Source organism: Streptomyces sp. NPDC002889 (assembly GCF_042888425.1).
Lineage (GTDB): Bacteria > Actinomycetota > Actinomycetes > Streptomycetales > Streptomycetaceae > Streptomyces.
This window is the reverse complement of the sequence record NZ_JBIAPT010000019.1, coordinates 39,937-95,892: the sequence shown is the minus strand read 5'-3', so window position 1 is coordinate 95,892 and position 55,956 is coordinate 39,937. Positions and strand designations below refer to the sequence as shown.

Sequence of the window (55,956 nt, the reverse complement as noted above, 5' to 3'; positions counted from 1 at the left end):
CTGGCGTGTCCTTGGTCATCGATAATCCTGGGGGGGTGCGACTCTGACGCCGGCCCGCCCACCCGTTTCACAATGTTGGCGCCCGAATACATGACGAAGTTCCGGACAAATCACCCTCGCCTTGGTCGCCGCAGGTCAGATAATCATGGTGCCGGACGTCAGCCAGTAGCATCTGGCGGGAAGGCTGCCCGGGCGAATTGCTTCCCTATGACGGCGAAAGCGCCGTCATAGGTGCTGGCCGAGATGAGCCTCCACCGGGTCAGAACCGTCGAGGCGATGATGAGACCGTGCGTCTTCCGCCGTTTGCCGTCCCACATCTCCGCAATCCGTACGGCTAACGCGTGATGCATCCTCTCTGCCTCGGTGCGGACGTCAACACCGGACAGTTCAAGCCTCGTCAGGATCTGCTCGACATTCCGGCGAGCCTCCAGATGCGACCTGTAGTACCGGCCTTTCCAGCCGCAGGGCGGGAAGACAATGATCACACGGTGCTGGAGTCCCCTCCCCCGAATCTCATCGATCTCCCACTCGAGGGAACGGCGCATCTCTCGACCGGGAGCGAGGAGTAGAACGATATGAGCTGCCTTTCCCATCAGCGCGGCAATGTGGAACCTCCATTCGTCGTCCGGTGAGCGCAGGTACACCGGCCCAGGCGGCGAATGCCGCACATCCGCGTCCACCAATGTGTAGGTCCGCATGCGGTGGTGACGTGACATGGCCCGTGCCGTCACCTGTTCCAACGTCAGGGCGGGGGACCACAACCCGATAAGCGGGGTGGTGAGAAGCAAAACGCTTCCGTCCCCGCCGAAGGTCCGTAGCAGCAGACAGTACGGGGCTTCCGACGCGAGCACCGGGCCGATGGCCTCCGCGCAGTCCAGCGTCTGCCAGGGACGCTTGTACCGCAACCACCATCGCAACCCGTTCACCGAGCACAGGACAAGCAGCGCGACGATCGGTACGTCTACGACTCGGACAGCCGACCCGAAGCTGTCTCCGGGGTCGTACGAGGCATGCGACAAAGGGGAGAAGAGCAACAAGACAGCCAGCAGTAGACCGGACTCCCTGAAAAACCTGCGCAGACGCCACCTCACCGCAGGCATGCCCCTTCGATGGCCCATGACACACGAACCACCCACCGTAACCACCCCCGGGCCACTGGAAGTGTGCGTTGCGCACCTGCCCGCAACTGATCGCCCTTCGCCACATAGTCACCGGATCGGGCCGCTCCGGGGCACCAACAGCCCGGCCCACCCTTCACCGGCTCGACGACGACCAAGAGCAGGGCTTGGTCCCGTCAGCCACGGCATAGGCGGGGATCGCGACGCGCGCGCCATAAGCACGCCAGATCAGGCGGTCAGTCAGGCTCATTGAGGTGCGCATGGGCACGGAAGCTCAGTCGGCGAGCAAGCCCAAGGCGCAAGGGAAGAGCTCTCTCGCGGAGGCCTGAGTCGTTTCGTCTGCTGATCATTCCTGTGCGCCGGCAGGCAAGGGCCTCGCCCGGTGTGTCAGGCACAGGGAGAAACGCGCCCACGCATTTCCTCGCACCCACCGGGCGACGGAGCAGCGCTTTCGTAAGGCGGCGGACATGCTCCGGCCGCCCCATGGCGACGGCCGCGTCGCCCTGTCGTCACCGCCCGTTGACAGCCTGCGCAGATGCCGGCCATCCGCCTCCGCCTTCCCGTCGACCCGCGTCACTGCCAACTGCTGGGACTGGTGGGCTCCACGGCTCTCGCCGCAGGCGGTGTGAGCGCCGGGGCGCTGCCGGTGCGGGAGGTGCTCGACCCCGGCTCGGGTCGAGCCGCACTCGGTCTGGTCGGCGTGTACTTCGGACTCGTCCTGCTGATAGTGGCCTGGTGGCTGCTCGGCCGGGCGGTCCGCGGAGCGCGGCCGCCTGCCCCGCGCACCCTGCTGCTGACACTGGTCCTGTGGGCGGTCCCGCTCGTGGTGGCCCCGCCGCTGTTCAGCAGGGACGTGTACAGCTATCTCGCGCAGGGCGCCATGGTCGACGCGCGGCTCGATGTCTACGCGTACGGGCCCTCCCGCCTCGGCGGCCCGCTCACCGCCGAGGTCGCGCCGCTGTGGCGGGACACCCCGACGCCGTACGGCCCGGTCTTCCTCGCCTGCGCATCGTTCGTGGCGGGATTGACCCGGGCGCAGATGTCCACGGGCGTGTTCGGCATGCGGCTGGTGGCGCTCGTCGGACTGGCGCTGATGGCCGCCGCGCTGCCCCGGCTGGCCCGGCACTGCGGGGCCGATCCCGCCGCGGCGCTCTGGCTCGGCGCGCTCAACCCGCTGGTGCTGCTGCATCTTGTGGGCGGCGCACACAATGACGCGGTCATGCTCGGGCTGTTGGGTGCGGGCCTGGTGGCCGCCCTGGGCGGACGGCCGGTGGTGGCCACCGTGCTGGTCACGTTCGCGGCGCTGGTGAAGGCGCCGGCGGCCCTGGGGCTGGTGGCAGTGGCACTGCTGTGGGCCCGGCAGATGACGACACCACGGGAGCGCGCCTCATGGATCCCGGCCCTGCGCCTTCGGGTCCCATGGCACCGGCACCCGCTGCTGACGGCATGCCTTGGCGTGCCGGCGGTCTGCGCGGTCACGACGGCGGCGACAACAGCCCTCACCGGTACGGGATATGGCTGGCTGACCGCCCTCGACACCCCCGTATCACCCGGTAACTGGTCCCTCACCACAACGCTCGGCCGGATGACCACCACCCTCCTTCAGGACGCGGGCACCGCACTCGCCCCCTTCGCGCCCTTCGCCGCGCCCGCCTGGCATCTGCTCGGGCTCGCCGCCACCGCGCTCGCGACCCTGATCGCCTGGCGTCGGCACCACGCGCTGCGCCCCGTGTACGCGCTCGGTCTGAGCCTGATGGCGGTGGCCCTCCTCGGACCCGCGATCCGCCCCTGGTACCTGCTGTGGGGACTGTTCCTGATAGCCGCCGCGGGACCCGTCCATTCCGTACGCCGGTCCGTCGCCGCGGCCAGTGGTGTACTCGCCCTGGCCGTACTGCCCAGTGGATTCGCCCCGGCCGGACCGCAGTTGGCGCTGGCCGTAGCGGGCGGACTGCTCGCCGTGGCAGCGCTGTGGTGTGCGCACCGCGTCGCCCGACGCTCCGTACATCGCGCTCTTGCGAGTACCGCGTGACCCAGTCACCCCCGACGACGATGCGGCCCCTGGCCAGGCGTGGTCCGACGACCACCCGCGGCCGTGTGCTCACGCTCATGGGGCTGGCGACCGCGGTCGGGGTGTTCCTCGCCACGGTCCCCCTGCACCGGGACTGGTTCGACCTCGGCGTGTACTACGGGACGGTCGACCACTGGAGCCGCACCGGCCGTATCTACGACTACCTGGTGCCCGGCACGCACTACGGCTTCACCTATCCGCCATTCGCCGCCGTGGTCATGCTGCCGATGACCCTGGTCGACTGGCCCTGCGCGGTCGCGATCAGTGTGCTGCTCAACGCGGGTGCGGCGGCGGTGATTCTGCACTGGTCGGCGGGTGCGACCCTGCGCAGGCACAGCAAGCACCGGTGGTTCGCGTTCGCCGTCGTCGGCTGTCTGCTGGCCCTGCTCGAGCCGGTCCGCGACACCGTCAGCTTCGGGCAGGTGAATCTGCTGCTCCTCCTGCTCGTGCTCGCGGATGCCCGGCTGCTGTCCATCAGCGATGCGCGGACCGCGCGACACGCCCCGTCCACACGGCTCGCCGTCTCCACACGGCAAGCGCCCTACGCACGGTTCGCGCCGTACGCGGGCATCGGCATCGGTCTGGCAGCCGCGATCAAGCTCACCCCGGCGATCTTCATCGGCTATCTGCTCCTCACCCGCCGCACCCGCGCCGCCGCCACCGCCACCACCACCGCGCTCGGCGCCACGCTGCTCACCCTGTGGGCGGCACCGGAGGCATCCCGTGTCTACTGGACCGAGGCGATATGGAACACCGACCGCGTCGGGTCGCTCGCCTATGTCTCCAACCAGTCCTGGCAAGGACTGGTGGCCCGCCTCACGGAGCCCGCCGCTCCGAGCCGTGCGGTATGGGCGATCGGCGTGATCGCCCTCCTGTGCGTCTGGGCGTGGCGCGCCCGCCGGGCCGCCACAGCCGGAAACGACGGGGCCGGCTTCGCGCTGACCGGCATCACCGCGTGCCTGATCAGCCCGGTCACCTGGGTGCACCACCTGGTGTGGCTGATCCCGGCCCTCGCCGTCCTCGTCGACGCCGGCCTCCGCTCGACACCCGGTTCCTCCCGCCGCCGCCGGCTCCTCGGCTGGACCACGGCGCTCTACGTGGTGCTGTGCAGCAGCGTGGTGTGGCTGTGGAGCAGGGACTCGTCCGGCATCGACGGTTTCGTGGGCGGCAACACATACGTCTGGATCTCGCTCGGCCTGCTGCTCACCCTCCCGGTGCTGCCCGCGCTCACCGATCCCGGGAAGGACCGGGCGCTCCCCCGACCCTGACGGGTCTGCAACGATGGGCACATGCGCGCACGCTACGGACTCCCCCTGAAAATCACCGCAGGAATCACGGCAGTCGGCGCGGCCGGGATCGCCTACGCCGCCGGCATCGAGGCCCGGTCGTTCCGCCTGCGGCGCATCACCGTCCCCGTACTGCCGCAGGGCATGCGCCCGCTGCGTGTGCTGCAGATCTCCGACATCCACATGGTCAGAGGCCAGCGCAAGAAGCGCGCCTGGCTCCAGTCGCTGGCCGGACTGCGCCCGGACTTCGTCGTCAACACCGGGGACAACCTCTCCGACCCGGAGGGCGTGCCGGAGGTCCTGGACGCGCTCGGCCCGCTGATGGACCTCCCCGGTGTCTATGTCTTCGGTTCCAACGACTACTACGGCCCCAAGCTGCGCAACCCAGCCCGTTACCTCCTCGAGAAGGCCCAGGGCCGCCACGGTCTCAACGGCAACGCTCCTGCGGTCGGCGTCGTCCACAACCCGTGGGAGGGCGTGCGCGACGCCTTCGACGCGGCGGGCTGGACGGACCTGTCGAACACGCGTGGCCGGCTGAAGCTGGAGGGCTACGAGATCGCCTTCACCGGCCTTGACGACCCGCACATCAAGCGCGACCGCTACGCACAGGTCGCCGGCGGCCCGGAACCGGACGCCGACCTGTCACTGGCCGTGGTCCACGCCCCGTACCTGCGCACGCTCGACGCCTTCACGGCCGACGGCTATCCCCTGATCCTGGCGGGCCACACCCACGGCGGCCAGTTGTGCATCCCCTTCTATGGCGCTCTGGTCACCAACTGCGACCTGGACACGGACCGGGTGAAGGGCCTGTCCACGCACGAGGTTGCCGGAAATGTCTCATACCTACACGTATCGGCGGGATGCGGCACGAACCGCTACACGCCGGTGCGTTTCGCATGCCCACCCGAGGCGACGCTGCTGACGCTGACCCCCCGGGACTGACCCGCCTCACCCCTGCTCCAGCCCGCGGGAAACCGGATTTCGCCTCCAGCCGCGGGTGGGCTAAAGTAATCGATGTCGCCGCGACAGTGGGGACATCGGGGTGTAGCGCAGCTTGGCAGCGCGCTTCGTTCGGGACGAAGAGGTCGTGGGTTCAAATCCCGCCACCCCGACACAGGTCAGAGGCCCTATCCGGGGATCCGGATAGGGCCTCTGAGCGTTTGTACAGCAGCGAAGTACAGCAACCGCTACGACTCCTGTTGATCGTCAGCCTCGAGGATCTTCTTCGGCTTGCCCTTCCCTTTCTTCCCCTGCTTGCCGCCGCCGAGCGCCTTACCAAGTGCTCGCTTCGCTCGCTGCCCGACCGGGGTTCGGGCAGCGAACCAGATCACTGCCAGCACAGCAGCCGCCACGCAGCCCGGCCACACGGGATGGTTTCTTCCCCTTGCCCGCCATGCGCCCGAGTGGCCCCAGAAGGCTTCAACGACACCAGCGCACCAGGCCCATCGGGAGAACTGGCGGACGCTCGGGAGAACACCACAGTTGACGCTTGGGGCGTCTGCTTTCCCGGCCTCCTGAACTGCGGTAGCAGTCTGATGCTGCGATCAGAGGTGCCGCGCCGAGGGCGCGGCGCGCCGGCCGGACGCCGCCGCGCTTGCCCCTCCATGTCTACGCCACCGGGGCCGCACGTCGTCGCCCGCCCGCGCCACAAGGGGGCGAAAGACCAGGCCGGGGGTGGGGACGGTCGGCTCCGCGGCTTTACCCACCTCCCCGATTCGGGTCCCGCGTCGAGCAAGACCAGGGGGCCACTCGGACACATTGCGGGCAGGGGTGAAACCTGCCCGAGTAGCCAGCAAGCGTACGGCCCCCTGATCATGCACGACCCCAAACCGGGCAGGACACCGGCCAAAGCCGCTCCACCGACCTCATAGCCTCAGGCGTTCTCACCGTGGGCACCTCCTTGACCTGGTACCCGGTAGCGCGCGGCAACTCCTTAGGCTAAGTGATCACGTCAAGTAGCAGACATTCTTAAGGAGTTGACAGTGAACACTGCGGTGCGGGGGACGGCGCTCGCGTTCGTAGCGTTGTGCTACCTGCCGTCAGCTCTGGCCAGCCGCACCCCTGCGCGCGATGAACACCGCGCCAGTGCCGACCAGCCACGACCGCGAGACCGACACCCGCGACGACGGGAGTGCTGCTCGACGCGCCGGTCCTGATCACGTGGCATCATACGCACTGCCCAGCGGGGTCCCAGCTGGCTCCCAGCGGGGCGATCGCGTTCTCACGCATCGGTACCTTGCGCGCCGGGGCGCTGCTTCTGGGCGTCGACGACGGCCCGCTCCAGCACGGCGGTGCATTCGAGGACTGTGCCAGGCTTGACGTCGTCGGCCTGCTTGACCTGGACACCGCGGCTGCCGAGATAGGCGTATGTTTTGCGGTCGAAGATCCACTCGGTGCGACCGCCGCTCTTCTGGTCGACGTGGGCCAGGGCGATGCCCTCGCGTCCCGCGGCGTCCTTGGCGTGGTCCACCACCACAACCCCGGGGATCTTGGCGGCGGCCCGGTACAGCGCTGCGTTCAGCTTCGCCGGTGCGAGCTGCTCCCCGAGCAGGTCGCCGACCGTGGCGAATGCCTGCTGGTCCGGGGAGTTCCCCTGGCCCTCGGTCTCCTTGTAGATCTTCTTCAGCAGGGCGTCCGGGTCGGTGGGCAGCGTCTTGAGGTAGTCGTAGGAGGGGGCGTTCAAGCTGCTCTCGACGTCGCTGTCGACGGTGATGCCGCCCTTGGGCTGGTAGCCGGGCTCGTCCAGCCAGCCCTGCTTGCCGTCGGGGGAACTCCAGACCTCACGCATGTGCAGGGGCTGGACCAAGGTCTTGGACTTGTCCGTGTGGGTGTGCAAGACGGAGAGGTAGGAGACCATGCTCTTGATGTAGATGTACTGGCCCGGGCCGGGTTCGGGCGTCTTGCTGGCCGAGGCGGCGGCGGCGATGCGCTCGACGGTGGAGGCGAGCTGGGCGGTGCTGCCGGGCTCGATGCGCACGACCGGCGCTTCGACCGGGGGCGGGGTGGCCGCGGCCGGGCCGCTGCCCCCGGAACCGGTCAGCGCGGTGAAGGCGAATGCGCCGGCCAGGGCGGCGGCGGTGACCGGGACACCGATCAGCACGACACGGCGTGCCGGGCGGCGGGACGGCGCAGGGGCGGGTGCAGTGGGCTGGATCTCGCTCATCAGGTGCTCCTCGAGAAGCAGGTGACGGTCGAGCGACAGGTGCGGGTCTCCCGGCGCCGGCAGCAACCGGGCCAGTTCCGCGTGGTCCAGCGACTCCTCACGCCGAGACTTCTTGCGGATCATTCGGACCTCTCCTCGTACGACTCATGTGACCGGGCCGCAGAAGTGCGGCCGCCCTGTACTTGTCCGTTGCGCGGTAGCGGTTCCCTGCGTTTCCTCAGTTCTTCGTCGGCCAGCTTGCTCAGCCGTTTACGGGCGCGGGACAGGCGCGAGCGCACGGTGCCAACCGGGACGCCGAGCACGGCCGCCGTCTCCGCGTAGCTGAGCCCGGACCACACACAGAGTGTGAAGACCTCGCGCTCGCTCCGGCTCAGCTTCTTCAGCACCCGCTGGGCGGCAGCCAGCTGGTCGGCATCGGCTATGCGGCCGACGAGTTCGTCGGCGAAGTCCGGGACCGTTTCCTTGGCCGGCAGGCGCTCCAGGGCCCGCTGGTGGCGGCGCGCAGCGCGGGTGGTGTTGCGCAGCACGTTCACGGCGATGCCCATCAGCCAGGGGCGCGGACTGTCGCCCTCGTCCCGCAGCTTGACGCGCAGCCGCCACGCCTCCAAGAAGGTCAGCGAGACGATGTCCTCGGCGACGGTCCAGTCCCCGGTCACGCGCACCGCGTGCCGGTGGACCAGTCGGGCGTGGTCACGGAAGAGCTCGCGGAACGCCTCGGGGTCGCCTGCCCGTATCCGGGTGTGCAATGAGTAGTCCACGTCCAGCATTGTCCGCGCGGCCGGGCAGGTTCCCGTGGCGTGCGTCACACAGTCAGGAGACATGGGGCTCCGCGGCCAGCGGTCTGCTCCATTACGGGAGACTCCAGAGCCGCTGCAGTACAGCAGCGAAGTACAGCAACCAGCGCGACCGCATCCGACCGGCATCGGCCCAAGTCACCCCGGCTGAGCAGTCGAGCAGACCTCAGCGACCGCCCAGCCGATAGTTCGGGACGAAGAGGTCGTGGGTTCAAATCCCGCCACCCCGACAGCTGAAACACCAGGTCAGGGCTGGTTTTCCATCACGGGGAACCGGCTCTGACTCGTTCCTCGGCCTCTGGGGAGTGAACGGGGAGTGGATCAAGGCGCTTCTGCCGCGCACGCGCGGCCCGTCGGCAGGGCCGCCGCTCCTGCCTTCGCCCCACGGCAACCCGACCGTCGACCGCACGCCGAAACGGCGAAGGGTTGACGGTTGAGGAGGCCCGATGTGGCTGGAGCGGTCGGTTCCACGGCTTTACGCAGCCACCATGGGGCGAGCCTCGAAGATCATGGCCCCGATCGGGCAATTGCGGGCAGGCGAAGAGCCAGCCCGATTCGCGGGTCAGCGTAAGGGGCCATGATCTCTCGCCCCATGGCCGCTCCCGCCCAAAGCCGCTCCACCGACCTCAGAGCCTCAGGCGTTCTCACCGTGGGCACCCTCCTTGACCTGGTACCCGGTAGCGCGCGGCAACTCCTGAAGCTTAAGTGATCACGTCAAGTAGTAGACGACCTCGGGGAGTTGACGGTGAACACTGCGGTGCGGGGTACGGCGCTCGCGTTGCTGCTCGTGGCGGCGCTGACCGCGTGCGGAGGAGGAAGCGGGAGTAATGGGACCGCGGGCCGCGAGAACGGCGACTCCTTGGAGGGGCATGAGGACAATGCCCCGGTTGTGCCGACCGCGTAGCAGGTGCGTACGGTGCTCCCCAGCTCCGCCAGTCGCCCCGAGGGTTGGGGGCGGTTCAAGGACCAAAGTTGAGGTCGGCGAAGAAGCGGCAAAAACCTGCGGCAACGAGACCGGGACAGCGTGCAGTGGGCTGACAGCCACGGACAAAGAGACCGTAGAGGGACCGCAGACTGTGGAGGGGCTGAAGCACGGCTGGGACCGAGAGTCGGGGTACATCAAGGTCTTCTCCTTCGACAACGCCAGCGTGGCAATGAAGAGCGCGGTGGCCATCGAGCACGAGGACGCCACCAAGTACGGCGATAAGCAAGATTCGGAGACCTCGCCGCAAAGATCTCCGCGGGTGCAGAGGAGACCAAGGTCTTCTCCGACGCCTTGGGTGACGACTACACCGCCACGGTGGTGATGCGTATCGGCACAGTCGTTGTGAAGCTGTGGGGTATGGACCTGAAGAAGCCGGACATCATGGCGGTCCTGGCCAAGCTTCAGATCGACCGGATCAAGAAAGTCGCGGAGGGGAAGAACCCGGACGCATGACCCGGGCCTGCGGCCACTCCCGAGCTCGCAGCAACCGGTTTGACCATCACCGACCGGTCCAGACGGAACCGCAGATCAGAATGCGGCCGTGCCCTTCCCGTGCCCGTTCGGACGGGAAACAGCGGGGAACAGCAGTAGCCGACAGGCACCGCTCATGAGAACGGCCCTGACCGAATTACCTGGTCAGGGGCCGTTCACCTGCGGTGGGTGTGGGATTTGAATCCACGGTGACATCGCTGCCACGACGGTTTTCAAGATCGTTCACGGCTTGACTCGCCTTGCGACCCCGCCCATCCCGTGAGAATCCGCGACGGCGTCTTCCAGGTGGCCCTCTTGTTGCGCTTGGTCGGCCGTGGCCGCCGTTGCTGGCCCGCTCCTCAGCCCAAGCCGAATCGGCGACATCACCCGCGCCGCCCTTGTCCTCAACAGACACTGGAAGTGATCTTCACTGAGAAGACGTCACTGACTGGCCCGTTCTTCCTAGGGCTCGGCGGACGAGCCGGCTAACGCGCCACGCGGTAGCGGAGGTAGACGACTCTCGAGCTGAAGGTGCGGGTCTCGACGAGTTCGAGATCCACCCGGCGCTCGCGTTGGGGAAAGAACGGGATGCCGCCGCCAACCAGCACCGGGTAGACCATGGCCCGGTACTCGTCGATCAGACCCAATGCGGCCGCCTCGGCGGCGAGGGTCGCGCCGCCGATCGCGATGTCCCCCTCCCCCGGCTCGGCTCGCAACCGCTCGATCTCCTCCGCCAGGCCGCCGGAGGCCAGGCGGGCATTGCCCTGCACCGCCGACAGCGTGGTGGAGAACACCACCTTCGGGAGCGGCTTCCAGAGCGCGGCCCACTCGAGCATGGAGTCGTCGAGCGATGGATCCTGGTCGGCGGTCTCCCAGTACAGCATCGTCTCGTACAGCCGTCGTCCCAACAGGTGGACGCCGACCTGTCGAATCTCGTCGATCCAGAAGCGAAAGACCTCCTCCTCGGGCGCCGTCCAGTCGAAGTCGCCGTCCGGCCCGACGATGTAGCCGTCAAGTGAGACGCTCATCGAACAGGTCACGCTGCGCATCAGAAGTCCTCCTCGGTAACGGGTTCGACAGTACGACCGCCGGACGCCGCAGGACTCATCGCGGCTCGCGGGATCCCCTGGGCCGAGTCACCTCACGAGATCATTTCGTTGAGAAAACCTCAGCGACTGGCCCGGGTGGCGTGTCGGATACATGGGCGCGCCACCCGTCGGCACCGGGCCTCTGTGCCCGTACTGCACCAGTGCCGAGCACAGCCAGTCAGTTACACATCTACTCGGCCGATTCAGGTCATCGGCCGGGCTGCTGATGGATCAGATTGATCGACTACGTTCGCCTCATCAAGACCATAGTGGTAGTCGATGAAGTAGATGTCCTGGTACTCATCGTGGTATTGGATCACCTCCTCCTGCTTCAAGCAGGTGATCGCGGCCAGAACGTCGGCTTGGCCCAGTGCGTACATTTCCCGTATCCGGGTTACCTCAGGGAGCAGGGATCCCCGCTCGAACAGCCCGCTCAGGACCCCCTGACGCACGTCCATGATCAGCTGTTCAGGCGACGGTGCGCCGCTCGTCGGGCGATGGCCGGGCAGCGAGATCGTTTCCACCCACGGGGGCCTCGGACGTTTCTGCTCGGTCATGGTTGTGGCCTTTCGTCGACGCTCCCGACTGTGGCGCGGGCAAGCAGCTCGCTGACCGACGTCGTCGCGGGAACTTTGATCTTCAATGCGCGCGAGTTTCCGAACAAGGCTTCCTCACTGCCCACCAGGTTGCCCGTTCGCGGGTCGAAGAGCACCGACTGGCGCGAAGTGCTTCCCTTCCAGGTTTCCTCCTCGGTTACCGCAACAACCTTGTGCCCCTGCCACGTTGTCGTCGTGGAGACGCGCACTCCCCGGGCATCGGCAAGCACGCGCAAGGCTGCAGCCCTGAATGCCGGGTCAACAGGCCCCGACCTGCCTGCGTAGCGCAGCATGGCCGCGACGCCCTGGACAAGCAGGCCGGACTCCCAGTTCACCTCGCCGAGTTGCCGCCTGAGTTCGCTCGGTTTCGTGGAAAACGGTTCGACAGCCTTCAAAGCGTCACTCTCCGAGGCGGGGAACCTGCCCGGCCCGTACATGGTGTCTTCGATCTTCTTCCCGGCGATGAGCTGGGCGTTTCGGGCGTCCGTCTCCTGCGCCGGGTTCGGGAAGGTGGGCTCCCCGTACACGCTGCGCCTGCGGCCTGAACCGTTGCCCGTGACCCGCGACTCGGTCACAACGGGAACCGCAGCACTCGCCACTCCGCCTGGCATGTCGCCGGCGGTATTCAGCGACCATCCCCAGAGCCTGGAGTATTCGCGGCCACCGGACTGGCTGCCCTCCTTGCCTGATCTCACCCGGCATGGGCTTCGAGCAGCACTATCGGGTGAGCCGGGGATCCAGCGTCGCTTCGATGCATAGGGGATGGGCGTAAGCGGGAAACATTACTGCCACATCCTTTCTTGTATGGGGATGAGAAATGTGTCCCGTAAATCGCATCACCAAGGCTGTTCCGGACGATGCGGGCGGGCCACTTGCTCTGCATGAGCCGTATCGCAATTAAGCCCCGGCAATCGAATCGCGTCATGCCCCTGGATTGCGTGGCAGGAGAACACGTGACTTGACGGATGGCAGCGGACCCGATAGGCGGGGCGTGGTCACCCGGCCGAGATCCGGCCAGGGCTCCCGGCGAGTCCCGTGAACGTCCCGCCCGAAGCCGCTACACCGACCTTCGTGCTTCAGCATCCGTAGACGTGGCCACGTATCAGCGGGTCATGCTTCAGGATGAAGTCCGCGACCCGCCAGAACTCGCTCAGCCGCCGATGCTTCAGGGCGGCCCAACGGTCGAGCTCAGGCCCGAAGAGCGGCCCATCGGGATGAACTGGGCCAGCAGTCTCCAGCGTGGGTGCGGCTTCGGTCTGGCCAATCATCGATGTCAAGCTACGACATTCCGTGGCATGACGCGAGGATCTCCGGTCGGTTTCCTTGGATATGAAATTCATCAGAATTTCATGAGGCTCAGGACTGCGCCATTCGGCACCGGTGTTCTGATGCAGGCCAGAAATTTCCATGGCTGGACTCGCGCCAGCCGTGGGAATTTTAGGACAGCAAGTGGGACAGGAGATTAAAAATGCAGATCATTGCAATCATTGCCGCCGCTGTCACCGCGGCATCTACCAGCATCGCCTACATGCGGTATGCCTCGGCAGGCAGCCAAGAGCAACCCATGCCCTTGGTCTTCCGCAGGCTCACATATGTTCCGCTCTGGGCCGACCTGGTCTGCTGCCTGGCCTGGATCGCAAGCGCGCTTCTGCTCGGATTCACGCTGCCGCTCTGGGTGGGCCTGGCCGTCTACTGCGCAGCAGCACTACTCCCCTGGGAACTGATGCGCCGTCGCCACAATCACCGAGTCGGAAAGTTCCCCACGTCGGTCAGTGATTCCAACGCCCTATAGAATCCCAACCGCTTTAAGCACCTGTGCCCTGACATCCGCACCTGACGGTGAGGATGTCGGTGGTGCCGCCCTGGGGGCCTGACTCTCCGTCTGACCGACGCCGTCCGGCTGTCCGGCTGCTCAACTGGCTGCGCTCGCACGGCGAGGTCACCGCCGTCGGCGTCGAGGGCACCGGCGCCTACGGCTCGCAACTCACCCACGTCCTGCGAACAAACGGCCCGCGTCCGCGTCGGCCACTGTCCGCCCGCCGCATCGGCGACGGCGATCACGCGCGGCCAGGTGCTGTGTCAGGCACGCCCGATCGAACTCCTCAAGCGGGTGTCGTGGGTTCGAATCCTGCCGGGCACACCACGGAGGACCTCTTGGGAGGCTGATCCTCTCGAATCCGCCCTTTCTTACCAGCCTGATCCTCAAGACCTAGAGGACCGGCAGGGCCTCCCCGCGGCAGGGTGCGCGGGGCTGGTCCAGCCAGAAGACATAGCTGCGCAGATACTCCTCCAGGCCGTCGTCGATGTAGGCCACGAAGTCCAGGTGGCCTTGGGCGGCGTCGTGATAGTGCCCGTGGAACTCGGCCGACCCGTTGCTGCCCCAGCCGGGGTGGGTGCCGGCGCCCCAGTCGGCCGCGATGGTCAGGGCCCACTCGCGAACCCGGCCTCGGTCGAGCCACCATGCGCGGACGGTGGCAGGGGTCCAGTGGTCGTCGCCGTCCCAGCCGTATCCGCTGTACAGCTCCAGGCAGGCAGCCGAGACCACGGCCTCGGTCTCCGACTCGTTCACAGGCTGGCGGTAGACGAACTCCGTCCCGAAGCCGCCTCCGAAGTCGTCGTCGTAGGCAATGTGGTGCGGCGCATCCAGCCGGCCGATGGCCATGGAGTCGGTGGCCGCACCGTAGAACGGGCCCGGGACATTGCGCCAATTCCGTTCCGCCCAGATGCCTGAGAAGACTTCCCTCGTCGGCTCCGCGGCGGTGACGACCCGCCGGGCCGTGGGCAGCGGGTCCCAGTAACCGTGCAAGACGACCCCTCCTCGGGCGAGAACTCTGGACGAGATCATCCTCGGCCCGGCCGACGAGCCCCACGGCGGGGAGACGATCCGAATGGGACCAGCGGTCCTATCGAGACGTCGGCCCGCATCACAACCGCGCCAGATGGGGCGGGGACTCACAGGGAACTGCGGGTACCGGCGGGGGCACAGCCAGCAGATGGCGAAGTCGGCGTCCCGCAGATCAGGCCCGCTGGCTCACCCCACCTCGTTGCTGAAGCGGTGCTCACAACGGCGTCCGTACGTCGACAGAGGACAGCTGCGGTGCGTGTCCAACTGCGTGACAACGCCGACGCACACCAGCAGACAACCGCGCACACTACGGACCAGCAAGCAGGCAGGTGGCGCCTACCGGCGCCCCAGGGGGAGTGAGCCCCTCGGCGATCGGCAGCCGGCACGCATCCGCCCGCCCATGGGCACCCCTCCCCCCGCGCCGGAGCACCGAGTCGGCGGAGCGGGTCGGCTTCTCGCCGCCCGCGATCGCCTGTCAGTTGCCGAGTTGCCGCCGAAGTCGGGGCTGCCGGCGGTGGAGACGCCGACCTCGGCGGGGTCGATGACGATGTCCCCACAGGTGTCGCCGTTGACATCGCCGATGGCGGAAGTGACGCCGCCCTGGAGTTTGACGGCGGAGGAGACCCGCAGACCGGTGGCGGAGCCGGGGATGAAGCAGGTCGGGCTTGCCGACCGGTGGCGGGCCCCCACGGGCGGTGGAAGGATCGGAAAGATCCCTGTACGTACACGTTCTCGAGGAGCGGCATGGACGACGAGGGCACCGAGGATGTGACGGAAACCGACCGCGACGACGTGGATGACGACGATGACTACGTCGAAGAGGAACCCGTCGGTGCGGAGCTTACGGAGCCGGACGTGCTCCTGGACGTCCCGCTGCTGAAGGTGGACGAGATCACCCTTGACGTCGAGGACCTGCGTGCGAGGGTGTCCCTCCAGGCGGAGGTGCTGGACCTGCTCCGGCTGAACGTGGGGGCCGACGTGGAGCTGGGCTCCGTCCACCTCGACATCAAGGGCGTGGAGGCGCAGGCGCTGCTGAAGGTGCGTCTGGACAACGTGGTGGAGGTCATCGGCAGGGTACTGACGACGATCGACCGCAACCCGGACATCCTCAGGGACGTGACCTCGGGCGTCGGGACCGCCGTACGTGAGGTGGGGACCGGGGCGGGTCGTACGCTCGACGAGGTCGGGCGTGGTGCCGGCAGGGCGGTGGAGGACGTGGGACGCGGCGCCGGAACCGCCGTCGAGGACGTAGGACGCGGGGCCGGAACCGCCGTCGAGGACGTAGGACGCGGGGCCGGAACCGCCGTCGAGGACGTAGGACGCGGGGCCGGAACCGCCGTCGAGCGCCTGAGTGACGACGCGGGCGGAGCGGTCGCCGGGCTCGCGGAGCGGACCGGGGACACCGCGGAGGGAGCCACCGCGCGGGTCGGCGAGACGCTGCCGGACGCGGGAGAGGTCGTGTCCGACGTCCCGAAGGCCGCGAGCGGCGGCGCACCGCACCCCGAGAAGGCGGGGGGCGCGACCGGCCGCGCGGGGCGGAAGCCCGTGCGCGAAGCGCTTGCTCGTAAGCGACGGGCCGCCGAAGGGGGCGACGGGCCGGCGCGACGGACCACTGAGGCGCCTCGTCGCAAGGTGAGGCGGGTGCGGGAACAGGAGGCGAAGGACGAGGACCGGCCTCCGTGAAGGCCCGATCGCCGTTACGCGGACATCGACGTCACCGCCACCGTGGCAGCCGACCGGCTCAGTTTTCGCGAAGGGCCGAGGACGGACGTCCGTTTCAGCGGGAGCCCCGGCACGCGCTCGGCCACGGTGAGCACGAGGACGCACCTGCCCGACCCCGTCAACGTCGGTGTGGAGTACCGGAACGTGCAGGTCCGGTACCGGCTGTCGAACACACTCGGCGTGGAGGGCCCACCTGCGGACCTGGCAGGATCCGGCGACACCTGAACGCAACATGGCCGTGCCGGCCGGCCCGATCGTGGCAAAGGGTGGGGGGTACCGGTAGGCGGTCCCCTGTCCGGCATTCGGCCCATCACAGCGTCCGGGTTCCGGCTCCGGCTCAAGCTCAAGCTCAAGCCGTGATACCCGGTCATCCGCAGGTGTCCCCTACGGGGTGCACGCGGCCCAACAGATCGGTCAGGACTGCCTGCTCGATCGGGGCCCAACGATCTCGTGCACGACGAGATCCACGCCCTTGCCGGACCTCCATGCGCTACTCCCCCGGTCCGCCGCCGGCGGCGGCCTGTTCCAGGGCGGTCCGGCAGCGCGCCACCTCGTCCGCCACGTGGTCCATGAACCAGCACACGATCTCGTACGGCACCGCGCGTCCGTCAGGGCTGTGGACATGGACTTCCGGCTCCCGTGACGGGTCCTCATCCGGCACCAGCGCCGCCATGAAGTCCTGTCCGGGAATCCGCGCGTCCGCGCCCCACTCGGGCACGGGCACCATCTCGCTCAGCTCCACGCGCCACGCGTCGTCCGGCAAGGCGTAGGTGAACTGGACGGCGTACCACCGGCCGCCGTGCTCTCGCTCCTCGAACGGCATGGGCTCAGGCTGCCACGGGGGTCGAACCCGCGTCGCGCCGATATCACGCAACTCCCCGCCGGACCACGGTTGATGACCGGCGCGTATCGGGCCCTGGCATCGAGCTCCGGGAGGAACGGCCCCGCAGTCTTCGACCGGTGACGCCCGGCCGCCGCGACTTCACAGAGGGCGCAAATCAGACACCGAAGAGCAAACTGTGCTAGTTTGGCTCAAGTTGCAGTTTTGGTACCCATGAACTCGGTGTGCACCTGACGGTATGTGACGTCGGGTGCATTTTTGTTTGCGATTCTTTCGAATGGGGTCATTGCGGCGACCGGAAATCCGCGCCGTGCGGAATTTCATTACTGCCCCGTTTGAGGAGATCGACATGGCATCAGGCACCGTGAAGTGGTTCAACGCCGAAAAGGGATTCGGATTCATCGAGCAGGACGGCGGCGGCGCCGATGTCTTCGCCCACTACTCGAACATCGCCGCCCAGGGCTTCCGCGAGCTGCGGGAAGGCCAGAAGGTGACCTTCGACGTCACGCAGGGCCCGAAGGGTCCGCAGGCCGAGAACATCGTCCCGGCCTGACGCGTCCCGCGCCGCGCAGCAGCGCCCGGGTCAGGGCCCGCACCTCGGGGAGGTGCGGGCCCTGACCCGTATGCCGCATGAATGCATTGGACGGCGAAGCAGCTGACGCCGGGCACCACAAGGCCAGGAGTAGCCTGGTCCTGCCGAGAGCATTTCGCACAGCGCAGCCACGGCGGTGTCGTTCCCGGCGAGTGACTACACGGGCATCGGACAGGCCCGGGACGGAACCACGTCATGACGGCGGGCAGTGCACAGAGGTCGAGCAGAAGGACCCAGTCGCTCCGACTGCTGTCGGCAGGGGGGTGAACGTCATGGTCACCTTCATCACCGTATTCGTGATCCTGGCAATGATCATGCTGGGAATGTTCGTCATCAATGCCCTCGACCGACGTAGGCCGGACGGTGCACCCGCACACCGCAGGCGCCTGCCGCGGTCGCGTACGACGCGCCGCGCCGACGGCCCCGGGCGGTGGAACATGTGACTGTCATCGGCCGGCGCTCACCGGCATCACCGACAAGGACGCCGCGCACACAGCCCGGCGCCGAACAGCCTGCGGCCGATGTCGCCGAGGTCCGCATCATCGCGTCTTCCCCGGAGGGAGCACGCCGGGTCGCCGAAGCGATCCGAGCGGCCTTCGCCACCAGCGAGCAGCGCAGCTACCCGACCGGACGCGACGGCGAAGGAACCAGGCTTCATCTCACTGTGGACACCTCGCTCGGTCCGACACCGCCAGGGCCCCGCTGGATCCACCGGGTGACGGACCAGCCGCACGAAGGCGAGGTGTGACCGCGCGGGTGAACCGCCGGGCGATCAGGACGCCATGCGTGGGCGGGCGGCTCCGGGTTCGCCCCGCCCAAGCGACATGGCTTGGGTATGCACAGCGGTACGCGCAGGGCTTTTTGCGTGATCATCCCTGCTGTTGCCCGTGGATGGGTCGCGGCGTGTGATGGAACGTGTGCACTGTCGCGGAGGGTGCCTTGTCGAAGGTGGAACGCGAGCAGGCGGAGCTGGACGACGCTGTTGAGCAGGCCATGGTCCGGCTGCGGGCGATGGAGCCGGCCGCTCAGCAGATCGGCACCACCCTCGACGAGCGCACCACGTGCGAGGAGCTCGTCCGATTTGTGTACCCGGCGATGTGCGATGCCGCCGCTGTGGATCTGATCGGCGAGGGCGCCGCGGCGGCAGACGCGGCGCCCCCTGCGGCGCCGGTGCGTGCGGCGACCGCCGGCCGCGGGGAGCTATTGGACGCGCTGTGCGCCGAGAATTCCCGGCGGCGGAGTTCGGGCCGCGCCGGATCCGCCTCCGTACGGGCTCCGGACCGGGCGCGACCGGTCACCGCCGTGACGGTCGAGGCCGGTCGGCATGTGCTGGGTGCCGTATCCGTTCCGCTGCTGACCCATGACCGTGTGCACGGTGTGCTCGTCGTGGTCCGGGAGGGCAGGGGGTTCAGCGATCACGAGGCGGCCACCGTGCACTTCGCGGCACGGCTGGCCGCCGTTCACATCGGGCACGCCAGGCAGCATGCCGCCGTCCGGCGCACCGCACTCAAGCTGCAGCGCGCGCTGCTGGCCGAGCCGGGGCGGCCGCACGCCAACCTGGAGGTGGCCACGCGCTATCTGCCCTGCGGCAACAGCACCCTGGTCGGTGGTGACTGGTTCGAAGTGGTACGGCTGCACTTCGGGCGGACTCTCCTCGTCATGGGCGACGTCATGGGCCACGGTCTCGACGCCGCCGTCGACATGAACGCCTACCGTTCCGCGCTGCGGTATGTGGCCTCGACCGATCTGCAGCCCCACCGGGTCCTGCGTCAGCTGGATGCCACGGTGTCGGAGGAGGGCGATCGCCGGCCGGCGGCGTGTCTTCTCGCACGGGTCGATCCGTCGCGCCGCATCGCGGCATTCGCGAGCGCGGGTCATCTGCCTGCCGCGGTCTTCGCCGCGGACGGCACCGCCGCCATCCTGCATGTGCCCGTGGGGCCGCCGCTGGGCACCGGGCTCGGCGGCTACGAACTGTCCACCCGGACCGTCACACCCGACGAGACGCTGCTGCTGTTCACCGACGGTCTGGTGGAACGGCGTGGTGAGGACATCGATGTCTCCCTGGCCCGGCTCGCCGGACTTCGGCTGCCTCCCGGAGCCGGGGTGGAGGACATGCTCGGCGAGGTGCTGGCCCGTCTCGGCGCCCAGCACGCCGAGGACGATGTCGCCGTGCTCGCGGCACGTATCCGTCAACGGCACGGCGACCATCCGGCCGGGCCTGGCGACTGACCGCCGCGGCCCGGGAGCTGCTCTCTCACGGCATCCCCGCCCCCGGCGTGCTTGCCGGAGCTCCCGAGACCTTTCTGGCACGATGCACGGACTCAGTTTCGGCGGCGTACTGATCGAGGAGCGAACAGAGACATGGCCGGACAGTTCGAGGCGACAGTCGACATCGACAGGCCCATCGAGGAGGTCTTCGCCTTCCTCGCCGACGGCCGCAACGACCCCAGGTTCAGCCCGCGGGTCCTGGAGATCGCACGGGTGACCGACGGCCCGACCGCGGTCGGCACGGTCTACCGGAGCAAGGTCAAGGACGCCGGTATGACGACCGCGCGTGAGTTCCGCATCAGCGCGTTCGAGCCGCCCCGGATGATGCGCTGGAACGAGACCTCGAAGAACCTCGTGACCGCGACGGAGGGCGGCTACGACCTCGAGCCCCTCCCCGACGGCGGCACCCGGGTCCGCATCTTCAACGTGCTCGAGGGTCACGGGTTCGGCCGGCTCCTCGTCGGGCTCGCGTTGATGGCCGCCCGCAAGGACGCGGACGCCTTCGGCCGACGTATCAAGGCGGCGGTCGAGGCCTCCTGAGCCGTCACGCCTTCCGGCCTTCAGGACGGCGTGACGGGCCGTACGGTCCGGGGTTCCACATCGGCGGGCTCCTCCGTACGGCCCGGCACTCATCCCCTGGCCGGACGGCCCCGACGCCTCACGCCGAGGCCGCGGGGTGCGGGGGGTGGTACGAGGCGAGCGCCCAGATGATGAAGACGTCGATCGCCATCACGACCACGGACCAGATCGGCGCGTACGGCAGAAACAGGAACTGGGCGATGAGGCTCAGCGAGGCCAGCACGATGCCTGCCACCCGCGCCCAGGACGCGTTGCGCAGCAGACCCCCACCGACCACGGCGACGAGGACTCCGAGGATGATGTGAAGCCAGCCCCAGCCGGTGAGGTCCAGCTTGTACACGTAGTCGCCGATGCGGGTGTACACGTCGTCCTCGGCGATCGCGGCGATGCCCTGGAGGACGGCCAGCACGCCGCTGCAGAGCATCAGAACGCCGGCGAAGACGACTCCGCCGCTCACCCAGCCGCTGGTGCCGTCGGTTACGGGCGGGCGTGATGCGTGTCCCGTGGGGCCGCCCGCAACCGACGGGCTGCCCCAGGTCTTCGGTTCCTGACTGCTCATCTCAGGCCACCTCTTCTCCGCCGGCACACGGTCGGCGCTCGGCACTGTGTGGTTCCGACACTCCGGCCGTCGTCGGCCCGTCACCAGGCGACGTAGGCCGTTCGGGTGACGAGGGGCGGGAAACCGGCGGGGTTCGCGCGTGCGCTCGCCGGGCTGGCCGTTGACTTACGGCGGCCGCTGAGAGGAGCTCCGCATGCCCGGTACGCCCGCCCCGGCGCCAGGGGCAGCCCGGGACGAAGCCGGAACGCCGACGCTGCGCCGGATGCTGCACAGTCCCGGCTACGTGCGCCTGCTCGTGCTGAGTGCCCTGCTCGGCGTCCCCATCGCCCTGGCGGCCTTCTTCTTCGTGAGCCTGCAGCACACACTGCAGCACTGGGTGTGGCACACCCTGCCGGAGGATTTCGGGCACGACCGTGCGCCGTGGTGGTGGCCGCTGCCCGCCCTGCTGTTGGCGGGGCTGATTCTCGCGCCCGTCATCACCCGGCTGCCGGGCGCCGGCGGGCACCTTCCGGTGCTCGGGCTCGGCGGCGGGCCTCTCGGCCCGAAGGCGCTGCCCGGCGTCGTGCTCGCGGCGCTCGCTACGCTGCCGCTGGGGGTGGTCCTCGGTCCCGAGGCGCCGCTGATGGCTGTGGGCAGCGGGCTCGCCCTGCTCGCCCTGCGGTCGGCGAAGCGGGCAGCCGAGCCCACAGGGGCGATGATCCTGGCCACGGCAGGGTCGACCACCGCCATTTCGACGATCCTGGGCGGCCCGGTCGTCGCCGCCCTGCTGATCATCGAGTCCGCCGGTCTGACCGGACCACCGCTGGTCACCTTGCTGCTGCCCTGTCTGATCGCCAGCGGGATCGGGGCGCTGGTCTTCACCGGCTTCGGCCACTGGACGGGGCTGTCCATCGGCGCTCTCAGGCTGCCCGAGGTACCGCCGGACGTCGATCCGGACGCGGGCGACTTCCTGTGGGGGATCCCGCTGGCGGTACTGGTCGCGGTGATGGTCACCGCGGGCCGGCGGTTCGGGCATCTCACCGCCGCATGGACGGGCAGGCAGACCGCCGTACGCACCGTCGTCTGCGCTCTCGCGGTCGGCGTGTGCATCACCGCCTACGCCCTGCTCACCGGACGCTCCCCCGAGGAGGCGGCGCTGTCCGGGCAGGCCACGATCGCTGCCCTCGCCGCACATCCGCAGGCCTGGTCCGTCGCCGCCCTGGTCGCCCTCGTCGCCTGCAAGGGGCTGGCCTGGGGGATCAGTCTGGGCTCCCTGCGCGGTGGGCCGATCTTCCCCTCCATCCTGCTCGGCGGCGCGGCCGGCGTGGCCTGCTCGGGGCTGCCCGGATTCGGGGTCACCCCCGCGTTCGCCGTGGGCGCGGCAACCGCGACGGCCGCGATCACCGGGCTCCCGGTCAGCAGCGCGGTCCTGACGACGCTGCTGATGGGCACGGACGCACACAACCAGATGCCGCTGATCGTTGTCGGCGTCGTCGTCGCGGTGATCGTCAGGGAACTGGCTGCGCGCCCGGAACCCGCCACCGGTACAGCAACCACCCCGTAGTCACCGAGAGCGGCATGCGGGCATCCGTGCGCCGTTCGGGGGCCCCAAGTGGCGCGGCAATGCCGAGGCGGACGATCGTAGGAGGGCCAGCAGCGGCGGCACAGCACGGCACCCCGGCGGGAGGCACAGGTGGCGGACCGCACTTCCGGCTCCGGGACGCTACAGCGCTGGGCACTGGGGCTCGGCCTCGTGGCAGCCATGAACGCGGCGTACTTCCTGCTCCCGCTCGACGGGTTCGGGCCGGATCGCCCCGCGCTCAGCTGGACGGTTTTCGTGCTGGCGCTCGCAGCCGTCGCCGCCATGCTGCTCAAAGAGATCAGGGACGTGCTGCTCGAACGCCCCGACACGCGTCCGGGCCTGGTCATCCCGGTGCTGATGTGCCTGACCGTGATGGTGTTCGCAAGCGGTTACAACGCCCTCGCGACCCGTCCGGGCGAGTTCATCGGGCTGGAGACCCGTGTCGATGCCCTGTACTTCACCGTCACCACGCTGGCGACCGTCGGCTACGGGGACATCACACCGCAGAGCCAGACCGCGCGTCTGGTGACGGTCCTCCAGATCGTCTATTCCTTTGTCTTTCTCACCGCCGCCGGCACCGCGCTGGCCCAGCAGCTGCGCACCCGACTCAGTGAAAGGGCGCGAAGGGACGGCCGTTTCTGACGCCATGGGGAACCAGAGGCGGTGGTCGCTCGTTGGTCCGTCGGGCAAAGGAATCGTCAAATGGCGTGGCCCGCGCCGGATTGCGCAGGGGATTTCCATGGGTGTCAGCCTTTCCAAGGGTGGCAATGTCTCGCTCAGCAAGGAGGCCCCGGGCCTTTCCGCGGTCGTCGTGGGTCTGGGCTGGGATGTGCGGAGCACCACCGGGACCGACTTCGACCTCGACGCCAGCGCGCTGCTGGTGGATGCGAACGGCAAGGTCCTGAGCGACGGCCACTTCGTGTTCTTCAACAACCTCAAGAGCCCCGACGGCTCGGTCGAGCACACCGGTGACAACCTCACGGGTGAGGGCGAGGGCGACGACGAGCAGATCAAGGTCCATCTGGACGGTGTGGCCCCCGAGGTCGACAAGATCGTCTTCCCGGTCTCGATCCACGAGGGCGAGAGCCGCAGCCAGTCGTTCGGCCAGGTGCGCAATGCGTTCATCCGCGTGGTGAACCAGGCGGGCGGGGCCGAGCTGGCCCGTTACGACCTGAGCGAGGATGCCTCCACCGAGACCGCGATGGTCTTCGGCGAGCTGTACCGCAACGGGGCGGAGTGGAAGTTCCGTGCCGTCGGCCAGGGCTACGCCTCCGGGCTGCGCGGCATCGCGCAGGACTTCGGCGTCAACATCTGAGTTCCGTCCGGAGGTTGGGGCCCGATCCGCTGGAGGGTCGGGCCCTGCTCCGGTGCAGTACGGTCGCAATGTGCACAGGTGCGCAGTGCCGAGCAAGGCGGAGGGACAAGATGCCGGCCGACATACCCACTGGTCCCACCCCTCCTGTCGGCCCTGTGCGTCCCACCGGGCCCAGCAGCCCCAGCAGCCAGGACGGTTCTGTCCGTGCCCTGGGGCCCGCCGGCTCCGGCGCTCAGTTGCTGCCCGGACTGGAGCTGCTGTGGGCCGGGCGCGTGCCCGACCACGCCCGGGACGCCGCCGCGCACCGGCAGCTGCTCGACGACGAGGAGTCCGCGCGCCTCGCCGCGTTCCGCCGCCCAGGTGACCGGGACGCTTACGCGGTTGCCCATGTGACCCTGCGTCGGCTGCTCGGACGGCGGCTCGGGCTGGCGCCCGAGGCGGTCACCCTGCTCCGCGAACCGTGCGCGCACTGCGGCGGACCGCATGGACGGCCCCATGTGCCGGACCGGGCCGTGCACTTCTCGCTGTCGCACACCACCGGCATGGTGGTGATCGCGCTGGCGTCCGTCCCCGTCGGCATCGATGTCGAGGCAGTCCCGGACCTTTCCACGGCCACCGAGGTCGCCTCCCAGCTGCACCCCACGGAACGTGCGGAACTGGCCGCGCAATCGCCGACCGGCCATCCGGGCGCGTTCGCCCGGTGCTGGACGCGCAAGGAGGCCCTGCTGAAGGCCATGGGTGTCGGACTCAACGAGGACCTGTCGAGGACCTATGTGGGTGCAGGACCTCAACCTGCGCCGCACGCCGACTGGTTGATCGCCGATTTCCCGACCGAGGCAGGATTCACGGCGGCAGTCGCCGTGCGCCGTACGCAAGCGCCCGGCGGTTAGGCCACGCCCGGGGGTGAGGACCGCTCGTCCGGGACGGTGAACCAGCCGGTCGCCGACCGTTCGGCAGCCGCGTGCCACCAGCCGGGCGGGGAAGGGCCGCCCACCCGCGCGGTCGGCTGGTCCGGGTGGAGCCCGAGCGGGCGCAGGGCGTCGGCACGGACGCGCACGGTGAACCAGCCGTGCCAGCGGCCGTCCGGGCCCGGCCCGCAGGCACGGTCCCACCGGACGTCGGCCGCCGCGAAGGGCATCCAGTCGATGCCGCGGTCCCGCAGTCAAGCACGCAGGGCGGCAAGCGGGTGCGGGCAGCCGCGAACATTCTCGTAGGCGGCGGCGCATATCCACTCGGGTGGGGCCGGCGGGAACGATAGCCCTCGCGCGAGTCGGGGGGCGTGAGAGTACATGGTCAAGAAGTTATCCACAGGCTGAGGATGGCGCGAACGATTTCCGGTTTCATGGGGGCATGAGCAATGCAGCCACCACCTCCGACCCGTCCGACCTGCCCATCGAGCCTGCGGTGCCCGACTGGGAGAAGCGCTTCCGCGCACCGCGCGTCTCGCTGCCCGACTGGGCCGAGGACGCGCCCGACCGCTCCCTCTTCGTCTCGAATGCCACGGGGACATACGAGTTGTACGCCTGGGACCGGGCGACCGGCGCACAGCGCCAGGTGACCGACCGGCCGAACGGCACGACGGACGGCGTGCTCACGCCGGACGGCGAGGCGATCTGGTGGTTCTCGGACACCGATGGGGACGAGTTCGGCATCTGGATGCGCCAGCCGTTCGGCGGCGGCGACGACGAGCCCGCAGCCCCCGGCCTCGATGCCTCCTATCCGGCGGGGCTGGCCATCGGCCGGCACGGCACCTCGGTGATCGGCCGCTCCACCGACGAGGAGGGCACCACGATCCACGTCGTACGGGCGGGTGCGGCGCCGACGGAGATCTACCGGCACCGCGAGTCGGCCGGAGTCGGCGATCTGTCGCACGACGGGACGCTGCTCGCGATCGAGCACACCGAGCACGGCGACGCGATGCACTCCGCGCTGCGCGTGATGCGCCTGGACAGCACGGTGGTGGCCGAGCTGGACGACACCAAGAACGGCACGGTGGAGCTCGGACTCGAGGCCCTCGGCTTCGCGCCGGTCGACGGGGACACCCGGCTGCTCGTCGGGCATCAGCGTCGCGGCCGCTGGGAGCCGATGATCTGGGACGTTGTTTCCGGTCAGGAGACCGACCTGGCGATCGATCTGCCCGGCGACGTGAGCGCCGAGTGGTACCCGGACGGTTCCGGGCTGCTGGTGGCGCACAGCTTCGAGGCGCGCGGTGAGCTGTGGCGTTACGACCTCACGGCGCACGAGCTGACGCGGATCGAGACGCCGAGGGGTTCCATCTCGGGCGCGAGCGCCCGTCCTGGGGGCACCTCCCACGCCGGGGACTGTGCTGGAGGCGCGGTGGAGTATCTCTGGTCGTCCGCGGCCCTGCCGCCGCAGGTGCGCTCGACCGAGGGCGCCGTCGTCCTCGACCCTCCGGGGATGAAGGCTCCGGAGTCGGTCCCGGTCGAGGACGCGTGGGTGGAGGGGCCCGGAGGGCGTATCCACGCGCTGGTGCAGAGGCCGGCCGGGGCGACCGGTCCACTGCCGACCGTCTTCGAGATCCACGGCGGCCCGACCTGGCACGACAGCGACGCGTTCGCCGCCGGACCGGCGGCCTGGCTCGACCACGGGTACGCGGTGGTGCGGGTCAACTACCGCGGCTCGACCGGGTACGGCAGGGAGTGGACGGACGCCCTCAAGCACCGGGTCGGGCTGATCGAGCTGGAGGACATCGCAGCGGTGCGCGAGTGGGCGGTGGCCTCAGGGCTCGCGGACCCGGCCAGGCTGATCCTGGCGGGCGGCTCATGGGGCGGGTATCTGACACTGCTCGGGCTCGGCACCCAGCCCGACGCGTGGGCGCTGGGCCTGGCCGCGGTGCCGGTCGCGGACTACGTCACGGCGTACCACGACGAGATGGAGGCGCTGAAGTCCATGGACCGCACGCTCCTCGGCGGCACCCCCGAGGAGGTCCCCGACCGCTGGGCGGCCTCGTCCCCGCTGACATACGTCGACGCGGTACGCGCCCCGGTCTACATCTCGGCAGGGGTGAACGACCCTCGCTGCCCGATCCGCCAGGTGGAGAACTACGTGGACCGGCTGGCGGCGCGCGGCGCGGTCCACGAGGTGTACCGGTACGACGCCGGGCACGGCTCACTGGTGGTCGAGGAGCGCATCAAGCAGGTGCGGCTGGAGATCGAGTTCGCGGGGAGGCACCTGGGATAGCGCGGCAGGCGGTCGCCGCCGGGGCGGCAGGTGGTTGCCCTGTGGGCCTCACGGCAGGGGTTCCGCGCCCGCGCGGCACGGCCCCTCGCCACCGTGGCGCGGCACGGCCCCTCGCCCCGGTGGCGCGACAGGTACTCCCCGCCCCGGTGGCGCGGCTCCTCGACGGGTGGTGAGGACCACAGTGCGGCGGCCCGGACCCGGGACAGGGCGCAGTGGCCGGGTTCCGTACCGTGGGGGTGTGTACCGCTTCCTGCTGACGCCCCGCTGGTGGGGGATCAATGTCTTCGTCGTGTTGGCGATCCCCTTCTGCATCTTCATGGGGTCGTGGCAGCTCGGCCGGTTCGAGGACCGCGTCGACAGCCACCGCGCCGCGGAGCAGCAGACCGGAGCGCGACAGCGGCAGGCCCTGCCCCTCGACGAGCTGCTGCCCGTCGACAAGGAGACGTCGGGCCGGAAGGCGACGGCCACCGGGCGGTACGGGAAGCAGTTCCTCGTGCCGGAGCGGGAGTTGGACGGCAAGCGCGGCGCGTACGTGCTGACGCTGCTCAGGACCGACGGCGGCCGGACGCTGCCCGTGGTGCGCGGCTGGCTCCCCGAGGGCGGCAGGGTCCCCGCCGCGCCGGCGGGTGAGGTCACGGTGACCGGTGCGCTGCAGGCGTCGGAGACCGTGGGCACCGACGGGGTGCATGCCTCGGGCGGGCTGCCCAGCGGGCAGCTCGGCATGATCAGCGCGGCTGCGCTGGTCAACATGGTGCCGGACAACGTGTACGACGCGTGGATCACGCTCAGCGAGGCGGACGGCGCGCTGACCGCCGTACCGGCGGCCGCACCGCAGAACAGCGGGCTGGATCTGAAGGCGTTCCAGAACCTCGGCTACACCGGGGAGTGGTTCGCGTTCGCCGGCTTTGTGCTCTTCATGTGGTTCCGGCTCGTACGGCGCGACGCCGAGGCGGCAAGGGACCGGCAGCTGGGCCTGGAGCCGGAGACAGTCTGAGCCGCCGGTTGTCCGGACAGCGCCGGACAACGGATGAGGGGGCGGGACCGCAGTCGCGGTCCCGCCCCCTCACGCGCAGCGCATCGTCGCCTCTCACGCGTGGCGCACCATCACAGTCCCGGGAGCAGTCCCGTGCGGTAGATCGTTCCCGCGCAGGCGTTCGGGATCGTGGTCTGGGCGCTCGCCGCACCGCCCTGGGCGGTGTGGATCACCACGACACTGCCGTCCTGTGTCCCGCCGTCCTCCGCGACCAGCTGCGCCGCGGTGTTGTCACCCGTCGTGCCGGTACCGGTACCCGTACCCGAGGAATCTCCGTCCGTGGGCGAGGGATCGGGCGAGGGGTTGGCGGTGGGACAGGTGTCGGACGGCACCCAGGCGAACTTCACCTCGTAGGCCGCGGACGGCTTCATCACCAGAGCGCCGACCTCCTGGGAGGGGTCGGGCAGTCCGCTCGCCGCATCGCCCGTGACATGGTTCGCCATGTTGATCCTGGCCGGATCGGCAGCCCCTGCCGCCTGGAAGTCGACAGTGCCGGTGCCGATCACGCAGTCGGTCGACGAGTTGTTCGCGATACGGAAGGTGCCGTACACCTTGCCCTCGCCGTCCGGCGCGTTCGTCTGCGCCGACACGACCACGAGCCGGGCGGAGTCGCAGACCGGCACGTCCTGGCCGGCGGTGCCCGGAGACTCGGCCGCGCCCGATGCACCGTCCGCGGCGCCGGTGGGCTGCTCGCCCGGCTCTGCGGTCTTGTCGCCCTTGTTCTGCTCGTCGCCCTGGTTGCCGGCGGAAGGCCCGTCGGTTCCCTTGCCGCCGCCCGCGACGCCCGGAGCCTCGCCGGTGCCGCCCTGTGCCTGCTCGCCGTGTCCGGCGTTGACGGGGTTGGCGCTGTCGCTGCCGCCGGTGCCCGCCACATGGACGAAGGCGGGCACCGCCGTGCCGATCAGCAGTGCCGCGGCCGCCATGCCGACGAGCGCCTGCCGTTTGCGGGCGCGCCGTGCGGGGACCGCTCTGCGCAGGTGGTCGAGCGCACCGTTGGACGGCTCGAGGTCATCGACGACGCCGTGCAGCATCCTGCGCAGGGCCGCTTCCTCCCCGCCCAGGCCGTCACCCGGGTCGTCCGGGCCATCGAAGCCCGCGCCGTCGCCCGTCCCATCCGCTCCCGCGTCACCGGGTTCGGGTGCGCCCCGGCCGCCACTCAGCTCTTTGTCCGGCCCGTTGTTCACAATCTCGTTCCCAGTCCGGTCGTCAAACGGCCCGTCCGGCCCGTACTGCTCAAACCTGTTCCTGTGCCCGCTCATGCCGTGGCCTCCATGGCGACGCGCAGCGCCGCGATGCCCCGTGAGCCGTACGCCTTCACCGAGCCCAGCGATATGCCCAGGGTCTCGGCGACCTGTGCCTCGGTCATGTCGGCGAAGTACCGCAGGACCAGCACCTCACGCTGGCGTCGCTGCAGCCCGCGCATCGCCTTGATCAGCGCGTCCCGCTCCAGCTGGTCGTACGCACCCTCCTCCGCGCTCGCCATGTCCGGCATCGGCTTGGAGAGCAGCTTCAGCCCGAGGATGCGGCGGCGCAGCGCGGAGCGGGAGAGGTTGACCACGGTCTGCCGCAGGTAGGCAAGGGTCTTCTCCGGTTCACGCACCCGCTTGCGGGCGGAGTGGACGCGGATGAAGGCCTCTTGGACCACGTCCTCACATGACGCGGTGTCATCCAGGAGCAGGGCCGCGAGGCCCAGCAGCGACCGGTAGTGGGCGCGGTAGGTCTCGGTGAGGTGGTCGACGGTGGTGCCTGCGGTCATGGCGTCGTCAGCACCCTGTCGCTGGGCGGGGACGCCGGTGGTGCGCGGAGCGGGCATGGGTGCGATCACCGGCATGCCGCCGGGCGGGCGCATCTTGCGGACCGGACGCATGGAAACGCCGCGGACCGGAGCTGCCCTTGCAATGTCGAGTACCTCTGCCACGCCTGTTGGACACGCTTCCCCCCGTCAGGGTTGTACGCGTACGCCACCGCTTTTGACGGTGAACGGTTCGCCCTCATGCGCACTTTTCTTCCCTAATGCCCCATTTGTCGCGACACCGCATCGAGGCGACCGCAAAGACGCTCCCCGCCCAACTACCGGTTGCAGCAAGGGGAAAGCGAATAGTCGAACATCCTGACGTCCCAGTTCAAGTGGTACAGACCTTGAACTTGATCACAGGGTGTCCATAGATCCTACAAAGTTCGGATCCTGCGCGGGCATGAGCCCTCGCCACGCCGGTGCACTCGGCGCCCTGCCGGGCGGTTCACCCTGCCGCTTGTTCGGCGGCCACCGCCTCCGCGATCTGAACCGAGTTCAGCGCGGATCCCTTGCGCAGGTTGTCCCCGCAGACGAAGAGCTCCAGCGCGCACGCGTCGTCCGGCGACCGCCGCACCCGCCCCACCCAGGTCGGATCGGTCCCCACCACATCGGCCGGCGTAGGGAAGTCGCCCGCCTCCGGGTCGTCGTAGAGCACCACCGCCGGCGAGGTCGCCAGGATCTCGTGCGCCCGCCCCACCGTGACCTCGGCCTCGAAGCGCGCATGCACCGACAGCGAGTGGGTCGTGATCACGGGCACGCGGACGCAGGTCGCGGTCACCCGCAGCCCGGGCAGCCCGAGGATCTTGCGGGTCTCCGCCCGAAGCCCCAGCTCCTCGGAGGACCAGCCGCCCTCCTGGTGCGTCCCGGACCACGGCACCACATTGAGCGCGAGCGGCGCCGGCAGCGGCCCGATGTCGTCGTTCACCGCACGTCGTACGTCTCCCGGTCCCACGCCCAGCTCGGTCCCCGCGACCAGGGACAGCTGGGCGCGCAGCGCGGCCACGGCCTCGCGCCCGGCGCCACTGGCGGCCTGGTAGGAGGAGACGACCAGTTCGCGCAGCCCGAACTCCGCGTGCAGCGCCCCCACCGCCGGAACCATGGCCAGCGTGGTGTCGTGCGGGCTTGCGACGATGCCGCGCGGCCGGACCCGTACGGCATGCGGATTGACCTCGGGCACGACCAGCGGGACGTCCGGGTCCATCCGGAAGGCGGGTGAACTGTCCACGACCACCGCACCCCGGGCGACAGCGACCGGCGCCCACTGCGCGGACACCTCGCCGGGGACCAGGAACAGCGCCACGTCGATCCCGGCGAACGCGTCCTCCCCCAGGGCCACGACCTCGCACTCCTCGCCGCGCACGGCCAGCTTGCGGCCGGCCGTGCGCGGCGAGGCGACGAGTCGTATCTCGCCCCAGATGTCGGCGTGCTGCGACAGGATCTGGAGCATCACCGCGCCGACCGCCCCGGTCGCTCCGACGACCGCGAGCGCCGGCTTACGGATCATCGCCCGGTGCCTCCGTAGACGACCGCCTCGTCGGAGTCGCTGTCCAGACCGAAGGCGGTGTGCACGGCGCGCACGGCCTCGTTGACGTCGTCGGCGCGGGTGACCACCGAGATACGGATCTCCGAGGTGGAGATCAGCTCGATGTTCACGCCCGCGTCCGACAGCGCCTCGAAGAACGAGGCGGTGACGCCGGGGTTGGTCTTCATACCCGCGCCGACCAGCGAGATCTTGCCGATCTGGTCGTCGTAGCGCAGCGAGTCGAAACCGATCGCGCTCTTCGCCTTCTCCAGGGCGTCGATGGCCTTGGCCCCGTCCGTCTTGGGCAGGGTGAAGGAGATGTCGGTCAGGGCGGTGGTGGCCGCCGAGACGTTCTGGACGACCATGTCGATGTTGATCTCGGCGTCCGCGATCGTACGGAAGATGGCCGCGGCCTCGCCCGGCTTGTCCGGCACACCGACAACCGTGACCTTGGCTTCGGAGACGTCATGGGCGACTCCGGAGATGATGGCGTGCTCCACCTGCTGGTCTCCCTGCGGCTCGTTGCTGACCCAGGTGCCGCGCAGTCCGGAGAAGGACGAGCGGACATGGATCGGAATGTTGTATCGGCGTGCGTACTCGACGCACCGGTGCAGCAGCACCTTCGAGCCGGAGGCGGCGAGCTCCAGCATGTCCTCGAAGGCGATCCAGTCGATCTTCTTCGCCTTCTTCACGACCCGGGGGTCGGCGGTGAAGACGCCGTCGACGTCGGTGTAGATCTCACAGACCTCGGCGTCCAGCGCCGCCGCGAGGGCGACGGCGGTCGTGTCCGAACCGCCGCGACCGAGGGTGGTGATGTCCTTGCTGTCCGCCGACACCCCTTGGAAACCGGCGACGATGGCGATGTTGCCCTCGTCCAGCGCGGTACGGATCCGGCCCGGCGTGACATCGATGATGCGCGCTTTGTTGTGGACCGAGTCGGTGATGACACCTGCCTGGCTGCCGGTGAACGACTGGGCCTCGTGGCCCAGGTTTTTGATCGCCATGGCCAGCAGGGCCATGGAGATCCGCTCTCCCGCGGTCAGCAGCATGTCGAATTCGCGCCCGGCCGGCATCGGAGATACCTGCTCGGCGAGATCGATCAGCTCGTCCGTCGTGTCGCCCATCGCCGAAACCACGACGACCACCTGGTGGCCGTTCTTCTTGGCATCGACGATTCGCTTGGCGACACGCTTGATGCCTTCGGCATCGGCAACGGAGGAGCCTCCGTACTTCTGCACGACAAGGCCCACGTGCGCTCCTCGCTCGGTTTCTTGTGCAGTAGTCATTACTGCGTCGGCTCAGTTTAACGAGCGGCCGCGCTTCGCCCCTGTGATGTCACATCGTGAGATGTCCCGCTCACTTTGTGATCACCCTGGACACGAAGGTGCCGCGGCCGCTCGGACCGGTTCCTGCCCGGACAGATGCGCACTACGCAGGAGTGTGGGCCGGCTCACACGACCCGAGCAAATCCCTCCGGTGAGGGTGCCGGATCGCCCCGGTGACGGCGGCGAATCGGCGCCGTCACGGCGAGCAACCCGTCACGCACGGCCATCTGCGCTGCACAGCACGAGAGTTGGGAGAGCGCCTTTCCTTGTGAGCGGATCAGCGGGCGGGGCGCAGACCCAGTGGACCCGCGATCTCCTCCACCATCACCCTGCCGGCCTCCTCGGCCAGGGCGTCCTCGGCGAGGTCCTCGTCCGTGTCGAGGCCGTCCAGCTCCTGCAGCGGCTGGTCGAGGCGGACATGGGCGACCAGGGACTGCAGGGCGCGCAGGGTCGCGGACGCCGTCGGTCCCCAGTTGGAGAAGTAGGAGAACTGCCACCACCACAGCGCCTCCGTGGTGCGGCCGGCACGGTAGTGGGCCAGACCGTGGCGCAGGTCGGTGACGATGTCGGCGAGATTGTCGGAGATCCGGCAGGCCACCGGGGCCCTGCGCGGCTCGTACGGGTCGAAGACCTCGGAGAAGACGTCCACGGGGTCGAGCAGCACCGCGAACCGCTCACGCAGATCGTCCACGTCCGCGTCCGGGCCGGTGTCCGGTTCGTACCGGTCGTCCGGGACGATGTCCTCGTGGGCGCCGATACGGCCGCCTGTCAGCAGGAGTTGGGAGACCTCCAGCAGCAGGAACGGCACCGCGCTGTCGGGCTCGTCGCCCTTCGCGACCTCCGTGGTCGCCACGATGAAGGACTCGATCGAGTCGGCGATCTGGACCGCGAAGTCGTCCGGATCCTGGCCTACGGCGTGCAGCATGGCGTCAGACATCGAGCAGTCGTCTCCCCTCGAAGGCACGCCCGAGCGTGACCTCGTCGGCGTATTCCAAGTCTCCCCCCACGGGCAGACCACTGGCCAGCCGCGTGACCTTGAGTCCCATCGGCTTCACCATGCGTGCGAGGTACGTGGCGGTCGCCTCGCCCTCCAGATTGGGGTCCGTGGCCAGGATCAGCTCGGTGATCGAGCCGTCCGCGAGCCTGGCCAGCAGCTCGCGGATCCGCAGGTCGTCGGGGCCGACGCCCTCGATCGGGCTGATCGCGCCGCCGAGGACGTGATAGCGGCCCCGGAACTCCCGGGTCCGCTCGATCGCGACAACGTCCTTCGGCTCCTCCACTACACAGATGACGGACTGGTCGCGGCGCGGGTCGCGGCAGATGTTGCACTGCTCCTGCTGGGCGACATTGCCGCACACCGCGCAGAAGCGCACCTTGTCCTTGACCTCGAGCAGCGCATGCGCGAGACGGCGCACGTCGGTGGGCTCGGCCTGCAGGATGTGGAAGGCGATCCGCTGCGCGCTCTTGGGACCGACGCCGGGCAGCCTGCCCAGTTCGTCGATGAGGTCCTGAACCACGCCTTCGTACAACGGAACGCCTCTCCGAGAGTGCTTGGTGCTAACGGTAGTTGGTGGAGGTGACGCTTAGAAGGGCAGACCCGGCATGCCGCCGAGGCCCTGCGCGAGCGGGCCGAGTTTGTCCTGCTGGAGCTGCTGCGCGTTCTCGTTCGCCGCCTGCACGGCTGCGACGACGAGATCCGCCAGGGTCTCGGTGTCGTCGGGGTCGACGGCCTTGGGGTCGATGACAAGGCCGCGCAGCTCGCCGGAGCCGGTGACGGTGGCCTTCACCAGCCCGCCGCCCGCCTGGCCCTCGACCTCGGTCTGTGCCAGCTCTTCCTGGGCCCGGGCGAGATCCTGCTGCATCTTCTGGGCCTGCTGGAGCAGCTGCTGCATATTGGGCTGGCCACCACCGGGAATCACGGTCACTCCTGGCACTTCGTCGACGATTGTTCGGTAAGCCGAGCCTACGTGGTCACCGGGCGGGCCGCCCCACCCCGCGGGGGCAACTCTTTCGAGTGAGTGGAACCGCCCTCCTCTACCTGATCAAGACCCACGTGCGGGCGGAAATACCCGGTTTCCAGGCCCACAGCCCACCATTCGGCGGTAGGAAGAGCGTGCGCATCAGAACGCACGAGCGCACCGTACGTCACAGGGTGTAACGTCAACATCTTTTGAGGACGTTGTCAGCACGTTGGCCAGCACGTTGTCAGTACCAGAGCGCAGAGGAGTGCACCGGTGAGCCAGCCGGAAATGCAGCCCGGGGGGGCCCGGGAGGAGGGCGGCGAGGCGCCGCTGGGTGACCTGACCGGGCGGGCGTTCCCGCTGGGCGACTGGGGCGAGCCGGCGGAGCGCCTGGACGAGCTCTACCGGTGGGTCGAGGCGGACGCGCTGCGCACGGCGGACTGGTACCTGGCCGACCGCGTCCGCAAGCGGCGCTGCGCACGGCTCCTGCGGGCCGGTACGGCACTGGGCGCGATCACCGGCGCGGCCCTTCCGCTGCTCGACCTGGCGGGAGTGGTCGCCGGCGCGGCGGGGTGGGGCTATCTGTCACTGCTGCTGGGAGCCGCGTGCGTGGGCTGCGACCGGTACTTCGGGCTGACGGCGGGCTGGATGCGGAACGTCGGGACGGCGCAGGCCGTGCAGCGGCGGCTGCAGCAGCTGCGGTTCGACTGGGCGTCGGAGAGCGTGCGGGAGGTGCTGGGCCCCACGGAGGGCACGGCGAGCGAGGCGGCGGAGCGATGCCTGGGAGTGCTGCGGCGCTTCTCGGAGGACGTCTCGGAGCTGGTGCGCTCGGAGACGGCGGACTGGATGGTCGACTTCCGCGCGGGCCCCGCGCCGCGGGTGTCGCAGCCCCTGGGCACGCCGTCCCGTCCCGAGAGCGGCTCGCCGTCCCCGGGTGTCATCCAGGGCCGCTTCCCGCTGCCTCCGGGCACGCGCCCGAACATGCCGCGACAGCGGCCCCCGGAGTCGCCTCGCTGAGCACCGGGCGACGCGGGCCTCACGGCGGGCGGCCCCCGGAGCCGCGCTGTGCGCAGCCCCGAGGGCCGGTCCCGTCGAGGCGGGTCAGTTGGAGAAGTAGATGTACTTCCAGGCGCTGCGGGCACCACGGGCCGTGATGACACGCTGCCCGTCGGGCGGGACGTCCACCCTGTGCCTGTTGCCGGCGCGCCTGTGCAGGGCGGAGTCGCAGGGGGCCGGGGGCAACGCCCCGGCCCCCTGGACTCCCCACCGGGGACCGGAGATTCGGCCCCGTTCGGGAAGTGGGGCCATGCCGCCAGGGTGTGGTGGCCGGGAAGCAGCGACCAGGGAAGGCCGGCCCGGCGATCCGTGCCGCACCCCGGGCCGCGCAGGTTCCGCCGGCCCGGGGACCACGCCCCGGGCGCGAGAGCTCAGCGGCGGCGCGACGGGGCCAGGGCCCGGTTCAGGGCACGGGTCAGGAGCGGCGGTAGCAGGTCGCGGGCCACGCGGCGGGCCGCCGAGGGGAGAAGGCCTGGGGCCGCCGGCTCGGGGGAAGCGAAGGGGGCCGGCGCGGGGGCGGGGAACGGGGCGTGACGGGAGGCCGGCGGGGTCGGAGACTTTGCTTTCGGCCCCCTGACACGGATCAGCGGCAGGCCCGCCACCTCCTCCACCCCGTGCCACAGGTCCGTCCGCGTCCGGAGCCAGGCCAGCAGTGCCTCCCGCGCCCGTGCCGGATCGCCCCACGTCCCGTACAGCTTGTTGCCCGAGATCACGATCGGCTTCAGACCGGCGGTCGCCACCGCGCCCCACACCGCCGCCGAGACGCCCGGGCAGTGCTCGGCCCGGAAGTCGTCGAAGGCCACGATGCCGTCCGGCAGCAGCAGCTCACGCGCCGCCGCGATGTCGCCGTGCACGTGCTCGTACAGATGCGAGGCGTCGACGTGCACGAAGCGGCAGCCGGCTCGGCGCACCTTGGATGTGATCACGGAGGTCGGGGCCTGCACCACGGTGGGCAGCGCCTCGTGGAAGGACAGATAGTTCGCCTCGAAGGCGCGGCGCGTCAGGGTCGAGTACGAGCGGTCCATCTCCGCGCTGTTGGGGTCGTCCGGCGCCGGGGAGTCGAACAGGTCGCAGACCGTGAACTCCTCCCCCTCCCGCAGGTAACTCCCCATGAAGATCGCGCTCTTGCCGAGGTAGGCGCCGAGCTCGAGCAGATCACCCTTCTGGTCCGTCTCACGCTGCCGCGCGAGGAACCAGTCGAACAGCAGCTGGTCGACCGGCCAGAACCAGCCCTTGACGTCCGCGAACCTCTCCGGCCGGGGAAGTTCGTCCGCGCTCTCCCCCGCGGCCGGGGTATTCGTCTGCGACATACCCGGACCAACCGGCCCTGCATGTCGGGAACCTGAACAACTCATAACGATCAGGGAACATCAGCTGAAAATGATCATCGAGCCCTGTCCGAGGCTCCGCGTCGCCGCCGCGTGCAGCCCCAGCCACACATGCCGTTCCCGGGCGAACGGGCTCTCGTCGTAAGGAATGGGGCCGGCCGGCTCCTCCAGGGAGGTCGGGTGCTGTGGCGGCTCCGGTGCGGCCGGCGGGTTCGCCGGGTCGATGCCGATCGACGGGGCCACGAACTCCAGCTCACGCAGCAGTCCCTGCGTGGAACCCAGCGGGCCGCCGCCCGCCAGCAGTTCGTCGTTGAACAGGGGCGAGGCGAAGTCCACGGGGACGTACGCGCCCGCGTGGTCGTAGTGCCACACCAGGTGCGACTGCTGGGCCGTCGTCTCGAACATCTCCAGGAGCTGTTCGTAGTCCCCGCCCAGTTCGTCGACCGGCGTCACCGCCAGCCCGCACAGCTGCAGCAGATAGGCGCGCCGCAGGAAGTGCAGCGCGTCGTAGTCGAATCCGGCCACCGGAGCGACATCTCCCGACAGACCCGGCATATAGGCGAAGACGGGCACGGTCGGCAGACCGGCGTCCGTCAGAGCCTTGTCGTAGGAGGCGATCTCTTCGGCGAAGGGGTTGTCGGGGCTGTGACACAGCACATCGACAAGAGGGACCAGCCACAGGTCACAGGCCAAGGGAACGGCTCGCTCTCTCCAACAGGTACGGCCACGTACGGGGCGTTCGTGCGATGGTCGGGACAGCGTAGTGCCCTGGGTACATTCCGCGAAGGGTGCCGGTCAGCCCTGTGGCCGGCCGGGTGCCCGCTCCGCTCCCACATCCCATACCCAGACCCCGGCCACCCGCTCGCCCGGCCGCCCGAGCAGTTTCGTCACGGCGTCGTACAGCGGCTGCTCGTTGTACTGCGGCGCCAGCACCACCACGCCCCCGTGCCACGCCGCGAGGTCCTGCCGTGCCTGCGCCTGCCAGTTGGGGCCGATCACCGGCACGCGGCCGGTGCTGCGGACGTCGTTGAGCAGGTTCGAGGTGTGGCGTGGGGTCGCACCGTAGATGCCGATACGGTCCGGGCCCCAGGGCCCGTTGAAGTAGCCGCCCGCGACCCGGAAGCCGAGCCCGGTGGCCGACTGCCAGTGCAGGGCCTCCGCGCTGCCGGGGTTCGGCAGCGGCACGGTGACCAGCGACTCGCCCTCGGCGAGGTACCGGCGGTAGGCGCCGTGCGCGATGAACGCCGGCACCTCGGCCCGCTCCCGTACCGGGTAGGGCGTCGGCACCACCGGCACCAGGGCCACCGCCAGGGCCGCGAACCCGGCGACCCGCATCGGCCGCGCCCGCGGCGCCGCGAGCCGGTCGGCCGTCAGCGCCAGCAGGATGCCGAGGACCGGCGCGCAGATCATCGCCACCCGTGACTCGATGACCGATTCGAACAGCGGCTGGTGGGCAAGTCCACGCCACGGTCCGGTCAACACGATGTCCGTGTACGGGATACGGACCTTCGGGCCGAGCGACAGCAGCGCCGCCGCGAGGGCCGTGAACGCCAGTGCCTTGACCAGCGCGAGTCGCCACAGCCGTATCACGATCGCCGTCGCGAGCGCGATCAGCGGCCAGCCGTAGAAGGCGTTCTGCTCGGTGCGGTTCATCGCGAGCGGGTCGGCTCCGGCGTCCGAGCCCATCAGCGAACGCCCGGAGAACTGCAGGAAGGCGAGCGGGCTGTTGCCGGCGTTGTCGCCGTGCAGCACGCTCTTGTAGCTCTGCGGGCCGAAGAACTGCCAGCCCAGCGGGAACGCCACCAGCGGAAGGCACACCAGCAGCGCGATACCGGTCCCGCGCAGCAGCGGCCGCCAGGCCGCCCGGGCAGCATCGCGCCGCGCGAGTGCGTACGAGAGCACGAACAGCAGCAGTCCCACGGCGGCGAGCAGCAGCGGCTCCTCGCCGAGGAAGATCTGGTACGTCGCGAACAGGCCGAGCAGCACCCCGTCGCGCACCACGTTGCCGCCCTCGCACAGCCGCATCACGCGGTCCACGATCAGCGGGATCATGAACAGGACGAGGAAGTTGGGGTGCGCGTTGCCGTGCGAGATCATCGGCGGCGCGAAGGCGGCGACCGCCCCGCCCAGCGCGGCCGCCCACCGGCTCGCGACCAGCCGCCGGGCGATCAGCCAGTACCAGGAGGTGGCTGTCGCGGTCAGCCCGAGGGTGAGGACGAGCGCCCAGGTGACGGTGGGGCCGAGGAGCAGCGTGAGGGGTGCGAGCGGTACGGACAGGCCGAGCATGACCGTGTTCGCCATCAGGTTCACGCCGTCGGGATTGCCCTGGAGGGTGGTGAACAGCGGGTTGCGGAGATGCGCGACATTGTCGGCGGTGACCGCGAAGAACCACTCCCACTGGTTCTGGTCCTGGCCCGCGTCGCGCAGATAGGCGTGGTCGAGATCCGCCCACAGGCCCTTGTAGAGAACGACGGACGCGAGCAGGAAGAGCGCGGTGACGGCCAGGTCCACGCGGCGCACGGCCCGTGCCCGCAGCCGCAGCAGTTCCAGCAGTACCTTGCCGTAGTCAGCGGGCCGGACCTTGGAGCCGGTCACATGGGACCAGCGCACCGGGACCTCGGTCACCGGCCAGCCCTCGCGCCGGAAGAACCGCAGTATCTCGACGTCGATGCCCCAGCCGTCCAGCCGTGAGTCGGCGAAAGCGGCGCGCGCCTTGTCGCCGTCGAAGAGCTTGAAGCCGCACTGGGTGTCGTGGAGGCCGGACACCGCGACCGCGCGTATGAGCCGGTTGCCCATGCGGCCGAGCCATTCCCGGGTACGGCGCTGGTGCACCTCGATCCGCGATTCGGGGTGGGCGCGCGAGCCGATCGCCGCGTCGCTGCCGGTCGCCGAGAGCCTCTCGTCGAGGCGCGCGAGCTCCTCGATGGGCGTCGCGAGATCGGCGTCGGTGAACAGCACCCGCCGGCCGTAGGAGGCGAGCACGCCCCGGCGCAGCGCGTGGCCCTTGCCGCGGTTGGCCGCATCGCTGATCAGCTGGATACGCGGTTCGTCGGCGGCCGCCTCCTGGGCGACCTTCGCGGTGGAGTCGGTCGAACCGTCGTCGACGACGATCAGCTCCCAGCTCCCGAAGCGTTCCGGCTCCGCGCGCAGATAGGCGCAGATCGCGTCGAGGGTCGGACGCAGCCGCCCCTCCTCGTTGTACGCCGGTACGACGACGCTCAGATCCACGCCCCCGCCCATGCCCGCGCCGATGGCCGCGCTCACGCCCGTGCCCGTGCCCGCGCCCGTGCCCCCGTCGATACTCATCCCCGCACTCACTGCTCCAGTCGATCCGCCCACGCGAGCGCATGGTCGTTGTACGCGCGGATCTCCGCGCGGACGGATTTCGCGTCACCGCGCGCCACCGCGTTCACCACGTCCTCGTGCCCGGCCCACAGCCCGTCCCTCAGTCGCGGGTCGGCACGCAGATACGGCACGGCGAACACCCAGGCCTGAACCTGCAGTTTGTGCAGAAACTCGATGATGTATGGATTTGCCACTATCTGACCGAGTTCGCGCCAGAAGCGGAGGTCGTAGCCGATCAGGACGTCCAGATCACCGCTGCGGGCCGCCCTGGCGGCCTCCTCGCCCCGGCGGCGTACGGACACCAGGGCCTGCGGGTTCATCACGCTGCCCCGGTCGAAGGCCCCCCGGAAGGCACCGTCCACGACCAGCGCGCGGGCCTCGACCATGCGGCGGTAGTCGTCCACCGAGAACTGGTGCACCTTGAAGCCGCGGTGCTGGTCGGAGTCGAGAAGCCCCTGGGCGCAGAGATCGACGAGAGCCTCACGGACCGGGGTCGCCGAGACCCCGTACTGTTCGGCGATCTGCTTGACGGTGAACTCGTGCCCAGGCTGCAGACGCCCCGCCAGCACCTCGTCCCGCAGCGCCTCTGCGATCTGCTGTCGCAGCGTGCTGCGGGTGACAGCGGTACTGCCGCCGTTGCCGGGCATCGTGGCCTTCTCCTTTTCCTGGGTCCCGGACACGATAGGCCAGGGGTGCCGCGGCAGGTGCGGGACGTACGGTGCGGGCGGGGCGACAACGGGAGGCGGGCAGGGATGACGGACACGTTCGAGCCGGCCAACGGCGACGGGTCCGCGGTCGCCTCCACCGGCCGCGCCGCGGAGGTACGGACGGCGTTCGAGGGACTGCTGCAGATCCGCCGTCTGACGAACACGGGCACGCCGGACCCGGCGGCCGTCCCCGCGGCCTGGGAGCTGAACCGGATGGCCCGAGCGGTCGCCCTGGCCCTGGAGGCGTCGGGCTTCCCGCCCTCCGCACGGGACGCGGAGGACCGGCGTACGGCCATGGGCTACCGGGTACGGGAGGGCGAGCGTCCCCGGACGGTGTGCGTGGACTGGCTGGGCCCGGCGGGCAGCGGGGCGGCTCCGGCCGAAGAGGCGGAACTGACCGCGTGCGCGGCGGCACTGGCCGGCCTGGGCTGGGAGGCGCTGCTGTACCGGGGACCGCGGAAGCGGCGGTTCCTGGAGGTGGAGCCGGGAGGCGTGAGCGGAACCGGGACGTGAGCGGCCCGGTCAGCAGGCGCCGGGGCGCGCGAACACCGTGATACGGGCCTGGCCCACTTCCTGGCTCCCGGCGCACTCCTCGAAGTGCGCCTGCAGCACCGCGCGCTTCGTCTCCTCGCCCGGCACCGCGTCCAGCGGCTGCCCGGCCAGGTCGCGCACCACGACGATCCGGCGGCTCGCCAGCATCCTGGCCCGGATCCGCGCGGGCGGCACCTCCGTACCGAACAGCGTGTCCGAGGCGCGCGGCGAGCGGTCGAGGGACAGGTCCTTCAGGCCCCCGGAGGCGGCCGGCTCGACCAGCGTCCACACTCGGCGCCGCGCAGGCGTGAACAGTAGATCGTCACCGGGCCCGGCCGTCTCCCTTAGGGCGTCGGCGACCGCCCCCACGTCGTTCTTGCGGCTGTCCGGCGAGCGCAGATACGGACCGTGCACGAGCAGGGTGAGCAGCGCGGCTGCGGCCGCGGACAGTGCGAGCGCCCGGGACCAGTACCGGTCGAGCACCGCGCCCAGCAGAAGGGCGAGGCCGATGACGTACGGCAGCACATAACGGTCCACGAACAGCGGGTGCACGAACGAGACCGCCATCAGCAACGCCATGGGTCCGATCAGTAACGGCAGCGCGACATTTTTCACGGCCGCACCGGCCTGCGTACGTGCGCAGCCCCACCCCACCAGCGCCAGCGCACCGAACGCCGCGAGCTGTGCGGCGCCCGGCCTCCCGATCCACTCCACCTGCGCCGACTGCGTGATGCTGAAGAGGGCGAGTGGCGCGAGCCCCGCGGCCACGACACCGGCCGACAGGGCCCAGCCCCTACGCCACCCACACCGCGCGGCGGTCGCACCGTGGGCGAACAGCGCCAGCACCGCGAACTCGTGCAGCAGGCATGCCGTCAGCATCACCGTCCCGTACGCGACCCACCGGCGCTCCAGCAGCAGCCACGTCCCCCAGGTGACCAGCGCACACACCAATGCATAGGAGCGACCCTCCTGCGCGTACCGCTGCACCGTCGGCAGCAAGGGCAGCAGCAGACCTGCCAGCAGGCCCGCGCGCGGCCCCGACAGCCGGCGGCCGATCAGCGTGACGCCGACCACCGTCGCGCACATCGCCAGGACGGACGGCAGACGCAGCGCCACCAAGCCGCCGTCCCACACAGCGAACACCACGTGCATCAGCAGGTAGTACAAGCCGTGCACGGCATCGACGGAACCGAGCGTGCGCCATATCTCGGGCACGGTGCGGTGCGCGACTTCGTACGTGACCGCCTCGTCGCCCCACAGCGTGCCCCCGCGCCGTATCCCCCACAGCCCGAGGCCCAGTGCCAGTGCAGCGGGTCCGACGGCTGGTACGCAGCGCGGCAGCGGGCGTACGTCGCGGCGGGCAGGAGGCGGCTCCACCATCGCTTCGATCATGAAAGCGAGTCCAGCGGCCGCTCCGTTGATGGGCAGGTCCCTGGCCCCGCACCAATCAATTACGCTCCGGACAGGGAAACGGAGACACCAAATGGGACGCCGCGAAAAGCCGTTGGACCCGGCAGCCGGGCCGGTGCAGCGCTTCGCGCACGACCTGCGCGAGCTTCGCTGCGCGTCAGGCAGCCCCACCTACCGGGAAATGGCCCGGCACTGCGACTACTCCGCGCCCACCCTGTCCGGCGCCGCCGCTGGTGAGCGCCTGCCGTCCCTGCCCGTGGCCCTCGCCTATGTGACCGCCTGCGGTGCGGGCCCGGACGGCTGGGAGGAACGCTGGCGGGCTGCCTCGGCCGAGCTGGCCGAGCAGCCCACCGGGCCCGACGACGACCCGGCGACCGCGCCCTATCCGGGCCTCGCCCGTTACGGCCCTGAGGACCACGCCCACTTCTTCGGGCGCGACGAACTCGTGGCCGACCTCCTCGAGCTGACCGCCCGCCGCCCGTTCGCCGCGGTCGTCGGCGCGTCCGGCAGCGGGAAGTCGTCACTGCTGCGCGCAGGACTCGTGCCCGCGCTGCGGAGCGTGCCTGCCGAGCAGGCCGGGCCGCGCCCGTCGGTGATCCGCATCCTCACACCCGGTCAGTGGCCGGCTCGTGCGCACAAGGATCTGCTGACCGAAGGCGCGCTGGTCGTGCTCGACCAGTTCGAGGAGGTCTTCACCCTCTGTCATGATGCCGCCGAACGCTCAGACTTCATCGGCCTGTTGCTGGACTCGGGGGCACGTGTGGTCATCGCGATACGCGCGGACTTCTACGGCCGCTGCGCCGAACACCCCGGCCTGGCAGCGGCGCTGAAGGACGCGACGCTGCTGGTCGGCCCCATGACACCGCCACAGTTGCGGGCAGCCGTCGTCGGACCGGCGACGGCGCAGCGGCTGATCGTGGAGCGTTCCCTCACCGCCCGTGTCGTCGCCGATGTCGCGGACGAGCCGGGCGGGCTGCCGCTGATGTCGCACGCTCTGCTGGAGGTGTGGCGCAGACGGCGCGGCCGGACGCTGACGGAGTCGGCGTACGAGGCGATCGGCGGTGTGCAGGGTGCGATCGCGCACACCGCGGAGGCGGTCTACGCCGAACTGAGCAATCCGGAGGCGCGGGCGGCCAGGGCGCTGCTGCTCCGGCTGATCTCCCCCGGCGACGGCACGCCGGACACCCGCCGCCCCGTCGAGCACTCCGAGCTGGTCGCCTCGGCGCGCGCCGGGCGCGTGCTGGAACGGCTGGTAGGGGCCCGCCTGCTGATCGCCGACGACGCAGCCGTGAACCTCGCCCACGAGGCACTGATCACGGCTTGGCCCCGGCTGCGCACCTGGGTCGAGGAGGATCGCGACCGGCTGCGGCTGCATCGCAGGCTCACCGAGACGGCCCGCGTCTGGGAGGACCTGAACCGCGACGCGGGAGCGCTGCTGCGGGGTGTGCAACTGGCCGCGGCGCGCGAGGCTTTCGGGGCGGAGGACGCTACGGACACGGGACACGCCCCGGGCTGCGCGGGCGGGGTGCGCCGCAGGTCCGCGGTGGAGGCCGGTTCGGGTCGAGCCCCTGCCCGTGCGGGCGCGATCCGCCGCGTGATCACCACGGCGGCACACCGAGCCTGCCTAGCTGCCGGCAACCGGACCGCGCCGAACGAGGATACGGCGAGCGGCGCCAAACATGGAGCCGGGCGTGGCCCCGAGGATGAACTGACATCCTCGGAACGGGACTTCCTGCATGCCTCCCTCGCCGCGCAGGCGCGCACACAGCGCGCCGCGGCCCGCACGACCCGGCGGCTGCGAATGCTGACCATCGCCCTCTCCGTGCTGCTCTGCCTCGCCGCCGTTGCCGGACTGAGCGCCTGGCAGCAGGGCCGGGTGAGCGACCGGCGGGCGGCCGAGGCCGAGGCACGGCGGATCGCGGGCGTCGCGGACACCCTGCGTTCTTCCGATCCGCGGACCGCGATGCGGCTCGCCCTCGCCGCCTGGCGCGTCGCCGAACTGCCCGAGACGCGGGCCGCCCTGTTCGGGGCCGCCGCACAGCGGGAGCTGGACAGCTTCGCCGCGCCGCCGATGGTCGCGTACGAGAACCTGGCAGAGGACAGGAACGACACCTGGCGGCGTCTCGACCGCACCGGCAGAACGCTCACGAAGACCGGACCGGACCGGGTGGAGCGCTGGGATCTGGCCACGCGCCGCCGCCTGCCACCGTATCCGGGGCTGGGACGGATGGCCACGGCGGTACAGGACATCAGTCCCGACGGACGTACGGCCGCCGTCGGCACCGGGGACGGGCTGCGGCTGTGGGACCTGGCGAAGGGGCGGCTGACAGGCCGCCCCTTCGCCGGAAGCGACGCGATCGAGGGCACGTTCGGCCCGGGCGGTCGCACGTTCATCGCCCGGCGGCGCACCGAGGCCGACGACGGGTTCGCCGCCGTCCAGGTGTGGGACACGGCACAGGCACGGCTGCTGCTGGACATCCCTGTGCCGCAGCACGGCGCGCGGCACGCCGAAGTCGGGCCCGACGACCGGCTGTTCGCGTACTGTCCCCAAACCGGACCCCTCCAGGTGTGGGACATCAGCACGCGGCGCAGGCTCCCCGTCGACTGGCCGGGTAGCACGGACGAGGACCTGTGCATCGATTCCACCTGGGATTTCACTCCGGATGGCCGGGGCATCTTTCATCCGGCCGAGTCCGGCATCCGCATCCGGGACGTGCGCACGGGCCGGGAGCGGCCGGGCGTCCCTGTGCCGTCCGCGTGGGACGTGGCGTTCAGCGACGACGGCACGTACATGGCGACCGCGTCGGAGGACGCCGTACAGCTGTGGCGGACCGCCGACCCGTCCGCCCCGGTCTTGCGCCACCCCGTGACCGGCGTGGGCCTGTCCGACCTGCGGCTGGACCTGGCGGCCGGCGTGCTCCGCTACCAGGAGGGTTCCGACCCGGCGGCGGCAGTGCAGACGCTCTCGCTGGACGGGGCCGTGCCCCGGAGGTGGCAGCAACGCCCTTACACCGCCGCCCGGTTCACCTCGGACGGGGCCACGCTCGCCACAGTGACAGCGCGGCGCGTCCAGGTCCGGGACGGCGGCAGTGGTGAGCTCAGGAGCACGCTGCCCGAGTCGGTGTGCGACGACTGTCCGCCGCTGCTGTCGTTCAGCAGCGACGGCACGGCCCTCGCCCATCTCACGGGCCGCGACCGGGAGTCCGCCACGGCGACCGTGCGGCGGCTCACCGCCCCGGGACGCGCGGTGACCGTCGGGAAGGGCGTCAACGGTGTCGCGTTCACCGCGGACGACCGGTCCGTGGTCCTCACGCAGTCGGTCACGGAGACCGACCGCTGGACTCTCGACGGGCGCAGTCGGACCGCGGTGCGCAGGGCCCGCGACGGCGAGGCGCTCGCCATGTCCCCCGAGGGGCATGTCCTCACCACCGACCGGCAGTTGATCGACGTGGCCTCCGGCCGGGCCAGGCGTGTCATGACCGGTGAGGGCCTGGCCGTGGCGGCCGTGTTCAGTGCGGACGGGCGGTTCCTCGCGATGGGCGACATGGACGGCCGGGTCACTCTCTGGAACGGTACGGGGCAGCGGCGCCTCGCCGTGCTGGTGCCCGGCTCGAGCAGCGGCCGTGATCCCCGCCGGCCGGCGCCCGCAATCGCCTTCTCGTCGGACGGCAACACGGTCGCGGTCGGCGGGCCGGACGGTTCGCTGCGCCTGTGGAGGACGGGGTCGCCCACCGGCCCCTCCGCACCGCTCGCCTCCGTGGACGGCCCGGTCCTGGCCGTGGCGTTCGCCGAGCACGACACCCGGCTGCGCGTCACGACGCCGCATGTCGGCGTCCACGCGTACGACCTGGACCCGCGATCCACCGCCGAGGCCGTGTGCCGCCGAGCCGGCGGCGGGCTGTCCCGGGCAGCCTGGGGGAGATACCTGCCCACCGTCCCGTACCGCGCTACCTGCTGACCGTCTCGCCCGCGCCCGCGCGGTCCGTCCCCGCCCGGAACGTCTGCCGGTACGTCATCGGGGACACCCCGAGCGCCGCCGCCATGTGCGCGCGCAGCGAGGCCGACGTGCCGAAGCCCGCATCCGCCGCGACCCGGTCGACGGGGAGGTCCGTGGCCTCCAGCAGGCGGCGCGCGTGTTCGACGCGCTGCTGGGTCAGCCACTGGACCGGGGTCATGCCGACCTCGTCGCGGAAGCGGCGCGAGAAGGTGCGCACGCTCATCCGGGCGTGTGCGGCCAACTCCCCCAGGGTGAGAGGGCGTCCGAGCCGCCCCAGGGCCCAGGCGCGGGTCGCGGAGGTCGTGGCCGCCGACGGGGGCGGGACCGGGCGTTCGATGAACTGGGCCTGGCCGCCCTCCCTCCACGGCGGGACCACGCACAGCCGTGCCACCCGGTTGGCGACCTCGCTGCCGTGGTCGCGGCGGACCAGGTGGAGGCACAGATCGACTCCGGCGGCGACGCCCGCCGCCGTGAGGACGTCACCGTCGTCGACGAACAGCACGCCGGGGTCCACCTCGATACGGGGGAACGCCCGCTGGAAGGCGTCCGCATCGTTCCAGTGCGTGGCGGCCCGGCGGCCGTCGAGCAGACCGGCGGTGGCGAGAACGTAGGACGCGGTGCAGAAGGAGACGATGCGGGCGCCGGGGCGCAGCAGGCGGAAGGCGTCGGCGAGCGGCGCGGGGAGCCAGTCGCGCTCCTCCTCGGGGCCGCACGCGAAGGGCGGGATCACCAGGGTGTCGGCGCTCGCGAAGACATCGACCGCGTGTTCCACGGCGACGGTGAAGTCGGCGGCGGTACGGACCGTCCCGCCGACCAGGCCGCAGGTGATCACCTCGTACAGCGCCTCGCCGTCGGGTCCGACGGCGGTGCCGAAGATCCGTACCGGGATGCTCATTTCGAACGGATAGACGCCATCGAGGGCGAGTACGACGACACGATGCCTGACCGGATCCATGGCCAGATTCTTGCACACTATGGCCATCTGGCCACTCGAAAGCCGATCTCCGCTGCCGCAGGGTTGAGCACGGAACACCCCCCTTACGAAGGAGCGGACACATGCGTGCCATCGGCCAGGACACCCTCGGCGGACCCGAGGTCCTGAAGATCGTCGAGGTCGAACGGCCCGAGCCCGGCCCCTCCGAGGTGCTGGTGAGAGTCCATGCGGCAGGCGTCAACCCGACGGACTGGTGGCACCGTTCGACCGGCGGCCTGCTGGGCGGCCGGCCCGTACCGCTCGGCTGGGACGTGTCCGGTGTCGTCGAGGCGGTCGGACTCGGGGTGACCATGTACCGGCCGGGCGACGAGGTGTTCGGGATGCCCCGGCTGCCCCTCCCGGCCGGGACGTACGCGGAGTTCATCACCTCTCCCGCCCGCCATCTGGCCCGTAAGCCCGCCGGGATCTCGCATGTGGAGGCGGCCGCTCTGCCGATCGCCGCACTGACCGCCTGGCAGTCGCTGGTGGACACGGCCGGGATACGCCCCGGGCAGCGGGTGCTCGTGCACGCGGCGGCGGGCGGCGTCGGACATCTTGCCGTCCAGATCGCCAAGGCCCGCGGCGCGTACGTCATCGGCACCGCGAGCGCGCCCAAGCACGACTTCGTCCGCGGCCTGGGGGCGGACGAGGTCATCGACTACCGGGAGACCGACTTCGCGGCGGCCGCGCAGGACATGGACGTGGTGCTGGACACCGTCGGCGGCGAGTACGGGCCGCGCTCGCTCGCGACGCTGCGGCCCGGGGGCGTCCTGGTCTCGATCGCTTCGCCGGAGGAGGCGTATCTGGCCGACGAGGCCGAACGGCGGGACCTGCGGGCGGGGTTCACCATGGTCGAGCCGGACAACGGCAGCCTGAAGGAGATCGCGGCACTTGTGGAGACGGGCCGGCTGCGGGTCGAGGTTTCGGAGGTCCTGCCTCTGAAGGAAGCGGGCCGCGCTCACGAGATCGGCGAACAGGGCCGTACGCAGGGCAAGATCGTGCTGTCGGTGGCGTAGCTGTTCGTTGTTCTCAAACGCCGGACGGGCTGATTCTCGGCCTCGTGAAAGGGTCCCCCGGACGAAGTCCGGGGGACTGAGGCGCGGGGGTCCGGCGGGAGTCCCCCTAGGCCCGCCAGGGCGTAGGGGGGAGGAGCCCCGGGGTCAGGCCACGTGCTCGTCGGCGACCGCGAGCGCCGCGTCCAGCGCGGCCAGGCCCTCCTTCGCCTCCGCCTCGGTGACGTTGCACGCGGGGACCGCGTGCGTGCGGTTCATGTTGACGAAGGGCCACAGCCCGTTCTTCTTGCACGCCGCGGCGAACGCCGCCATCGGCGCGTTCGCCTCACCGGCCGCGTTGTACGGCACCAGCGGCTCGCGCGTCTCGCGGTCGCGGACGAGGTCCAGCGCCCAGAACACGCCCGTACCGCGCACCTCGCCGACCGACGGATGACGCTCGGCGAGTTCGCGCAGCCCCGGCCCGAGGACCCTCTCGCCGATGCGCGCCGCGTTCTCGACGACGTTCTCGTCCTCCATGACCTGGATGGTGGCGACGGCCGCGGCGCAGGCCAGCGGGTGGCCGGAGTAGGTGAGTCCGCCCGGGTAGGGGCGCTTGTCGAAGGTCGCGGCGATCTCGGCGGAGATCGCGACACCGCCGAGCGGTACGTAACCGGAGTTGACGCCCTTCGCGAAGGTCAGCAGGTCGGGGGTGACGCCGAAGTGCTCGGCGGCGAACCACTTGCCCGTACGGCCGAAGCCCGCCATGACCTCGTCGAGCACGAAGACGATGCCGTACCGGTCGCAGATCTCGCGGACGCCCGCGAGATAGCCGGGCGGCGGCGTCATGATGCCGGCCGTGCCCGGGATGGTCTCCAGGATGATCGCCGCGATGGTCTGCGGCCCCTCGAAGGTGACGGTGTCCTCGAGGTGCTGGAGCGCGCGGGCGCATTCCTGCTCCTCGGTCTCGGAGTAGAACCGCGAGCGGTAGAGGAACGGCGCCCAGAAGCGCACGACACCGGCGGTGCCGTTGTCGTTGGCCCAGCGTCGCGGGTCGCCCGTGATGTTGATCGCGGTCGCGGTACCGCCGTGGTACGAGCGGTAGGCGGAGAGCACCTTGGGGCGGCCCGTGTGGAGCCGGGCCATCCGGACGGCGTTCTCGACCGCCTCGGCACCACCGTTGGTGAAGAAGATCTTGTCCAGGTCGCCGGGGGTGCGCTCGGCGATGAGGCGTGCGGCCTCGGAGCGCGCCTCGACGGCGAACGCGGGGGCGAAGGTGGTGAGCTTTGCGGCCTGCTCCTGGATCGCGGCGACGACCTTCGGGTGCTGGTAGCCGATGTTCGTGTAGACGAGGCCGCTGGTGAAGTCGAGGTAGCGGTTCCCGTCGTAGTCCCAGAAGTACGCCCCCTCGGCACCGGCGACGGCGAGCGGGTCGATCAGGCCCTGGGCGGACCAGGAGTGGAACACGTGCGCGCGGTCGGCGGCCTTGACGGCGGCGCCGGCCTGCGGGTCGGCGGGGGTGCGGGGCTGAGGGGTCATGCGGGCCAGCGTAAGGACGCGCAGGTGGGGACAGACATGGCCACCTTGTATGGCCTCGGCCACTTTCATCGGCGTTGTGTCGGGCGCGGCGGCCGGCATCCCCGACACATTGACAGCATGCTGTCGACATGACAGCCTTCTGTCATCGGAACCATGCACGAGCCCAGGAGGGCACCATGACCCGTACGACCGTTCACCTCGCCGTGTACGACACCTACGCCGACTGGGAGACGGGCTACGTCACCGCCCACCTCACGCAGAACGGCTTCACCGTGAGGACCGTGGGTCCGACCACCGAGCCCGTCACCACCATGGGTGGCGTCCGTGTCCAGCCCGATCTGGCCCTCGCCGACCTCGACCCGGCCGACAGCTCACTGCTGATCCTCACCGGCGCGCACCTGTGGGACACGAGCGACGACCTGGCACCGTTCGCCGCGAAGGCGCGCACGTTCCTCGACGCGGGCGTCCCGGTCGCAGGCATCTGCGGCGCGACCGCCGGACTCGCCCGCGAGGGCCTGCTCGACGACCGCGCCCACACCAGCGCCGTCTCCTTCTACCTCGACGCCACCGGCTACAAGGGCGGCGAGCACTACCGCGACGCGGACGCCGTCACCGACGGCGACCTGATCACCGCGGGCCCGACCGAGCCCGTCGCCTTCGCCCGCGAGGTCTTCGCCAGGCTCGGCGTGTACGAGGGCGAGAAGCTGGACGCCTGGTACCGGCTGTTCCACGACTCGGACGCGTCGGCGTACGAGATCCTCTCGTCATGAGCGTCACGAAACCGCCGCACGACCCCCAGGAGCTGCTGACCCGCACGGCCCTCGGAGTCTTCCGGCTGAACGGCCAGTTCATCACCGTCTCGGACGGCCTGGCCCGCGAGGCCGGACTGACCGCGGCCCGCTGGCAGGTGCTGGGAGCCGTACTGCGCGAGCCGCAGTCCGTCGCCGGGATCGCCCGCACGATGGGCATCACCCGCCAGAGCGTGCAGCGGATCGCGGACGTGCTGGCCGAGCAGGGGCTGGCGGAGTACCGCCCCAACCCTGCCCACCGCCGCGCCAAACTGCTGCACGCCACGGAGCAGGGCCGCGAGGCGATCCGGAAGATCGACCCGGGGCACGCACGGCTGGCGCATCACCTGCTGGAGGCGCTGGGGCCACAGGAGTTCACCCGGACCGTGCAGGTGCTGGAGCAGCTCTCGCGGGCGATGGACGCGATCGAGGCGCACGGGGTCGGCACGGCGCCGGCCTCGGGGGCCGCGGCCCCCGAGGCCGGCCGGATCAGCGAGGACGGCCGGGTCAGCGGGGACGGGGGAAGAAGTCCGCACCCGTGACGTAGTCCATGGCCTCGGTGAAGACCGGGTCGCCCAAGCGGCGCTCCATCTCCTCCTCGCTCACGTCCTCGATGTGCGTCTGGATCCAGTACAGGTTTCCGAAAGGGTCACGCACCCGCCCCACCCGGTCGCCGAAGAACAGGTGCGTCAGATCCGTCACCGACTCTCCCCCGGCCTCCACCGCCCGCCGGAACGTGGCGTCCGCGTCCTCGACGTACAGCCGCAGGAACGCGGGCGTCGGCGGCCAGTCGGCGCTCGGCGCGTCGAAGAGCATGACGACCGCGTCCCCGATCCGTACCTCCGCATGCCCGATCCGGCCGTTGCCGTCGGTCATCCGGTCCAGCTCGACCGCCCCGAAGGCGGCCTTCAGATAGTCGATGACGCCCGCCGTGTCCTGACCGATGATCCACGGGGTGACACTGGTGTAGCCCTCGGGAACCGGCTTGACCGTCATGAAAGTCTCCTCACCCACGGGGTCGCGATCGTGAGACCGACCGTAGGCGCCCAACAGGTCGGATCCTGACCTATAGAGCCTGCGCTCGGCGCACTATCCTCGGTCCGTCGAGCATCAGGTACGGGGGAGGGCCGCGCGACGATGGAGCAGCTGGCACCAGGGGATCCACAGCACATCGGGGACTACCGGCTCCTGGCCCGGCTCGGCGCGGGCGGCATGGGCCAGGTGTATCTCGCCCGCTCCGACCGCGGCCGGACGGTCGCGGTGAAACTCGTACGGCAGGAGCTGGCCGAGCAGGACGAGTTCCGTGACCGCTTCCGCCTGGAGGTGCGTTCCGCCCTGCGCGTCGGCGGCCGGTGGACCGCGCCCGTGCTCGACGCGGACACCGAGGCCCCGGTCCCATGGGTGGCGACCGGCTACATCGCGGGGCCCGCGCTGCACAGCGTCGTCTCCGGCGAGCACGGCCCGTTGCCCGAGCGCTCGGTGCGCATCCTGGCCTCCGGCCTCGCGCACGCGCTCACCGGCATCCACGCGGCCGGTCTCATCCACCGCGACCTGAAGCCGTCGAACATCCTGGTCACGATCGACGGCCCGCGCGTCATCGACTTCGGCATAGCCCGCGCCCTTGAAACGGTCACCGACGGGGGCCTGACCCGCACCGGCGCACTCGTCGGCTCGCCCGGCTTCATGGCACCCGAGCAGGTCCGCGGTGACCGGGTGACTCCCGCCTGCGACATCTTCTGCCTCGGGTCCGTCCTCGCGTACACCGCGACCGGGCGGATGCCGTTCGGTACGGCGGACAGCGGGGTCCATGCGCAGATGTTCCGTATCGCGCAGGAGGAACCGGAACTGGAGGGCGTGCCCGCGGGGTTGCTGGACCTGGTCCGCGACTGCCTGCACAAGGAGCCCGACGCCCGGCCGACGCTGCCACAGATCCTGGAGCGTACGACGGCCGATGCGGACGGCGAGCCGTGGCTGCCGGGGGCGCTGATCGCGCAACTGGGCCGCCATGCGGTGCAGTTGCTGGAGTTCGAGCAGCCGAGGACGCTCGCGCAGGCGCCCGTGGTGCAGCCCCCGACGATGACGGCGCCCGCGGCGCCGTCGACGCCCGTACGGCCGCCGATGCCGACTGCTCCGCTGCCACCCCCTCCGACCCCTGCGCGGGGGCCCGCGTACGGCTATCCACAGCCGTATCCCCCGTACACGACCCCTGCGCCGGATCCGGCTGCCGCACCGCGGCACACCTCCCGCGCCGGCACCATCGCCCTGATCGCCGTCGCTTTGGTGGTCGCGGTCGGCGCGGGCACCTCGGTGTACGCCTTCATGTCCAAGGACACGTCCGCCACGGCCGATCCCAACACCGGCACCACCAACAGCGCGTCCCCGTCGAAATCCCCCGCCACCACCACCACCCCGACGGACACCCCCTCGACCTCCTCCCCCTCCCAGGCCGTGGGCGGCGGCGTCCCGGCCGCGTACGTCGGCAGCTGGCAGGCGTCGTTCGAGACGGCGGACGGCACCAACGTCCGCAGCATGACGATCACGCAGGGCACCACGGGCGAACAGGTCATGACCCTGTCCGGCACCGGGCCGAACTACGACTGCCGCTGGTCCGCCACCCTCCGCACCCCGGGCCCGCCCCTCGAACTGGGTCCCACCCAGGTCACGTTCGGCGATGCGACGAGCTGCTCCCCGGGCCAGTGGAGCCGCCTGGACATGCCCGACGGCAACACGATCATCCGCGAACTCGTCGGCTCGGGCGGCGAGCCCCTCACGTACACGAAGACGAACTGAAGGTCACGCGCAGGCCGGTTCAGGCCCAGGTCTGCGAGTAGTAGTTGCGGTAGTTCCTGCGGCCCTGGGCCGACTGGATCCAGCGGCTGATGATCAGTATGAACAGACTCGCCACGATCACCCCGAGTCCCGGACCGACAGCGCCGAGCGGTCCGAGGCCGACGTCGATCCCCTCGATCGTCTGCGACCCGGCGGCGGCCTGCTGCGAGGCGGGCGGTACGGGCGGCGCCGGCGCGGCGGCCCCCGCGGCAGCCGAAGCCCCGCCCGCCAGGCGCACCCCGAGCGCCGCCATCGCCTTCGTCGCCGGCTGGAAGTACGTCACACCCCCGGTCGTGCAGTCCCCGTTGCCCCCCGACGTCACGCCCAGCGCCAGCCCCTGAGCGAACATCGGGCCCCCGCTGTCACCGCCCTCGGCGCAGACCGTGGTCTGGATCAGTCCGGTGACCGTGCCCTCGGGGTAGTTGACCGTCGCGTTCAACGCGGTCACCTCCCCGGTGCGGAACCCTGTCGTACTGCCGCTGCGGAACACCTTCTGCCCGACGAAGGGATCGGCTGCCCCGACGATCCGGATCCCGCGCCCCTCGCCGATGTCCACAATGCCGACGTTCTGAACGGACTCGCCGTTCTCATAGCGCACAAGGGAGAAGTCCTTGCCCGGGAAGCTGGAGGCGACGGTGGTGCCGAGCTTCGCTGTGCCTTGGCCGTCCGCGAACCAGGTGGTGCCGACCGGGCCGCAGTGTCCGGCCGTCAGCACAAACGAGTTCTGGCCGTCGGTCACGTTGAAACCCGCCGAACAACGGCTGACGCCCGCGAAGATCGGCGCGGCCCCGTTCAGCCTCGTGGTGAAGGTACCCGCTGTCCGTTCCATGTGGACGAAGCCGCCGATCCGCTCGGCGACGCCCGACATACGCGACCAGTCGGCGGCGGAGACGCTGCTGTCGGCCTGCACCACGACCTGGTTGGACGCGTAGTCCACCGCCCACGCGGTGCCGGTCACCCGGGGCGCCTCACGCAGGGCCTCCGTGGCCGAGCGGAGCCGGTTCATGCTGTACCGCACCACCCTGGTGTCCGCGCCGGTCCGCTGGACCTGCGCAGCCGCGTCCGTGTCGGTCACCGCGACGACCCGGCGGCCGTCGGCCCCCATCCAGCTGCCCGCGGTACGGGACGTGCCGAGCCGCGAGACGACATCCGCGGTCGGATCGGCGGTCTGCGAGGTCCCGCCCGGGGCCGGCTGTTCGCCCGCCATGGCGCTCGAGACCATCACTCCACCCCAGACCAGCCCGCCGACAGCCGCCAGCCGGGCGATCCGCTGGAGGTTCCGTCGTGCGTGCCTCATCGCGGCCCCAAGGTCGTACCGACACTGTGTCCAAGGATCCATACGTGCCGCAGGGCCATCCTGTTCATCCGGCACCGAGGAGGGATGCGGGCGGGCATTGTGCAGGAGCAAAGGGTGCACGAACCGGGCCGCGGCCGTCGGCGGAAGACGCGGGGGCAGCGGGACAGCGGCCGGATCCGCCCCCGGCAGGGCAGGCGCGGGCAGATAACTCGCTTGGGTACGAGCCGAGTTGATGCATGTGACGCCCCGTGGCCAGGCCCGGCGGAACACAGCCCTCGCTGACAGGAGGAGACTCTCACCTCACCCGCGTGACCCGGTAACGCTTTGCCGGTTGGGCCGACACGGACCGATCCCGGCCTGAGCCCGGTCCGTGGGTGTGGGTGTGGGTGTGGGTGTGGGTGTGGGTGTGGCGTGGTGTCTCGCCCGGGGTGGGCGGGTTGGTGGGTGCGGTGTGGCGGGTTGGCGGGTGTGGCGCGGGG

55 protein-coding genes and 1 tRNA gene are annotated in these 55,956 nt (G+C 70.3%); 26 read left to right on the top strand and 30 right to left on the bottom strand.

Going from position 1 to position 55,956, the window contains the following annotated elements; genetic code table 11:
* Positions 1-158: 158 nt before the first annotated feature.
* Positions 159-1,091, bottom strand: coding sequence for a hypothetical protein (locus ACFYWI_RS26715; RefSeq protein ID WP_389237236.1), 933 nt, complete (start codon positions 1,089-1,091; stop codon positions 159-161).
* A 562-nt stretch (positions 1,092-1,653) separates the two neighbouring features.
* On the opposite strand from ACFYWI_RS26715, the gene mptB reads away from it, so the two are divergent.
* The 4 genes from mptB (at position 1,654) to ACFYWI_RS26695 (ending at position 5,584) form a co-directional block, all read left to right on the top strand.
* Positions 1,654-3,147, top strand: a complete 1,494-nt coding sequence (mptB, locus tag ACFYWI_RS26710) for a polyprenol phosphomannose-dependent alpha 1,6 mannosyltransferase MptB (RefSeq protein ID WP_389237234.1) — start codon at positions 1,654-1,656, stop codon at positions 3,145-3,147.
* Positions 3,148-3,224: 77 nt separating this feature from the next.
* Positions 3,225-4,454, top strand: coding sequence for a glycosyltransferase 87 family protein (locus tag ACFYWI_RS26705; protein WP_389237232.1), 1,230 nt, complete (start codon positions 3,225-3,227; stop codon positions 4,452-4,454).
* 21 nt (positions 4,455-4,475) lie between these two features.
* A complete protein-coding gene (locus tag ACFYWI_RS26700) occupies positions 4,476-5,414 on the top strand; it encodes a metallophosphoesterase (protein WP_389237230.1) in 939 nt (312 codons plus the stop codon).
* 96 nt (positions 5,415-5,510) lie between these two features.
* A tRNA-Pro gene (locus ACFYWI_RS26695) sits at positions 5,511-5,584 on the top strand.
* A gap of 75 nt (positions 5,585-5,659) precedes the next feature.
* Here the strand turns inward: ACFYWI_RS26695 and ACFYWI_RS26690 are convergent.
* From ACFYWI_RS26690 to ACFYWI_RS26680, 3 genes are all read right to left on the bottom strand, one after another.
* Positions 5,660-5,812 (bottom strand): hypothetical protein, encoded by a 153-nt coding sequence (locus tag ACFYWI_RS26690; RefSeq protein WP_389237228.1) that lies wholly within the window; start codon positions 5,810-5,812, stop codon positions 5,660-5,662.
* Positions 5,813-6,693: 881 nt separating this feature from the next.
* On the bottom strand, positions 6,694-7,758 hold the full coding sequence (locus ACFYWI_RS26685; protein WP_389237226.1) for a CU044_5270 family protein: 1,065 nt from the start codon (positions 7,756-7,758) through the stop codon (positions 6,694-6,696).
* Positions 7,755-8,402, bottom strand: coding sequence for an RNA polymerase sigma factor (locus ACFYWI_RS26680; protein WP_389237377.1), 648 nt, complete (start codon positions 8,400-8,402; stop codon positions 7,755-7,757). Before ACFYWI_RS26680 ends, ACFYWI_RS26685 begins: the two co-directional genes overlap by 4 nt.
* Before the next feature lie 1,303 nt (positions 8,403-9,705).
* Here ACFYWI_RS26680 and ACFYWI_RS26675 point away from each other — a divergent pair.
* Positions 9,706-9,867 carry a hypothetical protein gene (locus ACFYWI_RS26675; protein WP_389237225.1) on the top strand — a complete coding sequence of 54 codons (162 nt, stop codon included), beginning with the start codon at positions 9,706-9,708 and terminating at the stop codon, positions 9,865-9,867.
* 503 nt (positions 9,868-10,370) lie between these two features.
* Here ACFYWI_RS26675 and ACFYWI_RS26670 read toward each other — a convergent pair.
* The 4 genes from ACFYWI_RS26670 to ACFYWI_RS26655 form a co-directional block, all read right to left on the bottom strand.
* Positions 10,371-10,934 carry a dihydrofolate reductase family protein gene (locus ACFYWI_RS26670; RefSeq protein WP_389237223.1) on the bottom strand — a complete coding sequence of 188 codons (564 nt, stop codon included), beginning with the start codon at positions 10,932-10,934 and terminating at the stop codon, positions 10,371-10,373.
* Between the two features lie 242 nt (positions 10,935-11,176).
* On the bottom strand, positions 11,177-11,530 hold the full coding sequence (locus ACFYWI_RS26665; protein ID WP_389237221.1) for a hypothetical protein: 354 nt from the start codon (positions 11,528-11,530) through the stop codon (positions 11,177-11,179).
* Positions 11,527-12,144, bottom strand: coding sequence for a hypothetical protein (locus tag ACFYWI_RS26660; protein ID WP_389237219.1), 618 nt, complete (start codon positions 12,142-12,144; stop codon positions 11,527-11,529). Before ACFYWI_RS26660 ends, ACFYWI_RS26665 begins: the two co-directional genes overlap by 4 nt.
* Positions 12,145-12,645: 501 nt before the next feature.
* Positions 12,646-12,978, bottom strand: coding sequence for a hypothetical protein (locus ACFYWI_RS26655; protein WP_389237217.1), 333 nt, complete (start codon positions 12,976-12,978; stop codon positions 12,646-12,648).
* A 59-nt stretch (positions 12,979-13,037) separates the two neighbouring features.
* Here ACFYWI_RS26655 and ACFYWI_RS26650 point away from each other — a divergent pair, with 59 nt between their 5' ends.
* A complete protein-coding gene (locus ACFYWI_RS26650) occupies positions 13,038-13,361 on the top strand; it encodes a hypothetical protein (RefSeq protein ID WP_389237387.1) in 324 nt (107 codons plus the stop codon).
* Here the strand turns inward: ACFYWI_RS26650 and ACFYWI_RS26645 are convergent.
* Complete coding sequence (locus ACFYWI_RS26645; protein WP_389237215.1) at positions 13,310-13,630, bottom strand: hypothetical protein; 321 nt, start codon at positions 13,628-13,630, stop codon at positions 13,310-13,312. The genes ACFYWI_RS26650 and ACFYWI_RS26645 overlap by 52 nt on opposite strands.
* Positions 13,631-13,778: 148 nt before the next feature.
* Positions 13,779-14,375 carry a ferredoxin gene (locus ACFYWI_RS26640; protein ID WP_389237213.1) on the bottom strand — a complete coding sequence of 199 codons (597 nt, stop codon included), beginning with the start codon at positions 14,373-14,375 and terminating at the stop codon, positions 13,779-13,781.
* 783 nt (positions 14,376-15,158) lie between these two features.
* On the opposite strand from ACFYWI_RS26640, the gene ACFYWI_RS26635 reads away from it, so the two are divergent.
* Together ACFYWI_RS26635 and ACFYWI_RS26630 are read left to right on the top strand one after the other, a co-directional pair.
* Positions 15,159-16,097: a hypothetical protein gene (locus ACFYWI_RS26635; protein ID WP_389237211.1), complete on the top strand. Its 939-nt coding sequence runs from the start codon at positions 15,159-15,161 to the stop codon at positions 16,095-16,097.
* 126 nt (positions 16,098-16,223) lie between these two features.
* On the top strand, positions 16,224-16,361 hold the full coding sequence (locus ACFYWI_RS26630; protein WP_389237209.1) for a hypothetical protein: 138 nt from the start codon (positions 16,224-16,226) through the stop codon (positions 16,359-16,361).
* 265 nt (positions 16,362-16,626) lie between these two features.
* Here the strand turns inward: ACFYWI_RS26630 and ACFYWI_RS26625 are convergent, their stop codons facing one another.
* Positions 16,627-16,959, bottom strand: a complete 333-nt coding sequence (locus ACFYWI_RS26625) for a hypothetical protein (RefSeq protein ID WP_389237207.1) — start codon at positions 16,957-16,959, stop codon at positions 16,627-16,629.
* Between the two features lie 367 nt (positions 16,960-17,326).
* Here ACFYWI_RS26625 and ACFYWI_RS26620 point away from each other — a divergent pair, with 367 nt between their 5' ends.
* The 5 genes from ACFYWI_RS26620 to ACFYWI_RS26600 all read left to right on the top strand — a co-directional run bounded on the left by ACFYWI_RS26620 (position 17,327) and on the right by ACFYWI_RS26600 (position 20,377).
* Positions 17,327-17,530 (top strand): cold-shock protein, encoded by a 204-nt coding sequence (locus tag ACFYWI_RS26620; RefSeq protein ID WP_389237204.1) that lies wholly within the window; start codon positions 17,327-17,329, stop codon positions 17,528-17,530.
* Between the two features lie 311 nt (positions 17,531-17,841).
* Entirely contained in the window at positions 17,842-18,012 is a 171-nt protein-coding gene (locus ACFYWI_RS26615) for a hypothetical protein (RefSeq protein ID WP_389237202.1), read from the top strand.
* Complete coding sequence (locus ACFYWI_RS26610) at positions 18,009-18,317, top strand: hypothetical protein (protein ID WP_389237200.1); 309 nt, start codon at positions 18,009-18,011, stop codon at positions 18,315-18,317. The genes ACFYWI_RS26615 and ACFYWI_RS26610 overlap by 4 nt, the downstream gene beginning before the upstream one ends.
* 245 nt (positions 18,318-18,562) lie before the next feature.
* Positions 18,563-19,798: a PP2C family protein-serine/threonine phosphatase gene (locus tag ACFYWI_RS26605; protein WP_389237375.1), complete on the top strand. Its 1,236-nt coding sequence runs from the start codon at positions 18,563-18,565 to the stop codon at positions 19,796-19,798.
* A gap of 132 nt (positions 19,799-19,930) precedes the next feature.
* Positions 19,931-20,377, top strand: coding sequence for an SRPBCC family protein (locus ACFYWI_RS26600; protein WP_389237198.1), 447 nt, complete (start codon positions 19,931-19,933; stop codon positions 20,375-20,377).
* Positions 20,378-20,495: 118 nt separating this feature from the next.
* On the opposite strand, the gene ACFYWI_RS26595 is transcribed toward ACFYWI_RS26600, so the two are convergent.
* Complete coding sequence (locus tag ACFYWI_RS26595; RefSeq protein ID WP_389237196.1) at positions 20,496-20,975, bottom strand: hypothetical protein; 480 nt, start codon at positions 20,973-20,975, stop codon at positions 20,496-20,498.
* A gap of 193 nt (positions 20,976-21,168) precedes the next feature.
* Here ACFYWI_RS26595 and ACFYWI_RS26590 point away from each other — a divergent pair, with 193 nt between their 5' ends.
* From ACFYWI_RS26590 to ACFYWI_RS26575, 4 genes are all read left to right on the top strand, one after another.
* The gene (locus ACFYWI_RS26590; RefSeq protein WP_389237194.1) at positions 21,169-22,518 is read left to right on the top strand and encodes a chloride channel protein; all 1,350 of its coding nucleotides are present in this window, start codon (positions 21,169-21,171) and stop codon (positions 22,516-22,518) included.
* Between the two features lie 198 nt (positions 22,519-22,716).
* Entirely contained in the window at positions 22,717-23,178 is a 462-nt protein-coding gene (locus ACFYWI_RS26585; RefSeq protein ID WP_389237373.1) for a potassium channel family protein, read from the top strand.
* 97 nt (positions 23,179-23,275) lie between these two features.
* Positions 23,276-23,851, top strand: a complete 576-nt coding sequence (locus tag ACFYWI_RS26580; protein WP_389237192.1) for a TerD family protein — start codon at positions 23,276-23,278, stop codon at positions 23,849-23,851.
* Positions 23,852-24,006: 155 nt separating this feature from the next.
* On the top strand, positions 24,007-24,741 hold the full coding sequence (locus ACFYWI_RS26575; RefSeq protein ID WP_389237190.1) for a 4'-phosphopantetheinyl transferase family protein: 735 nt from the start codon (positions 24,007-24,009) through the stop codon (positions 24,739-24,741).
* On the opposite strand, the gene ACFYWI_RS26570 is transcribed toward ACFYWI_RS26575, so the two are convergent.
* Positions 24,738-24,989 carry a hypothetical protein gene (locus tag ACFYWI_RS26570; protein WP_389237188.1) on the bottom strand — a complete coding sequence of 84 codons (252 nt, stop codon included), beginning with the start codon at positions 24,987-24,989 and terminating at the stop codon, positions 24,738-24,740. The genes ACFYWI_RS26575 and ACFYWI_RS26570 overlap by 4 nt on opposite strands.
* Positions 24,990-25,201: 212 nt before the next feature.
* Between ACFYWI_RS26570 and ACFYWI_RS26565 the strand changes: the two genes are divergently transcribed.
* The gene (locus ACFYWI_RS26565; RefSeq protein ID WP_389237186.1) at positions 25,202-27,052 is read left to right on the top strand and encodes a prolyl oligopeptidase family serine peptidase; all 1,851 of its coding nucleotides are present in this window, start codon (positions 25,202-25,204) and stop codon (positions 27,050-27,052) included.
* Between the two features lie 238 nt (positions 27,053-27,290).
* On the top strand, positions 27,291-28,046 hold the full coding sequence (locus tag ACFYWI_RS26560) for an SURF1 family protein (protein WP_389237184.1): 756 nt from the start codon (positions 27,291-27,293) through the stop codon (positions 28,044-28,046).
* Positions 28,047-28,156: 110 nt separating this feature from the next.
* On the opposite strand, the gene ACFYWI_RS26555 is transcribed toward ACFYWI_RS26560, so the two are convergent.
* The 7 genes from ACFYWI_RS26555 to ACFYWI_RS26525 all read right to left on the bottom strand — a co-directional run bounded on the left by ACFYWI_RS26555 (position 28,157) and on the right by ACFYWI_RS26525 (position 34,646).
* A complete protein-coding gene (locus tag ACFYWI_RS26555; RefSeq protein WP_389237182.1) occupies positions 28,157-29,269 on the bottom strand; it encodes a hypothetical protein in 1,113 nt (370 codons plus the stop codon).
* Positions 29,270-29,340: 71 nt separating this feature from the next.
* Positions 29,341-29,916, bottom strand: a complete 576-nt coding sequence (locus ACFYWI_RS26550; RefSeq protein ID WP_389237371.1) for a SigE family RNA polymerase sigma factor — start codon at positions 29,914-29,916, stop codon at positions 29,341-29,343.
* A gap of 409 nt (positions 29,917-30,325) precedes the next feature.
* On the bottom strand, positions 30,326-31,384 hold the full coding sequence (locus ACFYWI_RS26545; RefSeq protein WP_389237180.1) for an aspartate-semialdehyde dehydrogenase: 1,059 nt from the start codon (positions 31,382-31,384) through the stop codon (positions 30,326-30,328).
* Positions 31,381-32,652 carry an aspartate kinase gene (locus ACFYWI_RS26540; protein WP_389237178.1) on the bottom strand — a complete coding sequence of 424 codons (1,272 nt, stop codon included), beginning with the start codon at positions 32,650-32,652 and terminating at the stop codon, positions 31,381-31,383. Before ACFYWI_RS26540 ends, ACFYWI_RS26545 begins: the two co-directional genes overlap by 4 nt.
* 352 nt (positions 32,653-33,004) lie before the next feature.
* Positions 33,005-33,664 (bottom strand): DUF5063 domain-containing protein, encoded by a 660-nt coding sequence (locus ACFYWI_RS26535; RefSeq protein WP_389237176.1) that lies wholly within the window; start codon positions 33,662-33,664, stop codon positions 33,005-33,007.
* Positions 33,657-34,256 carry a recombination mediator RecR gene (recR, locus tag ACFYWI_RS26530; protein ID WP_389237174.1) on the bottom strand — a complete coding sequence of 200 codons (600 nt, stop codon included), beginning with the start codon at positions 34,254-34,256 and terminating at the stop codon, positions 33,657-33,659. The genes ACFYWI_RS26535 and recR overlap by 8 nt, the downstream gene beginning before the upstream one ends.
* A 54-nt stretch (positions 34,257-34,310) precedes the next feature.
* Positions 34,311-34,646, bottom strand: coding sequence for a YbaB/EbfC family nucleoid-associated protein (locus ACFYWI_RS26525; protein ID WP_389237369.1), 336 nt, complete (start codon positions 34,644-34,646; stop codon positions 34,311-34,313).
* A gap of 315 nt (positions 34,647-34,961) precedes the next feature.
* On the opposite strand from ACFYWI_RS26525, the gene ACFYWI_RS26520 reads away from it, so the two are divergent.
* Entirely contained in the window at positions 34,962-35,705 is a 744-nt protein-coding gene (locus tag ACFYWI_RS26520) for an SLATT domain-containing protein (RefSeq protein WP_389237172.1), read from the top strand.
* Positions 35,706-35,789: 84 nt separating this feature from the next.
* Here ACFYWI_RS26520 and ACFYWI_RS26515 read toward each other — a convergent pair whose 3' ends face one another.
* The 5 genes from ACFYWI_RS26515 to ACFYWI_RS26495 form a co-directional block, all read right to left on the bottom strand.
* Positions 35,790-35,996, bottom strand: coding sequence for a hypothetical protein (locus ACFYWI_RS26515; RefSeq protein WP_389237170.1), 207 nt, complete (start codon positions 35,994-35,996; stop codon positions 35,790-35,792).
* 119 nt (positions 35,997-36,115) lie between these two features.
* Positions 36,116-37,054: a class I SAM-dependent methyltransferase gene (locus tag ACFYWI_RS26510; protein WP_389237168.1), complete on the bottom strand. Its 939-nt coding sequence runs from the start codon at positions 37,052-37,054 to the stop codon at positions 36,116-36,118.
* A gap of 60 nt (positions 37,055-37,114) precedes the next feature.
* Positions 37,115-37,765 (bottom strand): hypothetical protein, encoded by a 651-nt coding sequence (locus tag ACFYWI_RS26505; RefSeq protein ID WP_389237166.1) that lies wholly within the window; start codon positions 37,763-37,765, stop codon positions 37,115-37,117.
* 102 nt (positions 37,766-37,867) lie between these two features.
* Positions 37,868-40,312, bottom strand: a complete 2,445-nt coding sequence (locus tag ACFYWI_RS26500; RefSeq protein ID WP_389237367.1) for a dolichyl-phosphate beta-glucosyltransferase — start codon at positions 40,310-40,312, stop codon at positions 37,868-37,870.
* A 74-nt stretch (positions 40,313-40,386) separates the two neighbouring features.
* Positions 40,387-41,064 (bottom strand): GntR family transcriptional regulator, encoded by a 678-nt coding sequence (locus ACFYWI_RS26495; protein ID WP_389237164.1) that lies wholly within the window; start codon positions 41,062-41,064, stop codon positions 40,387-40,389.
* Between the two features lie 105 nt (positions 41,065-41,169).
* On the opposite strand from ACFYWI_RS26495, the gene ACFYWI_RS26490 reads away from it, so the two are divergent.
* Complete coding sequence (locus ACFYWI_RS26490; RefSeq protein WP_389237162.1) at positions 41,170-41,637, top strand: hypothetical protein; 468 nt, start codon at positions 41,170-41,172, stop codon at positions 41,635-41,637.
* A gap of 9 nt (positions 41,638-41,646) precedes the next feature.
* Here ACFYWI_RS26490 and ACFYWI_RS26485 read toward each other — a convergent pair whose 3' ends face one another.
* On the bottom strand, positions 41,647-43,047 hold the full coding sequence (locus ACFYWI_RS26485; protein ID WP_389237160.1) for a hypothetical protein: 1,401 nt from the start codon (positions 43,045-43,047) through the stop codon (positions 41,647-41,649).
* 91 nt (positions 43,048-43,138) lie between these two features.
* Here ACFYWI_RS26485 and ACFYWI_RS26480 point away from each other — a divergent pair, with 91 nt between their 5' ends.
* Positions 43,139-47,023 (top strand): hypothetical protein, encoded by a 3,885-nt coding sequence (locus tag ACFYWI_RS26480; protein WP_389237158.1) that lies wholly within the window; start codon positions 43,139-43,141, stop codon positions 47,021-47,023.
* Here the strand turns inward: ACFYWI_RS26480 and ACFYWI_RS26475 are convergent.
* A complete protein-coding gene (locus ACFYWI_RS26475) occupies positions 47,013-48,017 on the bottom strand; it encodes a GlxA family transcriptional regulator (RefSeq protein WP_389237156.1) in 1,005 nt (334 codons plus the stop codon). The genes ACFYWI_RS26480 and ACFYWI_RS26475 overlap by 11 nt on opposite strands.
* Before the next feature lie 101 nt (positions 48,018-48,118).
* On the opposite strand from ACFYWI_RS26475, the gene ACFYWI_RS26470 reads away from it, so the two are divergent.
* Complete coding sequence (locus tag ACFYWI_RS26470; protein ID WP_389237154.1) at positions 48,119-49,051, top strand: NADP-dependent oxidoreductase; 933 nt, start codon at positions 48,119-48,121, stop codon at positions 49,049-49,051.
* Positions 49,052-49,195: 144 nt separating this feature from the next.
* Here ACFYWI_RS26470 and ACFYWI_RS26465 read toward each other — a convergent pair whose 3' ends face one another.
* Positions 49,196-50,563, bottom strand: coding sequence for an aspartate aminotransferase family protein (locus ACFYWI_RS26465; RefSeq protein ID WP_389237152.1), 1,368 nt, complete (start codon positions 50,561-50,563; stop codon positions 49,196-49,198).
* A gap of 176 nt (positions 50,564-50,739) precedes the next feature.
* On the opposite strand from ACFYWI_RS26465, the gene ACFYWI_RS26460 reads away from it, so the two are divergent.
* Together ACFYWI_RS26460 and ACFYWI_RS26455 are read left to right on the top strand one after the other, a co-directional pair.
* Positions 50,740-51,333 carry a type 1 glutamine amidotransferase family protein gene (locus ACFYWI_RS26460; RefSeq protein ID WP_389237150.1) on the top strand — a complete coding sequence of 198 codons (594 nt, stop codon included), beginning with the start codon at positions 50,740-50,742 and terminating at the stop codon, positions 51,331-51,333.
* Positions 51,330-51,893 (top strand): MarR family winged helix-turn-helix transcriptional regulator, encoded by a 564-nt coding sequence (locus tag ACFYWI_RS26455; RefSeq protein ID WP_389237148.1) that lies wholly within the window; start codon positions 51,330-51,332, stop codon positions 51,891-51,893. The genes ACFYWI_RS26460 and ACFYWI_RS26455 overlap by 4 nt, the downstream gene beginning before the upstream one ends.
* Here the strand turns inward: ACFYWI_RS26455 and ACFYWI_RS26450 are convergent.
* Positions 51,859-52,347 carry a VOC family protein gene (locus ACFYWI_RS26450; protein WP_389237146.1) on the bottom strand — a complete coding sequence of 163 codons (489 nt, stop codon included), beginning with the start codon at positions 52,345-52,347 and terminating at the stop codon, positions 51,859-51,861. The two genes, ACFYWI_RS26455 and ACFYWI_RS26450, sit on opposite strands and share 35 nt — an antisense overlap.
* A gap of 141 nt (positions 52,348-52,488) precedes the next feature.
* Here ACFYWI_RS26450 and ACFYWI_RS26445 point away from each other — a divergent pair, with 141 nt between their 5' ends.
* A complete protein-coding gene (locus ACFYWI_RS26445; RefSeq protein ID WP_389237144.1) occupies positions 52,489-54,141 on the top strand; it encodes a serine/threonine-protein kinase in 1,653 nt (550 codons plus the stop codon).
* Between the two features lie 19 nt (positions 54,142-54,160).
* On the opposite strand, the gene ACFYWI_RS26440 is transcribed toward ACFYWI_RS26445, so the two are convergent.
* Positions 54,161-55,477 carry a S1 family peptidase gene (locus ACFYWI_RS26440; RefSeq protein ID WP_389237142.1) on the bottom strand — a complete coding sequence of 439 codons (1,317 nt, stop codon included), beginning with the start codon at positions 55,475-55,477 and terminating at the stop codon, positions 54,161-54,163.
* Between the last annotated feature and the right edge of the window lie 479 nt (positions 55,478-55,956).

Coding starts and splice junctions, on each gene's coding strand:
- ACFYWI_RS26460 (WP_389237150.1), top strand. CDS start 50,740: ATGACCCGTACGACCGTTCACCTCGCCGTGTACGACACCTACGCCGAC.
- ACFYWI_RS26450 (WP_389237146.1), bottom strand. CDS start 52,347: ATGACGGTCAAGCCGGTTCCCGAGGGCTACACCAGTGTCACCCCGTGG.
- ACFYWI_RS26635 (WP_389237211.1), top strand. CDS start 15,159: ATGGACGACGAGGGCACCGAGGATGTGACGGAAACCGACCGCGACGAC.
- ACFYWI_RS26570 (WP_389237188.1), bottom strand. CDS start 24,989: ATGCCCTTCGCGGCGGCCGACGTCCGGTGGGACCGTGCCTGCGGGCCG.
- ACFYWI_RS26665 (WP_389237221.1), bottom strand. CDS start 11,530: ATGACCGAGCAGAAACGTCCGAGGCCCCCGTGGGTGGAAACGATCTCG.
- ACFYWI_RS26615 (WP_389237202.1), top strand. CDS start 17,842: ATGGTCACCTTCATCACCGTATTCGTGATCCTGGCAATGATCATGCTG.
- ACFYWI_RS26470 (WP_389237154.1), top strand. CDS start 48,119: ATGCGTGCCATCGGCCAGGACACCCTCGGCGGACCCGAGGTCCTGAAG.
- ACFYWI_RS26680 (WP_389237377.1), bottom strand. CDS start 8,402: ATGCTGGACGTGGACTACTCATTGCACACCCGGATACGGGCAGGCGAC.
- ACFYWI_RS26620 (WP_389237204.1), top strand. CDS start 17,327: ATGGCATCAGGCACCGTGAAGTGGTTCAACGCCGAAAAGGGATTCGGA.
- ACFYWI_RS26465 (WP_389237152.1), bottom strand. CDS start 50,563: ATGACCCCTCAGCCCCGCACCCCCGCCGACCCGCAGGCCGGCGCCGCC.
- ACFYWI_RS26550 (WP_389237371.1), bottom strand. CDS start 29,916: ATGCCGGTGATCGCACCCATGCCCGCTCCGCGCACCACCGGCGTCCCC.
- ACFYWI_RS26535 (WP_389237176.1), bottom strand. CDS start 33,664: ATGTCTGACGCCATGCTGCACGCCGTAGGCCAGGATCCGGACGACTTC.
- ACFYWI_RS26440 (WP_389237142.1), bottom strand. CDS start 55,477: ATGAGGCACGCACGACGGAACCTCCAGCGGATCGCCCGGCTGGCGGCT.
- ACFYWI_RS26605 (WP_389237375.1), top strand. CDS start 18,563: ATGGTCCGGCTGCGGGCGATGGAGCCGGCCGCTCAGCAGATCGGCACC.
- ACFYWI_RS26700 (WP_389237230.1), top strand. CDS start 4,476: ATGCGCGCACGCTACGGACTCCCCCTGAAAATCACCGCAGGAATCACG.
- ACFYWI_RS26480 (WP_389237158.1), top strand. CDS start 43,139: ATGGGACGCCGCGAAAAGCCGTTGGACCCGGCAGCCGGGCCGGTGCAG.
- ACFYWI_RS26455 (WP_389237148.1), top strand. CDS start 51,330: ATGAGCGTCACGAAACCGCCGCACGACCCCCAGGAGCTGCTGACCCGC.
- ACFYWI_RS26705 (WP_389237232.1), top strand. CDS start 3,225: ATGGGGCTGGCGACCGCGGTCGGGGTGTTCCTCGCCACGGTCCCCCTG.
- ACFYWI_RS26595 (WP_389237196.1), bottom strand. CDS start 20,975: ATGAGCAGTCAGGAACCGAAGACCTGGGGCAGCCCGTCGGTTGCGGGC.
- ACFYWI_RS26650 (WP_389237387.1), top strand. CDS start 13,038: ATGCAGATCATTGCAATCATTGCCGCCGCTGTCACCGCGGCATCTACC.
- ACFYWI_RS26545 (WP_389237180.1), bottom strand. CDS start 31,384: ATGATCCGTAAGCCGGCGCTCGCGGTCGTCGGAGCGACCGGGGCGGTC.
- ACFYWI_RS26500 (WP_389237367.1), bottom strand. CDS start 40,312: ATGGGCGGGGGCGTGGATCTGAGCGTCGTCGTACCGGCGTACAACGAG.
- ACFYWI_RS26590 (WP_389237194.1), top strand. CDS start 21,169: ATGCCCGGTACGCCCGCCCCGGCGCCAGGGGCAGCCCGGGACGAAGCC.
- ACFYWI_RS26580 (WP_389237192.1), top strand. CDS start 23,276: ATGGGTGTCAGCCTTTCCAAGGGTGGCAATGTCTCGCTCAGCAAGGAG.
- ACFYWI_RS26495 (WP_389237164.1), bottom strand. CDS start 41,064: ATGCCCGGCAACGGCGGCAGTACCGCTGTCACCCGCAGCACGCTGCGA.
- ACFYWI_RS26625 (WP_389237207.1), bottom strand. CDS start 16,959: ATGCCGTTCGAGGAGCGAGAGCACGGCGGCCGGTGGTACGCCGTCCAG.
- ACFYWI_RS26670 (WP_389237223.1), bottom strand. CDS start 10,934: ATGCGCAGCGTGACCTGTTCGATGAGCGTCTCACTTGACGGCTACATC.
- ACFYWI_RS26445 (WP_389237144.1), top strand. CDS start 52,489: ATGGAGCAGCTGGCACCAGGGGATCCACAGCACATCGGGGACTACCGG.
- ACFYWI_RS26685 (WP_389237226.1), bottom strand. CDS start 7,758: ATGATCCGCAAGAAGTCTCGGCGTGAGGAGTCGCTGGACCACGCGGAA.
- ACFYWI_RS26515 (WP_389237170.1), bottom strand. CDS start 35,996: ATGGCCCCACTTCCCGAACGGGGCCGAATCTCCGGTCCCCGGTGGGGA.
- ACFYWI_RS26475 (WP_389237156.1), bottom strand. CDS start 48,017: ATGGATCCGGTCAGGCATCGTGTCGTCGTACTCGCCCTCGATGGCGTC.
- ACFYWI_RS26485 (WP_389237160.1), bottom strand. CDS start 43,047: ATGATCGAAGCGATGGTGGAGCCGCCTCCTGCCCGCCGCGACGTACGC.
- ACFYWI_RS26565 (WP_389237186.1), top strand. CDS start 25,202: ATGAGCAATGCAGCCACCACCTCCGACCCGTCCGACCTGCCCATCGAG.
- mptB (WP_389237234.1), top strand. CDS start 1,654: ATGCCGGCCATCCGCCTCCGCCTTCCCGTCGACCCGCGTCACTGCCAA.
- ACFYWI_RS26585 (WP_389237373.1), top strand. CDS start 22,717: ATGAACGCGGCGTACTTCCTGCTCCCGCTCGACGGGTTCGGGCCGGAT.
- ACFYWI_RS26510 (WP_389237168.1), bottom strand. CDS start 37,054: ATGTCGCAGACGAATACCCCGGCCGCGGGGGAGAGCGCGGACGAACTT.
- ACFYWI_RS26600 (WP_389237198.1), top strand. CDS start 19,931: ATGGCCGGACAGTTCGAGGCGACAGTCGACATCGACAGGCCCATCGAG.
- ACFYWI_RS26490 (WP_389237162.1), top strand. CDS start 41,170: ATGACGGACACGTTCGAGCCGGCCAACGGCGACGGGTCCGCGGTCGCC.
- ACFYWI_RS26655 (WP_389237217.1), bottom strand. CDS start 12,978: ATGGAAATTTCTGGCCTGCATCAGAACACCGGTGCCGAATGGCGCAGT.